The 57,671-nt window shown below is 41.4% G+C and carries 53 protein-coding genes; 17 read left to right on the top strand and 36 right to left on the bottom strand.

What is annotated here, in order from left to right:
• Positions 1–149 precede the first annotated feature (149 nt).
• Positions 150–1,007, top strand: a complete 858-nt coding sequence (locus M1G14_RS07485; RefSeq protein WP_049523480.1) for a metallophosphoesterase — start codon at positions 150–152, stop codon at positions 1,005–1,007.
• A 31-nt stretch (positions 1,008–1,038) separates the two neighbouring features.
• Here M1G14_RS07485 and M1G14_RS07480 read toward each other — a convergent pair whose 3' ends face one another.
• The 3 genes from M1G14_RS07480 to M1G14_RS07470 form a co-directional block, all read right to left on the bottom strand.
• A complete protein-coding gene (locus M1G14_RS07480; protein ID WP_049475352.1) occupies positions 1,039–1,707 on the bottom strand; it encodes an MIP/aquaporin family protein in 669 nt (222 codons plus the stop codon).
• Positions 1,708–1,828: 121 nt separating this feature from the next.
• Positions 1,829–4,513: a cation-translocating P-type ATPase gene (locus tag M1G14_RS07475; protein ID WP_049523478.1), complete on the bottom strand. Its 2,685-nt coding sequence runs from the start codon at positions 4,511–4,513 to the stop codon at positions 1,829–1,831.
• A 203-nt stretch (positions 4,514–4,716) separates the two neighbouring features.
• Entirely contained in the window at positions 4,717–5,100 is a 384-nt protein-coding gene (locus tag M1G14_RS07470; RefSeq protein WP_049475354.1) for a YwiB family protein, read from the bottom strand.
• Positions 5,101–5,215: 115 nt separating this feature from the next.
• On the opposite strand from M1G14_RS07470, the gene M1G14_RS07465 reads away from it, so the two are divergent.
• The 4 genes from M1G14_RS07465 to M1G14_RS07450 are packed head-to-tail and all read left to right on the top strand — an operon-like array spanning position 5,216 to position 9,778.
• The gene (locus M1G14_RS07465; RefSeq protein ID WP_013903868.1) at positions 5,216–6,526 is read left to right on the top strand and encodes an HD domain-containing protein; all 1,311 of its coding nucleotides are present in this window, start codon (positions 5,216–5,218) and stop codon (positions 6,524–6,526) included.
• A complete protein-coding gene (gene yidA, locus M1G14_RS07460; RefSeq protein ID WP_049475355.1) occupies positions 6,516–7,322 on the top strand; it encodes a sugar-phosphatase in 807 nt (268 codons plus the stop codon). Before M1G14_RS07465 ends, yidA begins: the two co-directional genes overlap by 11 nt.
• A 3-nt stretch (positions 7,323–7,325) precedes the next feature.
• On the top strand, positions 7,326–8,537 hold the full coding sequence (locus M1G14_RS07455) for an aminoacyltransferase (RefSeq protein ID WP_049475356.1): 1,212 nt from the start codon (positions 7,326–7,328) through the stop codon (positions 8,535–8,537).
• Between the two features lie 5 nt (positions 8,538–8,542).
• Complete coding sequence (locus tag M1G14_RS07450; protein ID WP_049475357.1) at positions 8,543–9,778, top strand: aminoacyltransferase; 1,236 nt, start codon at positions 8,543–8,545, stop codon at positions 9,776–9,778.
• Between the two features lie 222 nt (positions 9,779–10,000).
• Here the strand turns inward: M1G14_RS07450 and tpiA are convergent, their stop codons facing one another.
• The 4 genes from tpiA to ftsW form a co-directional block, all read right to left on the bottom strand.
• Complete coding sequence (gene tpiA, locus M1G14_RS07445; protein WP_049475162.1) at positions 10,001–10,759, bottom strand: triose-phosphate isomerase; 759 nt, start codon at positions 10,757–10,759, stop codon at positions 10,001–10,003.
• A gap of 164 nt (positions 10,760–10,923) precedes the next feature.
• Entirely contained in the window at positions 10,924–12,120 is a 1,197-nt protein-coding gene (gene tuf / locus M1G14_RS07440; RefSeq protein ID WP_031574016.1) for an elongation factor Tu, read from the bottom strand.
• 277 nt (positions 12,121–12,397) lie between these two features.
• Positions 12,398–15,223 carry a phosphoenolpyruvate carboxylase gene (gene ppc, locus M1G14_RS07435; protein ID WP_247926471.1) on the bottom strand — a complete coding sequence of 942 codons (2,826 nt, stop codon included), beginning with the start codon at positions 15,221–15,223 and terminating at the stop codon, positions 12,398–12,400.
• A 38-nt stretch (positions 15,224–15,261) separates the two neighbouring features.
• The gene (ftsW, locus tag M1G14_RS07430) at positions 15,262–16,503 is read right to left on the bottom strand and encodes a cell division peptidoglycan polymerase FtsW (protein ID WP_049483360.1); all 1,242 of its coding nucleotides are present in this window, start codon (positions 16,501–16,503) and stop codon (positions 15,262–15,264) included.
• Between the two features lie 248 nt (positions 16,504–16,751).
• Between ftsW and M1G14_RS07425 the strand changes: the two genes are divergently transcribed.
• The 3 genes from M1G14_RS07425 to M1G14_RS07415 all read left to right on the top strand — a co-directional run bounded on the left by M1G14_RS07425 (position 16,752) and on the right by M1G14_RS07415 (position 18,887).
• Positions 16,752–17,627, top strand: a complete 876-nt coding sequence (locus tag M1G14_RS07425; protein ID WP_247926470.1) for a GH25 family lysozyme — start codon at positions 16,752–16,754, stop codon at positions 17,625–17,627.
• 140 nt (positions 17,628–17,767) lie between these two features.
• On the top strand, positions 17,768–18,241 hold the full coding sequence (locus M1G14_RS07420; protein WP_024055351.1) for an aminoacyl-tRNA deacylase: 474 nt from the start codon (positions 17,768–17,770) through the stop codon (positions 18,239–18,241).
• 22 nt (positions 18,242–18,263) lie between these two features.
• Positions 18,264–18,887 (top strand): histidine phosphatase family protein, encoded by a 624-nt coding sequence (locus M1G14_RS07415; protein WP_247926469.1) that lies wholly within the window; start codon positions 18,264–18,266, stop codon positions 18,885–18,887.
• A 36-nt stretch (positions 18,888–18,923) separates the two neighbouring features.
• Here the strand turns inward: M1G14_RS07415 and lysS are convergent, their stop codons facing one another.
• From lysS to M1G14_RS07395, 4 genes are all read right to left on the bottom strand, one after another.
• Positions 18,924–20,414, bottom strand: coding sequence for a lysine--tRNA ligase (lysS, locus tag M1G14_RS07410; protein ID WP_003016025.1), 1,491 nt, complete (start codon positions 20,412–20,414; stop codon positions 18,924–18,926).
• Positions 20,415–20,672: 258 nt separating this feature from the next.
• Complete coding sequence (locus M1G14_RS07405) at positions 20,673–22,016, bottom strand: ABC transporter permease (protein ID WP_247926468.1); 1,344 nt, start codon at positions 22,014–22,016, stop codon at positions 20,673–20,675.
• A complete protein-coding gene (locus M1G14_RS07400; protein WP_003002759.1) occupies positions 22,016–22,711 on the bottom strand; it encodes an ABC transporter ATP-binding protein in 696 nt (231 codons plus the stop codon). The genes M1G14_RS07405 and M1G14_RS07400 overlap by 1 nt, the downstream gene beginning before the upstream one ends.
• Complete coding sequence (locus M1G14_RS07395; protein ID WP_247926467.1) at positions 22,695–23,852, bottom strand: efflux RND transporter periplasmic adaptor subunit; 1,158 nt, start codon at positions 23,850–23,852, stop codon at positions 22,695–22,697. The genes M1G14_RS07400 and M1G14_RS07395 overlap by 17 nt, the downstream gene beginning before the upstream one ends.
• A gap of 179 nt (positions 23,853–24,031) precedes the next feature.
• Here M1G14_RS07395 and gorA point away from each other — a divergent pair, with 179 nt between their 5' ends.
• Positions 24,032–25,381 (top strand): glutathione-disulfide reductase, encoded by a 1,350-nt coding sequence (gorA, locus tag M1G14_RS07390; RefSeq protein ID WP_049485722.1) that lies wholly within the window; start codon positions 24,032–24,034, stop codon positions 25,379–25,381.
• Positions 25,382–25,574: 193 nt separating this feature from the next.
• Here the strand turns inward: gorA and M1G14_RS07385 are convergent, their stop codons facing one another.
• From M1G14_RS07385 to M1G14_RS07375, 3 genes are all read right to left on the bottom strand, one after another.
• Complete coding sequence (locus M1G14_RS07385; protein ID WP_003015569.1) at positions 25,575–26,306, bottom strand: cyclase family protein; 732 nt, start codon at positions 26,304–26,306, stop codon at positions 25,575–25,577.
• 12 nt (positions 26,307–26,318) lie between these two features.
• Positions 26,319–27,461: a 5-methyltetrahydropteroyltriglutamate--homocysteine S-methyltransferase gene (locus tag M1G14_RS07380; protein WP_247926466.1), complete on the bottom strand. Its 1,143-nt coding sequence runs from the start codon at positions 27,459–27,461 to the stop codon at positions 26,319–26,321.
• Between the two features lie 160 nt (positions 27,462–27,621).
• Positions 27,622–27,834: a YdbC family protein gene (locus M1G14_RS07375; RefSeq protein WP_003002541.1), complete on the bottom strand. Its 213-nt coding sequence runs from the start codon at positions 27,832–27,834 to the stop codon at positions 27,622–27,624.
• Positions 27,835–27,924: 90 nt separating this feature from the next.
• Here M1G14_RS07375 and M1G14_RS07370 point away from each other — a divergent pair, with 90 nt between their 5' ends.
• Positions 27,925–28,257, top strand: a complete 333-nt coding sequence (locus M1G14_RS07370) for a hypothetical protein (protein ID WP_013903885.1) — start codon at positions 27,925–27,927, stop codon at positions 28,255–28,257.
• A gap of 15 nt (positions 28,258–28,272) precedes the next feature.
• Here M1G14_RS07370 and M1G14_RS07365 read toward each other — a convergent pair whose 3' ends face one another.
• Together M1G14_RS07365 and M1G14_RS07360 are read right to left on the bottom strand one after the other, a co-directional pair.
• Complete coding sequence (locus M1G14_RS07365) at positions 28,273–29,559, bottom strand: peptidase U32 family protein (RefSeq protein WP_003002878.1); 1,287 nt, start codon at positions 29,557–29,559, stop codon at positions 28,273–28,275.
• A gap of 95 nt (positions 29,560–29,654) precedes the next feature.
• Positions 29,655–30,584 carry a peptidase U32 family protein gene (locus M1G14_RS07360; RefSeq protein ID WP_045759685.1) on the bottom strand — a complete coding sequence of 310 codons (930 nt, stop codon included), beginning with the start codon at positions 30,582–30,584 and terminating at the stop codon, positions 29,655–29,657.
• A gap of 129 nt (positions 30,585–30,713) precedes the next feature.
• Here M1G14_RS07360 and M1G14_RS07355 point away from each other — a divergent pair, with 129 nt between their 5' ends.
• Positions 30,714–31,007, top strand: coding sequence for a DUF3270 family protein (locus M1G14_RS07355; RefSeq protein WP_003002735.1), 294 nt, complete (start codon positions 30,714–30,716; stop codon positions 31,005–31,007).
• Between the two features lie 129 nt (positions 31,008–31,136).
• On the opposite strand, the gene M1G14_RS07350 is transcribed toward M1G14_RS07355, so the two are convergent.
• The 7 genes from M1G14_RS07350 to M1G14_RS07320 all read right to left on the bottom strand — a co-directional run bounded on the left by M1G14_RS07350 (position 31,137) and on the right by M1G14_RS07320 (position 37,222).
• Entirely contained in the window at positions 31,137–31,595 is a 459-nt protein-coding gene (locus M1G14_RS07350) for a YtxH domain-containing protein (protein ID WP_023918695.1), read from the bottom strand.
• Positions 31,596–31,609: 14 nt separating this feature from the next.
• Complete coding sequence (locus tag M1G14_RS07345) at positions 31,610–31,993, bottom strand: DUF948 domain-containing protein (protein WP_049523225.1); 384 nt, start codon at positions 31,991–31,993, stop codon at positions 31,610–31,612.
• A 3-nt stretch (positions 31,994–31,996) separates the two neighbouring features.
• Positions 31,997–32,779 carry a prolipoprotein diacylglyceryl transferase gene (gene lgt, locus M1G14_RS07340; protein ID WP_049523224.1) on the bottom strand — a complete coding sequence of 261 codons (783 nt, stop codon included), beginning with the start codon at positions 32,777–32,779 and terminating at the stop codon, positions 31,997–31,999.
• The gene (gene hprK, locus M1G14_RS07335) at positions 32,776–33,708 is read right to left on the bottom strand and encodes an HPr(Ser) kinase/phosphatase (RefSeq protein WP_021153591.1); all 933 of its coding nucleotides are present in this window, start codon (positions 33,706–33,708) and stop codon (positions 32,776–32,778) included. The genes lgt and hprK overlap by 4 nt, the downstream gene beginning before the upstream one ends.
• A gap of 559 nt (positions 33,709–34,267) precedes the next feature.
• Positions 34,268–34,549, bottom strand: coding sequence for a PspC domain-containing protein (locus M1G14_RS07330; protein ID WP_003005023.1), 282 nt, complete (start codon positions 34,547–34,549; stop codon positions 34,268–34,270).
• A gap of 74 nt (positions 34,550–34,623) precedes the next feature.
• Positions 34,624–35,079: a SprT family protein gene (locus M1G14_RS07325; RefSeq protein ID WP_049523222.1), complete on the bottom strand. Its 456-nt coding sequence runs from the start codon at positions 35,077–35,079 to the stop codon at positions 34,624–34,626.
• Positions 35,066–37,222, bottom strand: a complete 2,157-nt coding sequence (locus tag M1G14_RS07320; RefSeq protein WP_414716623.1) for a Tex family protein — start codon at positions 37,220–37,222, stop codon at positions 35,066–35,068. The genes M1G14_RS07325 and M1G14_RS07320 overlap by 14 nt, the downstream gene beginning before the upstream one ends.
• Before the next feature lie 147 nt (positions 37,223–37,369).
• Here M1G14_RS07320 and M1G14_RS07315 point away from each other — a divergent pair, with 147 nt between their 5' ends.
• The 4 genes from M1G14_RS07315 (at position 37,370) to zwf (ending at position 40,906) form a co-directional block, all read left to right on the top strand.
• Positions 37,370–37,519, top strand: a complete 150-nt coding sequence (locus M1G14_RS07315; RefSeq protein ID WP_023918704.1) for an SPJ_0845 family protein — start codon at positions 37,370–37,372, stop codon at positions 37,517–37,519.
• Entirely contained in the window at positions 37,519–38,424 is a 906-nt protein-coding gene (locus tag M1G14_RS07310; protein WP_247926465.1) for a permease, read from the top strand. Before M1G14_RS07315 ends, M1G14_RS07310 begins: the two co-directional genes overlap by 1 nt.
• Entirely contained in the window at positions 38,421–39,236 is an 816-nt protein-coding gene (locus M1G14_RS07305; protein ID WP_247926464.1) for a TIGR03943 family putative permease subunit, read from the top strand. The genes M1G14_RS07310 and M1G14_RS07305 overlap by 4 nt, the downstream gene beginning before the upstream one ends.
• Positions 39,237–39,439: 203 nt before the next feature.
• Positions 39,440–40,906, top strand: coding sequence for a glucose-6-phosphate dehydrogenase (gene zwf, locus M1G14_RS07300; protein WP_247926463.1), 1,467 nt, complete (start codon positions 39,440–39,442; stop codon positions 40,904–40,906).
• Between the two features lie 91 nt (positions 40,907–40,997).
• Here the strand turns inward: zwf and ftsY are convergent, their stop codons facing one another.
• Genes ftsY through rnc form a run of 5 tightly spaced genes read right to left on the bottom strand, consistent with a single transcriptional unit; the run spans position 40,998 to position 48,418 of the window.
• Complete coding sequence (gene ftsY, locus M1G14_RS07295) at positions 40,998–42,575, bottom strand: signal recognition particle-docking protein FtsY (protein WP_247926462.1); 1,578 nt, start codon at positions 42,573–42,575, stop codon at positions 40,998–41,000.
• Positions 42,576–43,397: a Cof-type HAD-IIB family hydrolase gene (locus M1G14_RS07290; RefSeq protein WP_247926460.1), complete on the bottom strand. Its 822-nt coding sequence runs from the start codon at positions 43,395–43,397 to the stop codon at positions 42,576–42,578.
• Entirely contained in the window at positions 43,394–44,200 is an 807-nt protein-coding gene (locus M1G14_RS07285) for a Cof-type HAD-IIB family hydrolase (protein WP_070845998.1), read from the bottom strand. Before M1G14_RS07285 ends, M1G14_RS07290 begins: the two co-directional genes overlap by 4 nt.
• Positions 44,190–47,726 carry a chromosome segregation protein SMC gene (smc, locus tag M1G14_RS07280; protein ID WP_070845996.1) on the bottom strand — a complete coding sequence of 1,179 codons (3,537 nt, stop codon included), beginning with the start codon at positions 47,724–47,726 and terminating at the stop codon, positions 44,190–44,192. The genes M1G14_RS07285 and smc overlap by 11 nt, the downstream gene beginning before the upstream one ends.
• A complete protein-coding gene (gene rnc / locus M1G14_RS07275; protein ID WP_049483702.1) occupies positions 47,717–48,418 on the bottom strand; it encodes a ribonuclease III in 702 nt (233 codons plus the stop codon). The genes smc and rnc overlap by 10 nt, the downstream gene beginning before the upstream one ends.
• A 332-nt stretch (positions 48,419–48,750) precedes the next feature.
• On the opposite strand from rnc, the gene M1G14_RS07270 reads away from it, so the two are divergent.
• Positions 48,751–49,212, top strand: coding sequence for a hypothetical protein (locus tag M1G14_RS07270; RefSeq protein WP_024054733.1), 462 nt, complete (start codon positions 48,751–48,753; stop codon positions 49,210–49,212).
• Positions 49,213–49,474: 262 nt separating this feature from the next.
• Here M1G14_RS07270 and M1G14_RS07265 read toward each other — a convergent pair whose 3' ends face one another.
• The 8 genes from M1G14_RS07265 to yycF all read right to left on the bottom strand — a co-directional run bounded on the left by M1G14_RS07265 (position 49,475) and on the right by yycF (position 56,388).
• Positions 49,475–49,861 (bottom strand): YbaN family protein, encoded by a 387-nt coding sequence (locus tag M1G14_RS07265; protein WP_247926459.1) that lies wholly within the window; start codon positions 49,859–49,861, stop codon positions 49,475–49,477.
• Between the two features lie 129 nt (positions 49,862–49,990).
• On the bottom strand, positions 49,991–50,962 hold the full coding sequence (locus tag M1G14_RS07260; protein ID WP_247926458.1) for a hypothetical protein: 972 nt from the start codon (positions 50,960–50,962) through the stop codon (positions 49,991–49,993).
• 102 nt (positions 50,963–51,064) lie between these two features.
• Positions 51,065–51,604: a DUF3592 domain-containing protein gene (locus tag M1G14_RS07255; RefSeq protein WP_061591306.1), complete on the bottom strand. Its 540-nt coding sequence runs from the start codon at positions 51,602–51,604 to the stop codon at positions 51,065–51,067.
• Positions 51,605–52,654, bottom strand: a complete 1,050-nt coding sequence (locus M1G14_RS07250) for a hypothetical protein (RefSeq protein ID WP_247926457.1) — start codon at positions 52,652–52,654, stop codon at positions 51,605–51,607.
• 203 nt (positions 52,655–52,857) lie between these two features.
• Positions 52,858–53,385, bottom strand: coding sequence for a hypothetical protein (locus M1G14_RS07245; RefSeq protein WP_155720539.1), 528 nt, complete (start codon positions 53,383–53,385; stop codon positions 52,858–52,860).
• Positions 53,386–53,524: 139 nt separating this feature from the next.
• Positions 53,525–54,334: an MBL fold metallo-hydrolase gene (locus M1G14_RS07240; protein ID WP_023918725.1), complete on the bottom strand. Its 810-nt coding sequence runs from the start codon at positions 54,332–54,334 to the stop codon at positions 53,525–53,527.
• Positions 54,335–54,341: 7 nt separating this feature from the next.
• A complete protein-coding gene (vicK, locus tag M1G14_RS07235) occupies positions 54,342–55,694 on the bottom strand; it encodes a cell wall metabolism sensor histidine kinase VicK (RefSeq protein WP_061591303.1) in 1,353 nt (450 codons plus the stop codon).
• Positions 55,687–56,388 (bottom strand): response regulator YycF, encoded by a 702-nt coding sequence (yycF, locus tag M1G14_RS07230; RefSeq protein ID WP_024054739.1) that lies wholly within the window; start codon positions 56,386–56,388, stop codon positions 55,687–55,689. Before yycF ends, vicK begins: the two co-directional genes overlap by 8 nt.
• Positions 56,389–57,270: 882 nt before the next feature.
• Here yycF and M1G14_RS07225 point away from each other — a divergent pair.
• The coding region (locus M1G14_RS07225; RefSeq protein WP_247926456.1) for a DUF389 domain-containing protein at positions 57,271–57,671 on the top strand (401 nt) is incomplete at its 3' end.

Below are 57,671 nucleotides of genomic sequence, written 5' to 3'. Positions count from 1 at the left end.
TATTATATCATAACCTTCACTATTTGCCCACCTTCCAATATTGGATCTACTGGTTGACCACTGCCAAGCCAGCTGATTTTCAGCATTTTTTCTATTCATTTGTAACCTAATTGTTAGAAAAAAAGATCCTCTTATGCTAGACTGGTAGCATGACAACAGTAGCTTTTATGTCCGATTTACATATTGATTCAAACAACTTCGGCAAAGAAGAATTAGAGACCCTGATCACTCTTTTCAAGGACAAAAAAATTCAACATCTCCATATTGCAGGAGATATTGCCAACGGCTTTGAAAAGACGTCACAGGAATTTTTAGACCAACTCCGATGTCACCTTCCAGTGACCTTTAGCCTAGGAAATCATGATATGCTGGGCCTATCAGAAGAAGCCATGAGACCTTTTGAATTTCAAAAGATTCCCTTCTCCAATCATACGCTTCTTGCCTTTTCGGGCTGGTATGACTACAGTTTTGTTCCTACTATCTCTCCCCAAAAACATCTCCAAACCAAAAATCTATTTTGGTTTGACAGACGCCTCCAACGAATGGGATCTGATCCAGCCATTACCAAACGTCTGTTGCAAGAGCTGGAACAAGAGCTCATGCGAGTAAACCAACCCCTGATCATCGCCATGCACTTTGTTCCTCATAGTCAGTTTCTCCTGCGCCACCCTTATTTTGAACGCTTTAATGCTTTTCTAGGGAGCCAAGCCTTTCATGAGCTTTTTCGGCAATTCCCTGTCAAAGATGTCATATTTGGACACAGCCACCACAGAATTTCAGATAGGAAAATCGACAATATCACCTATCATGCCAGACCTTTAGGCTATGTCCGAGAATGGGATCTTTGCAAACAATTTTTCGAAGCTTTTCCTGAATATGATTTTCCAAAACGATACGATCCCTACAAACGCTATCGCAGAATCAAAGACCTTCCTGAATTTAAAGCATACAAGAAAAAACAACTGGCTCATGAATTTTCTCAAGCCATGACCATCCTTGAACTATAATAAAAAATTGGTCCCTTTGGGACCAATTTTTTTACTCTTCTGTATCTAGGAGATTTTTTGCAACAAGAGCTGCCAAGACACCGCCAACAATTGGAGCAAGGATAAAGATCCAAATTTGTTGGAGGGCTACACCACCTACAAAGAGTGCAGGAGCCAAGCTACGAGCTGGGTTAACAGAAAGACCTGTAATGTTCAAACCAACAAGAATGATCAAGGTCAAGCTCAAACCGATGACAAGACCAGCGATTTTCCCGTTTCCTTTAGAAGCTGATGTCACTGTCATGATGACCAAGATAAAGATAAAGGATGCAATCACTTCAAACAAGAAACCGCCAAATGGAGTCACACCCTTCGCTAGGGCGTTTTCACCAAGGCTAGCTGTTGACATACCTGAATTTGACAAGAGGAAGAGTACTGTTGCAGACGCGAGAACCGCACCCACTACTTGCGCTGCAATATAATTAACCAAGTCCTTTGAAGACAAGCGTTTGTTTACAAACATGGCAATCGAAACAGCCGGGTTCAAGTGGGCACCAGAAACAGTCCCAATTGAGTAAGCTGCTGCAACAATGGATAAACCGAATGCCAAAGCAATTCCTAAATGTCCCAGACCTTCCGTTCCATTTCCAAAAACAACTGCGCCAGTCCCGATAAAGACAAGCATAAATGTGCCGATTACTTCAGCAAAAAACCTTTTCATAACTAAGTTTCCTTTCTTCAAACTGTTGTCTAGTTTATCAAAAATCCACACCTACCTCAAGAAATGTGCCCAGTCTATTTTGCCCGAAAAAAAAGCCATCCGGAGATGACTTCTTTTATATTTAAATGGCGTTTTTATCTTTTCCAAGTGCACGTTGAACGGCTTTAACAATCTCAACGAGAACAACAATCAAGAGCGAACCAATCATAACTGCTAACCATTGTGTCAAGCTTAAATGAGAGACATGGAAGAGTTTGTTAAATCCAGGGATAATGATGGTCGCCATCAAGAGAACAAAGGCAACTGGAATTGACCAGTTAAAGGTCTTGTTCTTGAAGAGTCCCACTTTAAAGATGGATTGGTAAACCGATTTAACGTTAAAGGCATGGAGCAATTGGATCAAACCAAGAGTTGCAAAGGCCATGGTCAAAGCATCTGCATGGATTTCGGCACGAGTCGCATGTTCTGGAGAGAGTAAGGCCCAGCCATAAACACCAAGAACTAGCATGGTTTGGAAGATTCCTTGATAAAGAATGGCTCCAAAGACCCCACCGTCAAAGAAGTTAGATTTACGTCCACGAGGTTTGTGAGTCATGACACCGGGCTCAGCTGGTTCCACACCAAGAGCGATGGCTGGAAGAGTATCGGTTACCAAATTGATCCAGAGAAGATGCACTGGTTGCAACACATCCCAACCAAAGAGTGTTGCAAAGAAGATGGTGAAGACTTCAGCCATATTGGCGGACAAGAGATACTGAATAGATTTTTGGATATTGGAGAAGACCTTCCGTCCTTCTTCTACCGCTACGATAATAGTGGCGAAGTTATCATCGGCAAGGACCATATCTGAAGCTCCCTTAGAAACTTCTGTACCTGTAATCCCCATACCGATACCGATATCAGCTGTCTTAAGTGATGGTGCATCGTTGACCCCATCCCCTGTCATGGCAACAACTTTGCCTTCATTTTGCCAAGCTTTCACGATCCGAACCTTGTGTTCAGGTGATACACGCGCATAGACAGAATATTGCTTGAAGACTTTTTGGAATTCTTCGTCAGAGAGTTCATTCAACTCAGCCCCTGTGAAGACATGGTCTTCGGTATCATTTGGATCGATGATTCCCAGACGTTTGGCAATAGCTTCTGCTGTATCTTGGTGGTCACCAGTGATCATGATCGGACGGATACCCGCTTCCTTAGCGACACGGACAGCTTCTGCAGCTTCTGGACGCTCAGGGTCAATCATACCGACCAAACCAGAGAAGATCAGGTCAGACTCAACAATTTCAGACTCCAAAGTTGGAATTTCCTTGCTTGTCTTATAAGCCATCATCAAGACACGAAGGGCTTGTTTAGCCAAGTCTTTGTTGGTAGCAAGGATAGCTTTCTTATCTTCATCCGTGATAGGACGAACTTCCCCATTGACTTCAATACGCGTCACACGTTTGAGCAATTGGTCAGGCGCACCCTTCACAGCGATAAAGTAAGAACCGTTTTCTTCTTTATGGATGGTAGACATAAGCTTACGGTCTGAGTCAAATGGCAATTCAGCTACACGTGGCTCATCCTTCAAGACTTCACGAACATCAAAGTTGTGATCTAAGCCAAACTGCACCAAGGCAGTTTCTGTTGGGTCCCCAATCAACTTGCCAGATGGGTCCACTTTGGTATCATTGGCAAAGTTCATGATACGAAGGGTATTGTTGCTAGCAGCTATCTCAGTTGCTGCACTTTGTAATTGACCGTTGGTATAGACTTTTTCAACCGTCATTTGGTTCATGGTCAAAGTACCTGTTTTATCAGATGCGATGATTTCTGTTGAACCAAGTGTTTCAACGGCTGGCAATTTACGAACAATCGAATTGCGTTTGGCAAGGGTTGTTGTTCCCAAAGAAAGAACGATGGTTACAATGGCAGGAAGTCCTTCTGGAATCGCCGCAACCGCAAGGGCAACAGCTACCATCAAGCCTTCCAATGGATGTTCCCCACGAACGAAGACACCAACTAAGAAAGTAATGACCGCAATCACAACAATTAAGTAAGTCAAGGCTTTAGATAATTGTTCCAAGCTTTGCTTCAATGGTGTTTCAGTCTCATCGGCATTAGCCAACATATCTGCAATCTTACCAACTTCTGTATACATACCAGTGTTTGTTACGACACCAATACCACGACCATAAGTTACATTTGAGTTTTGGTAACCCATATTAACGCGGTCCCCAATACCAGCATCTGCTTCAACAAGTCCTGTCACATCTTTTTCAACTGGCACAGACTCCCCTGTAAGAGCTGCTTCTTCAATTTTAAGAGAAGCTGCTTCAAACAAACGCATATCTGCAGGCACGACATCTCCCGCTTCAAGCAAGACGATATCTCCGGGTACCAATTCTTTTGAGTCAATCTCAATAACATGGCCATCACGACGAACACGAGCCATGGGGCTAGACATATTTTTCAGAGCTTCAATGGCTGCTTCTGCTTGCCCTTCTTGGTAAACCCCAAAGGCAGCATTCAAGACAACAACGGCCAAGATGATCATGGCATCCGTTAGACCGTCCATTCCTTCTGTAATCACAGAAAGTGCCGCTGCCACAAGCAAGATGATAATCATCAAATCCTTAAATTGATCAAGGAATTTAGCTAGTAGGCTACGTTTTTCACCCTCTTCCAACTCATTACGACCATAATTCGCTAAGCGTTCTTGAGCCTGGGCGGTTGACAAACCTTCGACAGATGAGTCCAAGTTCTTTAGGACTTCCTCAGAAGATTGCGTGTAAAACAAATCTTTATTTTGTTCTTTTGACAAAACAGTCTCCTCCTTTTTGGCCTCTTTTTACAAAAAAAGAGACCTGTTTTTTAAAAAAACAAGTCTCGCTGTTTAATATAGTGCCGGAAATAATTCGTAATGACGACACTATCGCGGAAAACCGCCAGCTACTCCCTTGAGTGGTTTTATTATACCATTTTTATAGAATAAAGCAAGCGGGATCTCTAATAATTTAATGAGGTCTATTCTTCCCATTCCACTAGTAATTGATAATTAGCAAATTCCTGTTCTCCATCGAGAGTTAACAAGCGATAAGAGACTTGCAAATGACCTGCTTCTAATTGAAAGAAATCTGTTGTAATCAAAAACTGCTGAATGCCCATCGGAGTTGGGATGATTGCCCCACCATCTTCATTTTTGTAGAAACGCATGATGGATTTAGGACTTGAGAAACGTGTCATGACCAATTCGTCATTGGAAAATTTCAAAGCAACCTTTTCATCTTCTTCATTGGTATACAAGAGATACTGAAAACCTGCTTTTTCCTTCCATTCACCTTGATAGTACTGATCAACGATTTCCATTTCTTCTCCAAATCGAATGGTATTTTGAATGCGAATCTGCATCTTTGTCTCCTTCTCTTCTTTTCTTGCCTTACTATTCTATCAAATTTTACGCATTTTGACTGCCCCTATTAGCCTCTATATCGCAAAATAGGCTTTTTTTTGCTATAATAGACCCATGAATGAAAAAGTCTTTCGCGATCCCGTGCATGATTACGTTCATGTGGATCATCCCATCATTTATCAATTAATTAATAGTAAAGAATTTCAACGACTACGCCGCATCAAACAACTGGGGACATCTGGTTTTACCTTCCACGGTGGGGAGCATAGTCGTTTTTCTCACTGTCTTGGCGCCTATGAAATTTCAAGACGCATTCTATCCATTTTTGAGGAGAAGTATGCAGAGCAATGGAATTCTGATGAAAACTTACTGACCATGACAGCCGCTCTTCTTCATGACATTGGACATGGTGCTTATTCTCATACCTTCGAAGGACTCTTTGGAACCGATCATGAAAAAATGACCCAGCTGATCATCACCAGCCCAGAGACGGAGGTCAATCAGATCCTCTTGCAAGTGGCTCCTGATTTCCCAAATCGTGTAGCCAGCGTCATTGATCATACCTATCCCAATAAACAAGTGGTGCAATTAATTTCTAGTCAGATTGATGTGGACCGAATGGATTATTTACTGCGGGATGCCTATTTTACGGGTGCTTCCTATGGAAAATTTGACTTGACCCGTATTTTGCGCGTCATTCGACCGATTGAAAATGGCATTGCCTTCCAACAAAATGGCATGCACGCTGTCGAGGATTACGTGGTCAGCCGTTACCAAATGTATATGCAGGTCTACTTCCACCCGGCTACTCGTGCCATGGAAGTCCTCCTTCAAAATCTTCTCAAACGAGCTAGAACCATTTATCCAGATCAGAAAGAGTATTTTCAACTGACTTCACCTCGCTTGATTCCATTTTTTGAAGAAGAGGTCACCATTCAAGACTACCTAAATCTAGATGACGGTGTGATGAATACCTATTTCCAAGTCTGGATGGATAGTCCGGATACCATCTTGTCTGATCTTGCTCAGCGATATATTAATCGGAAAGTCTTTAAATCGATTCTATTTACAGAAGATAAACGAAAAGACTTAGCAATCCTTGAAAAACTGATTAAAGAGGTTGGGTTTAATCCAACCTACTACACCGCTATTCATCAAAATTTCGATCTGCCCTACGATATTTATCGACCAGAGCTTGAAAAACCGCGGACCCAGATCGAGATGATCCGAAAAGATGGGAGTCTCGCTGAATTGTCTCAGTTGTCTCCACTCGTCGCTGCTTTAGCAGGAACTCGCTATGGGGACAACCGCTTCTATTTCCCCAAAGAAATGCTGGAGGTTAATGGACTTTTCAGTAAGCAAGTAGAGGAATTCACTTCCTATATTACCAATGATTATTTTACAGGAGAGACGGATGTCCATTAAATTAGTTGCGATCGATATCGACGGTACACTTCTCAATTCAAAAAAAGAGATCACACCTTCTGTATTTGAAGCCATTCAAGATGCTAAAGCCGCAGGCGTTAAAATCGTTATCACAACCGGTCGCCCTATCGCAGGGGTCTCAAAACTTTTAAAAGAACTCCATTTGATGGATCCTGGAGACTATGTCATTACCTTTAATGGCAGTCTGGTGCAAAAAACTGCTACTGGAAAAGAACTCATCAAAGACCTTTTACATTATGAGGACTATCTCGATATCGAGTCTCTTGCTAACAAACTCCAAATCCACTCTCATGCTATTACTAAAGACGGCATCTATACCAGCAATCGAGATATCGGACGCTACACCATTCATGAATCTCAACTGGTCAACATGCCCCTTTATTACCGGACGCCTGAAGAAGTTCGTGAGAAAGAATTTGTCAAGGCCATGTATATCGATGAACCAGATATTCTAGATGCTGCGATTGCAAAAATCCCTAAAGAATTCAAGGATCGCTTCACTATGGTCAAATCAGCCCCTTTTTATTTAGAAATTCTAGGGAAAACAACCAATAAGGGAGCAGCTGTTCTTCATTTAGCTGAACGACTTGGAATCCAGCAAGAAGAAACCATGGCCATCGGAGATGAGGAAAATGACCGTTCCATGCTAGAAGTCGTGGGACATGCTGTCGTTATGGAGAATGGCAATCCAGCTCTTAAAAAAATTGCTACAACTATCACCAAATCAAATGATGAATCTGGCGTTGCATACGCCATTAGAAAGTGGGTATTATAAGAAATGTACCATTACCAGCTAGGAATTTCTGCTAGTGAGCATGATGACTTTGTTATTCAGAGTGACCAAACCAATCTCTTACAAAGCAGTTCATGGGCAAAAATCAAAGATAATTGGGGAAATGAACGGGTTGGTTTTTATCAAGAAGACCAATTAGTCGCTGTTGCAAGCATCTTGATTCAACCCCTGCCACTTGGCTTTTCCATGCTCTACATTCCTCGAGGCCCCATCATGGACTACCAAAACAAAGAGCTGGTTTCATATGTGATCCAGTCCCTTAAAAAGATAGCCAAACAATACAAGGCCTTGTTTGTGAAATTTGATCCAAGTCTTTTCTTGAGTAAACAATTGATTGGACAAGAAAATACGGAAACCACTGATGTGCAAGCAGTAATCGATACCCTAACTAAAGAAGGGATTGAATGGACTGGCCGAACCAGTGATATGGCAGAAAATATCCAACCACGCTTTCAAGCGAATATCCACAAAGAGTTTTTCATTGAGCAAGATCTTTCAAAATCTACTCGACAAGCCATCCGAACTGCTCGAAACAAAGGGATCCAAGTCCAATTTGGCGGGACTGAATTGTTGGAGGACTTTGCTTCTCTCATGAAAAAGACTGAAGCTCGTAAAAGCATTCATTTACGTGGAAAAGACTACTACGAAAAACTACTCACAACCTACCAAGGACAATCCTACATTACCTTGTCTACTCTAGATCTCGAGAAACGCAAAAGCTCCCTTATAAAAGATCTTGAAAAAAACAAGGCAGAGGCTGAAAAATTCACAGAAAAAACAAAGCCTGGCAAGGTTGAGAATAACCAAAAAGAAAAAGAGCGGATAGAGGAAGAACTGCAATTTCTTGAGCAGCATCTCCAAGCAGGTAGACAAATTGTTCCTTTATCTGGGACCTTAACCCTTGAATTTGGTGGGACATCTGAAAATGTTTATGCAGGGATGGATGAAGAATTCCGCCGCTACCAACCTGCTATCCTCACCTGGTATGAAACTGCCCAACACGCTTTTGATCGTGGTGCTTCTTGGCAAAATATGGGGGGCATTGAAAATTCACTCGATGGTGGTCTCTATCATTTCAAATCAAAATTTAATCCTGTCATTGAAGAATTTGTTGGGGAATTCAACCTCCCAACCAGTCCACTCTATCCACTTGTAAACAAAGTCTACAAGATCCGGAAAAAATTAAGGAGTAAATAAGTTACATGACTCTTACGACAATTTCAAAAGAAGAATTTACCTCATTTGCAAATACTGTCTCCCATCGCTCTTTTATCCAGTCTGCTGAAATGGCAGATCTGCTTGAAAAGCGAGGAAATACCGTCCAATTTATCGCTTGGAAGCAAGAAGATCAAGTCCAAGTGGCAGCAATCTTGTACAGTCTTCCTATGACAGGTGGTCTCCATATGGAAATCAATTCTGGCCCCCTTTACCAAGAGGAAGCTATGCTAGAACCTTTCTATGCAGCTATAAAAGACTATGCGAAAGAAAATGGGGCTATTGAACTCGTTATTAAGCCCTATGATACCTATCAAACCTTTGACAGTGACGGCAATCCAACCAGTGAAGAGCAAACCCATTTCATGGATACCCTAAAAAAATTGGGCTATCAGCATGATGGTTTAACAACAGGTTATCCAGGTGGAGAAGGTGATTGGCATTATGTGAAAGATATGGAGGGTATCACCGAAAAAAATCTTCTCAAGAGCTTCAGTAAAAAAGGAAAGCCACTTGTCAAGAAAGCCAAATCTTTCGGTATTGAACTGAAACGATTAAACCGAGATGAACTGCAACTCTTTAAGGATATTACTTCCTCTACCAGTGACCGTCGCGACTATCAGGATAAGACCTTGGATTATTACCAAACTTTCTATGACAGTTTTGGCGACAATGCAGATTTCATGATCGCAACACTGAACTTCCACCATTACTACACGAATCTTGAAAAAGACCAAGGAAAACTAGCACAGAAGATTGAGAAATTACAGAAGGATCTTGAAGTCAACCCCAATTCAGAGAAAAAACAAAATCAACTTCGTGAATTCTCTAGCCAGTTTGATACCTTTGAGGTGAGAAAACAGGAAGCAAAAGAATATATTGAAAAATATGGAGATCAAGACGTCATTCTTGCAGGTAGCCTCTTCGTCTATATGCCACAAGAATCCACCTATTTATTCAGTGGCTCTTATACAGAATTTAATAAGTTCTATGCTCCTGCTGTTCTCCAGGAATATATGATGCTTGAAACCATCAAACGTGGCATCCCAAGATATAACTTCCTAGGTATTCAAGGAATCTTTGACGGGTCAGACGGTGTTCTTCGTTTCAAACAAAACTTCAATGGTTACATCGTCCGTAAGATGGGGACCTTCCGTTATTACCCAAGTCCTCTGAAATACAAACTGATTTCTCTCATTAAGAAACTATTAGGACGTTCCTAACTCAAAGGGAGTGGGAAAGAACTCCGACAAGTTAAAAAGAGTTCGTCTTCCCACCCCCGCACAGTTGATTAGGTCATCTTTGGAGCTTAAAAGGCGAACAAAGATGCCAATCAACCACTGCGTCTTACACTTACTCCTATCAAACATCAAAGGCTGGACAGTTTTTGCCCAGCCTTTTTCTACTATAAAAAAGGCGAGAAACCTCTCGCCTTTTAGATGTCATTATTTAACGAAGTCAAGCAATGCCAAGAAGCTTTCTGGATCAAGTGATGCACCACCCACAAGAGCTCCGTCAACGTCTGGACAAGCCATGTATTCAGCAACGTTTTCAGGTTTCACTGAACCACCGTATTGAACACGTACTTTGTCAGCCACTTCTTGACCAAAGTCAGCAGCTACAACGTCACGAACAACTTTACACATTTTTTGTGCGTCGTCTTGTGAAGCTGATTTACCAGTACCGATCGCCCAGATTGGTTCGTATGCGATAACTGTTGAAGCGACTTGTTCTGCATTCAATCCTGCAAGAGCAGCTGAAACTTGAGCTCCTACGAATTCTGCTGCTTTACCAGCTTCGTAAGTTTCAAGGCTTTCACCACAACAGATGATTGGAAGCATACCGTTCGCAAAGATTGCTTTTGCTTTTTTGTTGATATCTTCATCAGTTTCATGGAAGTAGTCACGACGTTCTGAGTGACCGATAACAACGTAGTCAGTACCGATTTCTTTCAAAACTTGTGGGCTAGTTTCACCAGTGAAGGCACCAGCATTTTCAAAGTAAGTGTTTTGTGCAGCAACTTTAAGGTTTGAACCTTTAGCAGCAGCAAGTACAGCTGTCAAGTCAACTGCAGGAGCTGCGATGCCAGCTTCAACAAGATCAGCTGAAGGAAGTTTTGATGCTACAGCTTCAACGAATGCTTTTGCTTCTTCTGGATTTTTGTTCATTTTCCAGTTACCAGCGATAAATGGTTTACGTGACATTTCACATACCTCTTTTTTCTAATTTTATACTATCTATTCTACCATAAATTTCGTCATAATGAAAGGTTGCACAAGCTCATTTTACTTTTTACCAAAATAAAAACCCCGTCTTCACGGGGTTTTCTGTCTGTCTATATAATTGTTAATCTGGGAACTAGATCGAATTAAGCTTCGATTTCAGTAACCATACCTGAACCAACAGTACGTCCACCTTCACGGATTGAGAATGTAGTACCTTGTTCAACGGCGATTGGGTGGATCAACTCAACGTCGATAGTCACGTTATCACCAGGCATTACCATTTCAGTTCCTGCTGGAAGTTCGATAGATCCAGTCACGTCAGTTGTACGGAAGTAGAACTGTGGACGGTAGTTGTTGAAGAATGGAGTATGACGTCCACCTTCTTCTTTAGTAAGGATGTAAACTTCACCTTTGAATTTAGTGTGTGGGTTGATTGAACCTGGTTTAGCGATAACTTGTCCACGTTCGATTTCATCACGTTGGATACCACGAAGAAGCACACCAACGTTATCCCCTGCAAGACCTTCGTCAAGTTGTTTACGGAACATTTCAACACCAGTAACAACTGCTTTTTGGATTTTTTCTTTGATACCAACGATTTCGATTTCGTCGTTGACACGAACAACACCACGGTCGATACGACCTGAAGCAACTGTACCACGTCCAGTGATTGAGAATACGTCTTCGACTGGAAGAAGCAATGGTTTGTCGGTATCGCGTTCTGGTTCTGGGATGTACTCATCAACAGTATCCATCAATTCCATGATGATGTCTTCATATTTAGAGTCACCTTCAAGAGCTTTAAGAGCTGAACCTTGGATAACTGGAAGATCATCACCTGGGAAATCGTATTCTGAAAGAAGGTCACGGATTTCCATTTCAACCAATTCAAGCAATTCTTCATCGTCAACCAAGTCAACTTTGTTCATGAAGACGATCAAGTGTTTAACACCAACCTGACGTGAAAGAAGGATGTGTTCACGTGTTTGTGGCATTGGTCCATCAGTTGAAGCTACTACAAGGATAGCTCCGTCCATTTGAGCGGCACCAGTGATCATGTTTTTAACATAGTCCGCGTGTCCTGGAGCGTCGATGTGAGCGTAGTGACGTTTAGCAGTTTCGTACTCAACGTGTGCAGTGTTGATAGTGATACCGCGTTCGCGTTCTTCTGGAGCAGCATCGATAGACGCATAGTCTTTTGGTTGGTTAACTGATGAAGGCAAGCGACGTGCCAAAACAGTTGTGATTGCTGCAGTTAGGGTAGTTTTACCGTGGTCAACGTGTCCGATTGTACCGATGTTAACGTGCGGTTTACTACGATCGTATTTTTCTTTTGCCATTTGAGTAAAAGCCTCCAATAAAATATATTTTATAGATAGACAGTAGGCAATACAGTCTAACTTTCCTTACTATTCTATCGAATTTTAGATAAAATTGCAAGCCTTTTACCTATATTTTCTTAATTATTCCTCTTCTTTCCTTTTGTTTTGTCCTCTTGCTGAAAGATCCTGATCAAGCTTTGAAAATCCTCATTTGAAATCTTTAATTTAAACTCGTTAAACATCTTCTATCACTTCGTTTCAGAGCAGAAAAAATCGGAACAATGTTCCGATTTTTTTAACCTGAATTTCGTAATCCTGTAGCCACTCCATTGATGGTGATATGGATTAGCTTGTCTTGATCGGCTGATAGTTGTCCAGTCCGTTGACGTCGAATCAATTCTAACTGAATATAGTTCAAGACGTTAAAGTACGGCATCCGATAATCCAAACTTTCTTTCAGATAAGGGTTTTCCGCGAGCAATTCGTCATGCTCCTCAATCATCAGGATGATATCCTTGGTCAATTGCCATTCATGTAAGATAATCTGATAGATATTGCGGACTTCTTCTTCCTCACACAATTGCGCATACTCAAAGGCAATATCCATGTTGGCTTTGGATAAGACCATGTCCACATTTGACAAGAGAGATTGGAAGAAAGGCCAGTTCTTATACATATATCGAAGGGTTTCAATATTCTCAGGATCCTCATCGATAAATTCCTTAAAGCTAGAACCTACTCCATACCAACCAGGAAACATCACCCGACTTTGTGACCAAGAGAATACCCAAGGAATGGCACGCAAACCACCAATTTCTGTAATAGTCTTACGGGCAGCTGGACGCGAACCAATATTAAAGCTAGAAATAGCTTTGATCGGACTTGATTCAAAGAAGTAATCATAGAAATGCTCATTTCCAAAGACCAAATCACGATAGATATCGTAACTGCGATTCACGACTTTATCCATGACTTCCCCGAAACGATCAAACATAGAAAATGGACTTTTTTGTTCTGAAATCATGCGGTTAATAGTTGCAGAAACAAGCATCTCAAGGTTGTAGTAGGCGGCATCTTTGTTCCCGTATTTATTGCCAATCACTTCCCCTTGCTCGGTTAAGCGGATACGGTCATTAATGGATTTCAACGGTTGAGAAGTGATGGCTTCATAGGTAGGACCTCCACCACGACCAACCGTACCACCACGACCATGGAAGAAGGTAATCTTCACTCCAAACTCATCTCCGATAGCGGTCAATTGTTGTTGGGCTTTAAAGAGGGTCCAACAAGAAGACAAGTAGCCACCATCCTTGTTAGAATCCGAGTAACCTAACATAATTTCTTGGTAGTTGTTCTTGGAAGCAATCCAACGTTTGGCAATTGGAAGAGACAAGTAGCTTCTCATAGTTTCTTCTGAATGATCCAAATCTTCGATTGTTTCAAATAAAGGTACGATTTGCACGCGAGCTTTTTCCGTATCAACTAAGCCCACTTCTTTCAACATCACAGCCAATTCCAACATATCTGATACACTTGTTGCATGAGAAATGATGTTTTGACGAATGACTTCTTCTCCTAAACGATCCTTCAATTCACGAGCTGTTTGGAAAATTGCCAATTCTTTTTCAAGTAGTTCAGATTTTTCAGCATGGGTGGCTGATAAAATCCGTGGGTCTTCTAAGAGTTCTTTCAAGAGAACTTGACACTTTTCTTCCTCTGATAAATCAGAATAATGGTCATTAATCCCTGCTGATTTCAATAATTCTGCTACACAGGCTTCATGCACACTAGAATCCTGGCGCATATCAATAGAGGCGAGATAGAATCCAAAAACATCGATGGCTTCTAGAAGTTCTGTAAATTCACCCGAAATCAAATACTCTGACTTGTTTTCTAACAAGGAATCTTTGATCTTTTTAAGGTCTTCTTTAAATTCTTGAGCAGAGGCATAAGCTGGAGCTTCTTTCTCAGAAATTTTCTTTAAAGCTCCAGAGATACGATTGCCGATATAATCAGAAACTGGCCCTTGTTGATGAGCGTTTGCTCCTAATAACCTCTCGACAGCATAACGATCTTCTCTAGTTTCCCCAACCATCGTCCATTCTTTTAAGTTGACCAAGGTTTGGATCAATTTTGACTGAATATAGTGGAAAGCTCGACGGTAAGGTTCTTTTTCACGAAAGACAGATGTATCACTTGATAGGGCTGCCATTTCAGCTACTGCTTCACTTGTTTTAGAAAGACTCGTTGAAAGGGAGAAATGACGGTATAATTTAGAAATTTTTTCGATGTAATAGTTCAAAATGACTTCACTTTGAATGGTTGCAGAACGCTTCAAGGTCTCAGCTGTTACAAACGGATTCCCGTCCCGGTCTCCCCCAATCCACATGCCCATTGTGATCGGACGTGGTTGTTCAAGCTCTAATCCATGCTCTTTTGCCAAGCGTTTGTATTCCAACATCAGATTTGGAACAGCTTGTAAGAAAGAGCTATTGTAATATTCCATGACATTGGTGATTTCATTAGTAACCTTCAATTTTTTGTCACGAATCATATCCGTTTGCATCATGATTTCGATATTACAACGAAGGTTGTTATACCACTTATTCTCATTCATTAAACCAGCTTTAACATCCCGATGCTGACGAAGAAGAGCATGAATATGATTGGTTAGATCCAGCATGGTTTTTCTTTGCACTTGAGTTGGATGGGCTGTTAAAACAGGTACAATATTGAGATTTTCAAGAATTTCTTGTGCATCTTCATTTTTCGCAACTTCTTTAATGGTTGAAGAAAGTTTTCCGAGGTATTCACCATCCACGTTATTCAAATGATTGATTTCATAGGCCAAATCAACATCTTCTGAGATGTTAATCAAGAGTGGTAAAATGGCAAAATAACGTGAAATCACTGTCATTTCTTCATTTGTCAATTGTTCCACTATTTGATTTAACTCACGATAGTTCTGTGTTTTTGATAGATCCTTCAACTGCCTAATTTTATCAAAGGTTTCCGGACGAACCAAATTTTTCGTAATATCATCTAATAAATTGGTTAAGATTTCGGCTTCTTCTTTGATAATATCTTTATTTGTGAAGTTCTCTAATTTTTGTAAGACCATTTTTTCTCCTTTTTGAATAGCCATTCAACAATTCCCTTTTAATAATAAGGTTTGATTTTACCTTTTTCTTCAAAAACCATGCCTTCTTGTTCCATCTTAGCCCGTTTTTCACTAGCATCGATATTCAAAACGAAAGCAATCGCTACGGATAAGACCCATAAGCTATTTCCCCCTTGGGATAAGAAGGGGAAGGTCACTCCTGTAGACGGAATCAAACCAGAAATTCCTCCGATGTTAATAAAGGTTTGCACTAAGATCATCCCACCGATCCCAATGGCCATCATCGAATTAAAAGGATTCTTTGCTCGAATACCGACTAAAATGATCCGAAGAATTAAAAAGAATAGGAGAGCAAGGATCAAGCTAGCTCCAACAAAACCTAATTCTTCAATCACAATTGCAAACACAAAGTCTGTGTGCGCTTCTGGTAAGTATCCTTGTTTTTCAATGGAATTTCCTAGCCCCAAGCCAAACCAACCACCGTTACTCATGGCATAGTAAGAATTAGCTAATTGGTGACCTGCGCCAGACAAGTCATTAAAGGGGTTAAAGAAGGCACTAAAACGTTTGGCCACATAACCAAAGACAGGAATTTTAGCGACACGATCCACACCGATGATCCATATTGAACCAAGGACAATGGTGGATACCCCAACAACTAAACCAAGTAAAGAGGTAAACCAACGGTAACCCACTCCACTAGCCGTAATCATGATCAAGACCGTTAAGGCCAAGATCGTCGCATTTCCCAAGTCCGGCATAATCACAACGATTCCAATCAGAATCAAGGTCAGCCAACGCCAATCGTTTAAATTCCTTGGAATCCATTCATTGTGGGTCAAGGCTTGATAATCATAATCGCGTATCTCGTCTTGTCGTTTAGAAAAGATCAAGGCTAGATACCAGACTAAGATCACCTTGAGGTACTCCGCTGGCTGGATACTGAAACCTCCAGGAATTGTCAACCAACCGTGAGCTCCATTGACCGTATCCGTGATAAACCTAGACAAAATCAACAAAATCACTTCAATAAAGATGACAAAAGCCAGCACTTTTTTATTTCGAAGAAACTTTAAGCTAAATTTATAAATCAAGGCGATGGTTAGGAGACTAAGGATAAAAAAGAGTCCCTGTGTCCGCACCATCCGAGTAGAACTCACTCCACTTTGAATTGCCAAGGCACTTGTTGTCGAATAGACTACAATCAAACCAATAATGGATAAAATCAAATAGGGAATGAGGATGGAATAATTTAAAAGATGTCTTTTTTCAATTTTCATAATTCACCATATTCCTAATGTTCAACCTTCATTATATCATTTTTAAGAAGCAAAACCAAGGAAAGGCCAGAAAAGATTCGGCTTCTTCTCTATTTTCCAGAAATATTCTTAATATTTTTCTTATTTTCATATATTTTTATCCTTTTTCGATGAAAAGATTCCTTTTTTTTGAAAATAATGGCTGAAATTGGGATCTTTTAAGCATTAACTTTTGCCTTTTCGTTTTTTTTACGGTAAAATGATTCTGTATGAGAAAAAGGATAAAACCCGTTGTTCTCTTGGTCTTTTTTATCAGTTTCATTTCTTTTCTCGTTCTTTCACGAACAATTGCTGATATGCAAGCAAGAGCACAACAAGAAACAACCCAAACGATTCCAAACTCCAATACACCTAAAAAAACAACTACTGCAAGCTCTTCTTCTAAAAAAGAGGAAGACATCAATCCAGAACTGGTTGGCCGCCCGATCATTGATATCTCAGGCTGGCAATTGCCTAGTGAAATTGATTACGATGTCCTCTCCCAAAATGTGGGAGGTATGATCGTTCGTGTCCATAGTGGGGCTCAAGCTAAAAAGGAAAATGCAGCAACCTACTTAAATGGTCTGGATAAATCTTTTAAAACCCATATCCAAGAATTCCAAAAACGAAATATCCCTGTCGCAGTCTATGCTTATGTCGCTGCTAAGGATAAAAAAGAAATGGAAAAAGAAGCAGAGGAATTTTACAAGGCTGCTTCTCCTTACAAACCGACCTACTATTGGTTAGACGTTGAGGAAAAAACCATGAAGGATATGAACGCAGGTGTTGAAGCTTTCCGAGCAAAACTACAAGCTTTGGGTGCAAAAAATATTGGACTCTATATCGGAACTTACTTCATGGAAGAACACAGTATCTCCACTGATAAATTTACGGCTCTTTGGATTCCTACTTATGGATTTGATGATGGCTACTATAATGCTGCACCAGATACCAACACGGAATACGACTTGCATCAATATACCTCTCAAGGGCAATTAAATGGATTCTCACACTACTTGGATCTCAACCAAATTGCTCCGACGCAAGACCAAGAAGCGATTTATCGGAAACTTTTCAAGGTACAAAAAGATGGCTCTTCCTCATAGCCTTAAAACAGCAGATCAAGTGGTTTTCACTTTTTCTGCTGTTTTCTATTTTTAAGGAGAAGACAATATCGTCGCTATTATATGTTATAATGGTCTAATGAAATCTGATTTTGTAGAGAAAAAGAGAAAAGGAGAAAGCCATGGCAAAAAAAAATAAAGTGAAAAAAACCTTGGTCGAGCAGATCTTGACTAAAGCAAAAATTGAGCACGTAGGCTTACAAATCAACGCTTTAGAAGGGATCTTACCAGAAGGGATTGATCGCTCTACTATTTTCAAAACCCTAGCTCTCAAAGGAGATAAAACAGGGCCTGTGATTGGGATCATTCCTATCACGGAGCATCTTTCAGAGAAAAAATTGGCCAAATTATCGGGCAATAAGAAAGTGGCTATGATTCCTCAAAAGGATCTCGAAAAAACAACTGGTTATATTCATGGGGCCAATAATCCGGTGGGCATTCGTCAAAAGCATTCTTTCCCAATCTTTATCGATGAATCAGCCCTTCAGTTAGAAACCATGATCGTATCTGCTGGGGAAATCGGCCATAGTATTCAAATCAAACCACAACTTCTAGCAGACTTCGTACAAGCGACTTTTGCAGATATTTTAGAATAATGACAGAGAAGGAGACAAGATTGTGAAACTATATTTTATTCGACACGGACGGACAGAATGGAATGAAGAAGGACGTTTTCAGGGATCAAATGGCGATTCTCCGCTGTTACCAGCCTCTATTCATCAGCTTGAAAAATTAGGAAAGCACCTGGCTACTGTTCCTTTTGATGCAGCCTTTGCAAGTGATCTACCACGAACAGTCCATACCGCACAGATCCTCCTCGATCAATTGGAAACACCTCTAGAATTGCAAGCAATGCCTGCTCTTCGTGAATGGAATTTGGGAAAATTGGAAGGAGCTAAAATTTCTACTATTTCAGCTATCTATCCCCAACAAATGGATGCCTTTCGCCATAACCTAGCCCGCTTTCAAAATGAAATCTTTGATGCAGAATCTGTCTATGAAACGACCAAACGTACCTGTGATTTTGTAAAAAGCCTGAAAGGAAAAGAGCTCGATACCGTTCTCATCGTTGGACATGGGGCTAATTTGACAGCTTCTATTCGAACCTTGCTTGGTTATGACACAGGAGAACTTCGCAAAAATGGCGGACTAGATAATGCCAGCGTGACGATTCTGACAACAGATGATTTTGAGCACTATCACTTAGACACTTGGAACGACACCTCTTATATGGAAGACTAAAAAACACTGATCTTGCGATCAGTGTTTTCTTTTAGCTTATTTCATAGTTGGGAAGAGAAGGACGTCACGAATTGTTGTTACATTTGTCAACAACATAACGAGACGGTCAATACCAATTCCAAGTCCACCTGTTGGTGGCATACCATATTCAAGGGCTTCAACATAGTCATAGTCAATGCCTGTAGCTTCGTCATCTCCCAATTCTTTGGCACGCGCTTGTGCTTCAAAACGTTGCAATTGATCGATCGGATCATTCAATTCGGTGAAGGCATTCGCATACTCTTTGGTCATGATGAAGAGTTCGAAACGGTCAGTGAAGCGTGGATCTTCTGGATTTTTCTTAGCCAAAGGTGACACTGCTACTGGGTGACCGTAAACAAAAGTTGGTTGTGTCAAGGTTTCTTCAACGAATTCTTCGAAGAAGGCATTGATAATTTGTCCCACTTCTGTGTAGTGTTTTTCAACTGGTACATGTTTTTCGTTTGCAAGTGCTACAGCTTCTTCAAAGGTCATGTCTTGCCAGAAGTCAACACCTGTGATTTCTTTGATCGCATCAACCATGTGAACCCGTTTGAATGGTTCGTTGATTTTGATTTCTGTTCCTTGGTAGTCAATTGGACCATCACCATGGACCGCTTTCGCAGCATGTTGGATAATGCCTTCTGTTAAGTCCATGATATCGTGGAAGTCAGCGTAAGCTTGGTAGACTTCGATAGAAGTGAATTCAGGGTTGTGAGTAGCATCCATTCCTTCGTTACGGAAGATCCGTCCGATTTCATAAACGCGTTCCATCCCACCAACAATCAAACGTTTCAAGTGGAGCTCAGTCGCGATACGAAGCACCATATCAATGTTTTGTGCATTGTGGTGAGTGATAAATGGTTTGGCAGCCGCACCACCAGCTTCATTGTGAAGCACTGGTGTTTCCACTTCAAGGAATCCTTGACCATCTAAATAACGACGGATTTCAGAGATGATTTTTGAACGGGTTACAAAGCGTTCGAAGCTTTCACGGTTTGAAATCAAATCCAAATAACGTTTGCGATAGATGGTTTCAACATCTGAAAGTCCGTGGAATTTTTCAGGCAAAGGACGAAGGGCTTTTGACAAGTGAGTGATATGAGTTGCTTTAATCGAAAGTTCACCCATATCTGTGCGCATGATTTCCCCTTCAACACCAAGGAAATCACCAAGGTCTGCTTTTTTGAAGATCTCGTAGTTTTCTTCTCCAACTGCATCCTTACGAACGTAGATCTGAATTTGACCTTCACGGTCTTGAAGATGGGCAAAGCCAACCTTTCCTTTTCCACGTTTTGTTACAAGACGACCGGCAATAATAGCTGTTTCGTTCAAGTCGTGGAGTTGTTCTTTATCTAATTCTGAATATTTTTCTTTTAATTGACCTGAATTTGCAGTGCGTTCGAATCGCTTCCCAAATGGATCGATTCCTTGTTCACGAAGGGCCGCCATTTTCTCACGACGGACAATCTGCTGGTCATTTAATTCTTCCATATGTTCAGTAGTCATTTGGAACCTCCTAAGTTATTCTCTCCTATTCTATCATATTTAGGCCAGAAATTCACTAATATTTACCAATTAAACAAAAATAAGAAGGAAGAAAAAATGCAGCTTCTTGAATGAATACTCTAAAACATCTGAAGACCGTCGTTGACTACCTAAATAGCTTGACCTGTATAAGACAATATGATTGAAAAGGGTTCGACAAAAGTACAAAAAAGGAGCGTGGTGAATCCTGAACCATTCATCCTGACCCGCTCCTATTTTTTATTCATAACGCAGTGCTTCGATCGGATTTAACTTAGAAGCCTTATTCGCTGGTAAAATTCCAAAGATGATGCCTACAAAAGCAGAGAAAATAATACTGCCGATGGCGACATTTAAGGAAATAATCGGTGGTCCTTCTAGGGAGGCTGCTGCGAGTGTAGTAATCAAGCTATTCACACCATAAGCAAGGCCAAGTCCAATCAGCCCACCAATGATGGTCAAGACCATCGACTCAATCAAAAATTGAACCAGAATCTTACCTCGGGTTGCTCCCAATGCTTTGCGAAGGCCAATTTCTCTCGTCCGCTCAGTGACAGAAACCAACATGATATTCATGACTCCGATCCCACCAACTAAGAGAGAAATCCCAGCAATAGCTCCGATTACTGATGTCATAATTCCTACTACTTTGTTGGTTTCCTCTAGGATGCTATCCAAATTAAAGATTTGAAATTCTCCCTGGCGAACACCTGAAAGTTCTGTTAACTTTTGAGCAGCTTCGATCCCGACGGTTTTGATCTGCTTCACATCCGGCACATGGACGACAATGTTCTGAATCTCGTCTGTTCCAAATTCAGAAGCCAGCTGGGTATTGGCCATCAAGGCACTTCCACCTGAAGAAGCTCCATAGAGGGCTGTCCCGGCATTTGGATCCTTGAAAATACCAACGACGCGATAATTGTTGTCCCCAACAGAGACCACCTGATTCAGTGGATTCTCCGTTCCAAATAATTGTTGGGCCAATCCTTCATCAAGGAGCACCACCCGGGAGAAATTACTATAGTCTGAAGGGGTTAATTTTCGTCCAGATAAGAGCTCAACCTTTTTGACAGAAAAATAGGTTTCATTTACCCCTTGGATGTTTACCCCTTCTGCTTTTTTCTTTTGAAAAGCAATGGTTGCATTGGAGGTATTGCCAACATAGTAACCATCGATGCCTTGAATCTTGGTTAATTCCTTAACCCAAGATTCTTGCACAACTGGCGGTGCTTCTTGAACTTGACCATCAACATCTTCAGCGTTTTCCCCATCGATATCCGATGGAGCAGCCATCCCTCGGTCTTCAGCTGCAGAGCCACTTTCGCCTCCGCCTTCTCCTTCTCCAGTATCATCAGAAGGGCCAATATTGATCCCAGTCACATAGCCACTCTTGTTGGGAGAATAAGAGATTTGTACATACTCTTGGTCCTTGGTGAAGGTCTTGGTGACACCAGCTTTCATTCCATCTCCAAGAGCCATGATGACAACGACAGAAGCAACCCCAATAATGATCCCTACCATGGTCAAGAAAGACCGTAATTTATGGCTCATAATCGAGCTGATCGCAAATTTCCAATTTTGCATTAGGTCCCCCTTTCCAGCTTGCTATCTGAGGAGATCACTCCATCACGAATGACGATGCGGCGATGCGCAAAGGCTGCAATTTCTGGCTCGTGTGTAACCATGATAATGGTTTTTCCTTCTTGGTTTAGCTTGGTTAACAAGTCCATTATTTGCTCCCCCGTCTTGGTATCTAGGGCTCCAGTCGGCTCATCTGCTAAGACGATGGCTGGCTGATTGACAAGGGCTCGAGCAATCGCAACCCGCTGTTTTTGACCCCCTGAGAGTTCCGACGGCAAATGGTGCATGCGAGAATGGAGCTCCACCTTTTCAAGGTACTGCTCAGCTAATTCCTTCCGTTTAGCAGGATGAACCCCTGCATAAATGAGAGGCAGTTCTACATTTTGAAAGGCATTGAGCTTAGAGAGAAGAAAGAATTGTTGAAAGACAAAACCGATCTGTTCATTTCGAACACGTGCTAATTTTTTCTCACTGAGATTTCCAACCTCCTGACCTTCTAGGAAATACTCTCCACTGGTCGGGCGGTCCAACAAGCCAATGACGTTCATCAAGGTCGATTTCCCTGAGCCAGATGGACCCATAATGGCCACAAATTCTCCCTCTTCGACTTCTAAATCGATGTCTTTTAAGACACGAAGTTCCTGATCCCCATTTTTATAGGTTTTATTGATTCCTTTTAGCTCAATCAATTTTGTCATATTTTCCGATCTCTTTTCCATCTTCCAGTTTCTCATTAGGATTCACAATAACTTGAGCATCTTTCTTCAAGCCTGACAAGATTTCCTGGTTTTCAGCATCGGCGTTACCAAGAGTTACTTTTACTTTCTTAGCCTTGCCATTTTCGACCGTCCATACATAACTCGTATCCCCATCAGCCATGACACTTGTCACGGGAACAAGGGGATGTTGAGTAGAACTTTTGACTTCAATATTGACAGAAAAGCCTTGTTTGAGTTCTCCAATCTCACTGGTAATATCCACTGTAAATGGGTACTTGGCTCCACCGCTTCCTTGTGTTCCACCTGCTGCATTGGCACCTGCTTGACCCGCGTCAGTCGGATAGTTCGCTACATAAGAAATCTTTCCTGTCCAGGTTTTATCCGGATAAACCTTGGAAGTGAGGACCACTTCCTGACCCTCAGAGATATTGGCCAAATTGTATTCAGATAATTCCCCTTTAACTTGTAAATTCCCGTTGCTCACAATGTGAACCAGAGTTTGGTTGGTCCCTGTAGTCGATTTTGAAACATCTTTATTGACTTCGACCACGGTACCATCTGTATTACTCCTGACTGTTGTCGCATCCAGAAGAGCCTTAGCCTTGTTCATATTATCGACCGCATCTGACTTAGCATCTCGTAAATCGCTAGCTTGAGAATCGACTGTTCGTTGGGTCTGCGAAGCCAATTTGGCATCTGCTTCTTCATCTCCTGTCGTATCAATGGTCACACCATTTGTCAGTAAATCATTTAACTGACGATCTGCCTTATTGACAGCACGAACGGCTGCATCATAAGCGGTTTGGGCCTCTGTACTGCTATACTGAACAATCGGCTGACCGGCTGTTACTTGATCTCCTACATTGACCAAAATCGACTGCAAATCCCCTTTGGTTCCATCAAAATAGACATACTGCTCCTGGTTGGCAGTGACTTTCCCAGTTAACAAGACTGAAGAAGCGATCGATCCATCCTTGACCGTTTGCACCATTGGAGTTTCTTTCGTGATTGCTTGATCAGGAGTACTTGGGTGCGAAAACACCATCACACTTCCTGTTCCAATCACCGCAATAGCTGCACCTGCAGCTGCAAATAGTTGCCATTTTTTCAATTTCTTCATCGTTTTTCTCCATCAAAGAAAGCGTTTTATTCTATACCATAGTATACCATATTTCCTTACTTTTCTATCTAAAATTGACACGGCAACATGAAATTTAAATGCTTGGTAACATGCTAAACCCTTGACTTTTGTAACAGTTGATATTACAATCAAACTGAAGTCCCATTTAGGAGGAAAACATGAAAGAATTTGATATTATTTCAATCGGTGGAGGTAGTGGAGGAATTGCTACGATGAACCGGGCTGGAGAGTACGGAGCGCGCGCTGCTGTCATTGAAGAAAAACAATTGGGTGGCACCTGTGTCAACAGAGGATGTGTGCCTAAAAAGATTATGTGGTATGGTGCACAAATTGCAGAAGCAATTCGCGATTATGGACCAGACTATGGATTTACTTCTGAACAGACAAAATTTGATTTTGCAACCTTAAGAAAAAATCGCGAAGCCTATATTGACCGTTCCCGTAATTCCTATGATGGCAGTTTCAAACGCAATGGGGTTGAACGAATTGAAGGACGTGCCCGTTTTGTGGATGCTCATACGGTTGAGGTAAATGGAGAAACCATTAAGGCCAAGCATATCGTAATTGCGACCGGTGCCCATCCCTTTATTCCTTCTGTTCCTGGAGCTGAATTTGGCGAAACTTCTGATGATGTCTTTGCTTGGGAAGAACTTCCTACATCTGTTGCCATTATTGGAGCTGGCTACATCGCAGTGGAGCTAGCCGGTGTGCTCCATGCCCTTGGTGTTCAGACCGATCTCTTCGTTCGCGGTGATCGTCCCTTAAGAAAGTTTGATTCCTACATTGTCGATGGCTTAATGGAAGAAATGGAAAAACAAAACCTTCCGCTTCACAAACATAAGGTTCCCATGAAGCTTGAAAAATTAGAAGACGGTCGTGTGAAGATTTATTTTGAGGATATGACCAGCCACGTGGCAGATCATGTTATCTGGGCAACAGGACGAAAACCAAACGTCCAGGATCTCAATCTAGAAGCTGCAGGCGTCACCTTAAATGAAAAGGGATTCATTGAAGTAGATGAATACCAGAATACAGTTATTCCAGGAATCTATGCTCTTGGGGATGTTACAGGAGAAAAAGAATTAACCCCTGTCGCTATTAAAGCTGGACGCACTCTTTCTGAACGACTATTCAATGGAAAAGTCAATGCCAAAATGGATTATACAAACATCCCAACCGTTGTCTTTTCTCACCCTGCTATTGGAACCGTTGGCCTAACGGAGGAAGAAGCCCAGCAAACTTATGGTAAAGAGAATATCAAAGTCTATACTTCTCAATTTGCTTCCATGTACACCGCTGTTACCCAACACCGCCAGCAAGCAAAATTCAAACTCATCACTGCTGGTCCCGAAGAAAGGGTCGTTGGCCTTCATGGTCTTGGCTACGGAGTCGATGAAATGATCCAAGGATTTGCAGTTGCTATCAAGATGGGAGCGACAAAAGCCGATTTCGATGCAACTGTCGCCATTCACCCAACCGGATCCGAAGAATTTGTGACAATGAGATAAAAAATAAGAGGCTGGGACAAAAGTCCTAGCCTCTCAATTGTTTTTGGATTGTCGAGCAAGACGCAGTGGTTGAGTGGGCTCTAATACGCTGATTTCATCAGCTTTTACAGCCCTACTCAACTGTGCGGAGGTGGTACGACGAAATCGAATTCTATCAAATTACCGATTTCTGTCCCACTCTCTTTTTCTTTGTTTATGGTAAGATGGCAATGGCACGGACAGGTGAACCAGTTGCCTTGTCCCAGTGAGGGAAAGCAATCGAAATCAAGGCACCTACAGCTGGAACTTGGTCCAATTGGTTCAAGACTTCAACTTGGTAGATATTTTGTTCCAAGAGGTAGTATTCATTGACCAAGCCATGCTCTGCTGCTGGAATACCTGCATCGGTATCAAAGGTTTCATGACCCACAGCCTTGACATGGCGTTCATGAATCAAGAATTCCAAGGCTTCACGGCTCCATCCTGGACTTTGTTGAACACCATTTTCATCTAGGTTACGCATAGCATCTTGATCTGGCCAACGTTTTGACCAATCACTGCGGAAGGCAACAAAAGCACCCTCAGCAATTTGTCCATGCTCTGCCTCAAAGTCTAAGATATCTTGTTTGCTCAAGATAAAGTTTGGATTGGCAGCAACTTCTTTAGACTTGTCGATAACATAAAGTGGCAAGAGGAGATCTTTGAGGTCAATCTCATCCAACCAACGACCCCCTTCTACAAAGTGAATCGGTGCATCAATATGCGTTCCGTATTGACCAACCACTGTAAATTTTTGAACATGGAAACCATCTTTTAATGTGAAAAGATCTTCTTGTTGCAAAGCAGGAAGGGCTGGGAAGTGTGGACTTTCCGCATTGATTTGGTGACTCAAGTCCACCCATTTTTTAGCTTGCAATTCTTTATAAATACTTAGTAAATCTGACATGTTTCTTCCTCCTTATTCGCCCCAAACTTCAGCGACAATTTCCTTAATCAAACCTATTTTTTTCCATTGGTCTTCTTCTGTCAAAATGTTTCCTTCTTCTGTCGAAGCAAAGCCACACTGAGTAGACAGGTAAAGATTTTCCAACGGTACATACTGACTTGCTTCTTTAATACGAGCAATCACTTCGTCCTTGTTCTCCAATTGACCACTCTTAGATGTCAAGAGGCCTAACACCACTCCTTTACCAGGGGTTACTTCTGCAAGTGGTTCAAAACCACCAGCTCGATCAGTATCAAACTCTAGGAAGTAAGCATTGACGGCTTCTTCTCCAAGGAGTTCTTTGGCAATCGGCGCATAGCCACCTGATGAAGCCCAAGTAGAATGGAAGTTCCCACGACAAACATGCGTATTGACGGTCAAACCAGCTGGAACATGTTGGTAGACATCGTTGTTAAAGGTCAAGAAGAGATCAGCGAGTTCTCGACGAACCTCATCTTTTGACTTGCCTTGAGCTGCTCCCCAAGCTGTCAAGAAATTATCGTCTACCAAGACACCCCACGTACAGTCATCTACTTGAAGGGTCCGAAGTCCTGCATCATACAAATCTTGAATCACTTGAAGATAGGCTTGCTTGATATCTTCACGAACAGCCGCAAAATCAGGATAGATTTTATTCAATTGTTCTACATGTTCTGCATCTCGGATCAATTCAAAATAGAATTGCGCAGGTGCTGGAATGGTATATTTAGCCTCTACACCATCTACATCTGCTACAAGATCCCGCAAGAACTTGTAATGCTCTACAAATGGATGATTGGCTCCTGTGATTTTTCCAACGACAAGTGCTGAGTCCGCCTTGGTTGTTTCATCATGGAATTGATAGCCTTGAGCAGCTTGGACGTGATCAATGCCACCAAAGCCCCAGAAGAAATCCAAATGCCAATAAGCTCGGCGGAATTCTCCATCTGTTACTGACTTTAGACCAGCAACAATTTCTTTTTCAACGAGGTCACGAATCGCCTGATCTTCTACTTTTGTTAAGTCAGACTGACTGATTTTTCCAGCTGCGAAATCTTCACGAGCTTGAACCAAAGCTGCTGGACGAAGAAATGAACCAACATGGTCTACGCGATAAGGTGCATGTGTATGTGTCAATATGATTCCCTCTTTCCTATAAGTTTTACATTAATTCATTAATGCAACCATTATAGCAGTCCAACACTTGATAAACAAGGGTTTGGGATAATCTAATATCTTTGACATCTATATAGCCTTAGGCTATAACAAAAAAGAAGTCCTTGAAGGACCCCTTTTCTTAATTTTTAAATGCATCGAGCATGACTTGGAACTCTTCGTTTGTGAGTGTAATGCCTTTTCCCATCTTTGTATGGTCGGGACTCCAGGTCCGGATATCATACTTAGCAGGAGCACCATTAAAACTCACACGGTTCAATTCTTTGGTCCAACCCTTGTCATTTTCTGACAAGACTAGCAAATGTTCTTCGATTTGGAATGAAAATTCTGCCATTTCACGACTCCTTTCTTGCCTTCTCATCTCTATTATTCGTAAATCATTTACAAAATCGTTGAAATTATCTATAATATATTGTATCAAGTTATGGAGAATTTAGCTATGAAAAAATTTCTCGAGATCGTTAAAGACCGAGCAAATGAATTTTTCAATGGAAAAGTCAGTACCCCTGCCCCATTAGAAGATGAGAGAATTATTGAAATCATTCAACAAGCATTGCGAAAAAAACAAGGGGTACATGTTATTTTTTCAAACAAGAGTTTTACAGGCGATATTGTCAAGTATGACCAAGAACGCCGACAACTGATCGTGAAAAATTTCAAGAAGAGTATGTCCACGATTATTCGGATTTCTGAGATCCAGAAAATCAGTTTGGTCCCCAATAATATTCGCATCGCCCAACAAAAAGGAGAGGTTTAACCCTCTCTTTTTTTGTTATACTCGAACAGTTTTACTTGCCCCATCTTTTGAGTAGAGATTGATTAAGCCTTCCTGGCAAGAACGAATCATATCTCCTGGCTTGACTTCTTGAGGGACCGTGATCGTGAGAAGTTCCATCGGATTTGGTGCGCGATCAATCTTCACTCCATCCTTATCATGCAAGTCTTGGATCTGGCATTCAAAATGACGGAAGCCTGGTCCATAGAATTCCACTTGGTCGCCTTCATTGATGACATTCCGTTGGCGAATCGTCGCAGTCATGGTAGATGGATCAAAGTCCACGACTTCTCCTACAAATTTGTATTGAGGAATCTTACGACGTGCCCCAAACAATTGTTCATTTTCAGTCGGTGTTTGGTAGTAGAATCCAGTTGCTAATTCACGTTGAGCAACCTTCCACAATTCATTGATCAAATCATCCTTGATAGCATAAAAGGCTTCTGGACTTTCCATATAGGCATCACAAGCTGCCTTGTAACAGTTGGCAACAGTTGATACGTAATGGACAGATTTCATCCGGCCTTCAATCTTCAAACTATCAACCCCATTATCAATCATATCTGGAATATTTTCGATCATACACATGTCCACGGCTGACATAGAGTATTCTTCTGGGACTTGTCCTTTGATACTCTTGCGTTCTTGGCCAAATGGCATGTCGTAGAGGTCATATTTCCAACGACAAGATTGAGAACAACCACCACGGTTGGCATCTCGGTCAGACATGTGGTTAGAAAGGGTACAACGTCCGGAATAAGAAATACACATGGCTCCATGAACGAAGGCTTCGATCTCAAGATCGGTACGCTTACGGATCTCTGCCAACTCTTCCATGGATACTTCACGGGCCAAGACAACACGGGTCAAGCCATATTCTTTCCAGAAATGAAAGGTCTCCACATTGGTTGCAGAAGCTTGCGTAGACAAGTGAATATTGAGGCCAGGTGCATAGGTTGCACAGATTTCAATCAAGGCTGGGTCTGAGACGATCACGGCGTCAAGTCCCATATCTCGTAATTCACGGAACCACTCGCCAGCCCCTTGTTCATTTCCCTCATGGGTTACCATGTTTGAAGCAACGTGCACATCCACTCCACGGGCATGAGCATACTCAATACCTTCACGAAGCTCATCCATGGTGAAGTTTCCGGCACGGCTACGCAACCCATAGGCTTGTCCACCAACGAACACTGCATCTGCCCCATAATTAACGGCAACTTTTAATTTTTCTAATGTTCCAGCAGGTACCAAAACCTCTGGACGTTTTTTTGTATTTGTCATGTTTTCTCCAATTTACAAGATTGTCGATATGATGAATAGCCTCTTCGTTCCCTGAAAAAGGAAAACTCACAAACGAAGAAGCCCTAGTTTTTTTATTATTTTACACGATCTGGTTCATAATCATAGAAACCAGTATCCAAACCACGATTAGCTGGATGCAATTTGCGGATTTCTTCATCAAACAGATAGGCTTGATCCTGTGTAAATGTTCCTTTTTGAATCAAATCACGGGCCTTGACAAAGTACTCTGTAATCTTGACAAAGTTTTCACCCGGACAGTAGACACCATCGAGTTTCCAATGATCAAAGCCATGTTCAACTAACTCAGACAATTTGGTCATCATATTCAAGTCATTATTTGAGAAGATATGGGTTCCATGTTTGTCTTCGTAGACCGAATAATGAGAATTGGGATCTCCTGGCTCGGCCAAGAACAGATCCCGATCTTTGGTCACAGATTCTTCTGTCTTGATAAAGTTGTAATAATTCTGAAGAAGAGGTCGTTTCGAATGGTGAATAATGCTAGCGCCATAGACCAATACTTCTGCTGGAATCTGAAGATTCTCAGCCATTACGAATAATTCGGCAGATGGAATCTCACGAGCCAAAACAGCCTCAGAAGCACCTGCTTGTTTTCCCCAGAAATTGATCTGGCGACTAGAAGTGACCATGGTTGAGGCATCGTAAATGGTTTTGAATGGATAGCCATCTCGTTTCAAGACATAAAAAACGCCCGCATCTCCGACAGTAATATAATCAGCCTGAATTTCCTTTAGAAAATCTAGGAAAGGCTTGATTGAATCCATCATCGATTGGTGCATCAGTGCATTTACAGCTACTGTCAATTCTTTGCCAGCAGCATGGACCAGTTGGGCAATTCGATTTATTTCGTCATAGCTTAAAGTTTGAGGCAATCGTAATCCGTAGTCTTTTTCACCGACATAGATTCGGTCAACCCCTGCATCAATCAGGGCTTGCGCTTGCTCAACACTCTCTGCTGTTGCTGTAATAATAATATTTTTCATAGAACCATTATAACAAAAATTCCGATATTCTAGAAAAATTTATTCATTTTGTAAAATTTGTAACATTTTTGTAACATTTATATACCTGAATTCATGATAGAATAATAGAGTACTGTTAGGAGAGAGAAAATGCCCGTAAGAAATTTAAGACACTATGAAGAAGAATTCGATTATATCGAATTAACCAAACAAACCCAAGAAACCCCTATTCAGGACTATGCTCCTGAAGTTGAACCCGCACCTCAATTAAGTGAATTGCTATATTTTTTAAATATCGCTATTTTCTGTGTGTTGACGGTTGTATTTAGTTTTGTCTTTTTAGCAACAAAAATGAATACTTTCTTTGCGTTTGCTTTAGCGATTGGTTCTAGCTTTGCTAGTATTCAAGGGTTCCGAATTTACTACAATAAACGAAAAAAATAAAAATCAGGTTTGCCTGATTTTTTTATTTACTCGAATTTTATTAATTGAAATAACAGTTGGAAGACAAAACTTAACTGCCAATTTCCATCTTACCTTCCAAAAAAAATGAGGCTCAGTGAGCCTCATTTTTTATACTTCTTTTGTTTCTTCTTCAGCTGCTTCTTCAGAATCTTTTTCATCCAACTCTAACACGATGTCTTCAGATTCTGTTTGTTTGCGAATGGATTGAACCAAGTCATTGCCACTTAGATTTTCTTTTTGAAGTTTATCCTTAAATGAGTGATAGACTTCTTGAGATTTTTCAACCACATCTTGCGTCTTTTCTTTGACAGATTCCAAAACAGTTCCTGTCGTAATTTCTCCAGAACCAACTTTTTCTTTGGTTTGTTGGATCACTTCGGCTGCTTGTTTTGAAACATCCTTAGCAGTTTGTTTCACCGATTCATGTACTTCTTGAGGATCTTCTTGATAATCTTTTACGAAGCGCACCACCTTTTTAGTGACTTTCTTTCCTTGCTCTGTTGATAAATAGTAAGCTGCTGAAGCACCTGAAATCACACCAATTAATAAACTAGATAAACGTCCCATATTCTTCCTCGATTCTATTTAAATAATTTTGAAGCCATCTTAATCGCTTTTAATCCGATAGAGGCATTCACTGTTTTTCCACCAGCTGATACAGCTTTGGAACCTAATTGACGGGCTTGATCATTCAAATCTGAAACAGACTCTGAAAGATCCGCTACGGCTGTAAAGAGTGGGTCAATCGTTGCAACTTTTTGATTCAAATCATCCGTTAAAACATTGACTTTTGCCAATAGATCATTGGTCTGATGCAAGGTAACATTGACATCTGATGTCAAAACTTGGATCGTTTTTTGCGTCTCATCTACAACTTTTCCAATCTTTGAGAGGAAAAAAATCATATAAATGACAAGCGCTACTAAGGCAAGGCCTAAGAGGCTGTAGGCAATTTCAATAAACATATGTTACTCCTTTGTTTCTACATAATAAGGGGCTTTTTTGCGACGTTGGTAAAGGATAATGGCGAGTCCAACCAGAATCAGGATCATCGACAACCACTGGGAAACACGTAAGCCCGCAAACATCAAGCTATCAGTCCGCATTCCTTCGATGATCATCCGACCAAAACCATACCAGATAAGGTAAAAGGCTGTGATCTCACCTTGCCGCAAAAATTGGGGCTTCCTCCGAAGAATCAAGATCAAAAGAAATCCTAACAGATTCCAACTGGATTCATATAAGAACGTTGGCTGACGGTAACTACCATCTATATACATTTGATCTCGAATAAAAGAGGGCAGGTAGTTGAGACTTTTAACAGCAGCTCCATAAGCTTCCTGGTTAAAGAAGTTTCCCCAGCGACCAATACTCTGTGCAATCATGACGCTTGGGGCCGCAATATCTAAGAAATCAATTGGCTCAATCAAGCGTCTACGAGAGAATAGATAGAGGACAAGAGCACCTGTCAAGAGGCCACCATAAATCGCGATTCCTCCGTTCCAGATGGCGAAAATCTCACCAAGGTGCTGGCTATAGTAACCCCATTCGAAAATAACGTAATAGAGTCTAGCCCCCACAATCGCAAGCGGAAAGGCGATCAAAATGAAATCAATGATAGCATCTGGATCAATTTTTTTACGGAGCGCTTCTTTCATAGAAAGATAAACAGCTAGAATCAAACCAGAGACAATACAAATCGCGTACCAACGAATACTGATCGGACCTAATTGAAGGGCTACTGGATTCATTCCTTCACCTCATTTTGACTAATCAACTGGGACAAACGTTCTTCAAAAGTTTTGGTAGCATCATAGCCCATTTCTTTGGCCCGAACATTCATCGCTGCGGCTTCGATCACGACCGAAATATTCCGACCAGTCTTCACAGGGATGCGAATCCGAGGAATGGTCACGCCACCGATTTCCAACTCTTCTGCATTATTACCAAGACGATCATAAACTTGATCCTTAGCATAATTTTCCAAGTAAACGGCGATTTGGACTTGTGAAGAATCCTTGACAGCACTGGCGCCGTAGAGACTCATGACATCGATAATCCCGACACCACGGATCTCTAGTAAGTGGCGTAGGATTTCAGCTGGCTCTCCCCAAAGGGTCATCTCGTCTCTCGCATAGATATCAACTCGGTCATCTGCTACGAGGCGGTGACCCCGCTTGACAAGTTCCAGACCTGTCTCGCTTTTTCCGATTCCGCTATCTCCTTGAATCAAGACACCCATCCCATAAATATCCATCAAGACACCGTGTACACTCGTACGTTCTGCTAGCCGACTATCCAAATAGCTAGAAAGCTCTCCAGATAAACGACTCGTTGCAACATTGCTCTTTAAAATGGCTAGTTGCTTCTCTTCCGCAGCACGCAACATTTCTTCTGGAATTTCTAAATTCCGCGCGACAATGATGACAGGTGTCTCTGGCTGGAACATCTTGCGCAGGACCTGATGACGGTTGTGAGAGCTCATCTTCACCAGGTAGGACCATTCTTTCATTCCTACAAGCTGAATCCGCTCAGGTGTGTAATAGTCGAAATAGCCCGTCATTTCAAGACCTGGACGTGAAATATCCGCAGTCGTAATTTCCTTGCTTAAGAGTTTATCATCCCCATAAACAACCGATAGACGAAGCTTTTCCTGTAGATCGCGAACAGTAACTGCCATATCATTCTCCCTTTTCAAATTCTCTCTCTATTATAGCAGATTTTCTCTTCAGACGAGAGACTGAAGTGTCATTTGAAAGATCCATTTTCAACTCCTTTTTAAGGCAAGCAAAAAGAGGCCAAGACAAAGGTCTCCAACCTCTAGGAAATGATGGGAACATATGAAGAATGCTCTAGTCTTCGCCTTGCAAAAAATCTTTAATCATAGATTTGATTCCGGTAGAGACTGCATAAACCACCGCGTTTGAAGGAAATGAGATCAAGCCTAGCATAAAGGTGGTAGGTCCTCCCCCCAGCAAGGACAAAACCAGATACAAAATCGGAAGAAATAAAATCGAAAACCGATAAATTTGTGGCTTTCTAGCCATTTCTGTTGGCAGAAACAAGAGGTAGAAGAGGCTATTCCAAATGCCCAGTGGAAAAAGGAGCATTCCGATCAAAACTGTTCCAACTCCTTCACCAAAAAAACGATTTAAAATGAAAAACTGTCCTATAAAACTGAAGAAGAGATATAGAATAAAAGCAAGGGAATAGAACTTCTGCTTCACTCAAATCTCCTTTTAGAAAAATGGACTATCATTCTGATCATGGATGGGTTCGGCCTCTTTTCTTCGACGAGGTCGAGGGCCATAGTCAAACATTTCCTGCTCCTCCTCGTCCTTATAAGGCAAGGTCGTATCTAACAGTAAATAGATAATCACACCGATAAAGGCATGAGAAACCGTAAAAAGAATAAACAAGAAGCGTAGGAGAGTTACACTAAGACCAAATTTATCAGCTAAGCCAGCTAGCACACCTGAAACCAGGCGATGTCGTTTTAATTTGTAAAATGATGATGTCATTTGATTTTCCTCTTTCTAGTTAGACCTATTTTAGCAGAGTCGAACTGGAAAGAGATCCGCCTAAAGACTGATTCTTACACTTGTCTCATTTCAAGAAATTGCAGGCAGCTGTGACAGCGACCGCAGGCATATTTCTTCAGATCGATTTTTCGCTTTCGTCTATACTCTTGGCCACAATGGGGACATTGATAGAGATAGATCCGCTTGACTCGCCCAGTTCTATCTGGTAGAGGAGGTGTGAAACGAAGACCGTCCACTTGCTGGAGAAGTTGCTTAAAGTCTAGATCTTTGTGGCGATAGCCTTTTCCTTGATCGTAAAGATGGTAATGGCAGAGCTCGTGACGGACGATTTTACGAAAGACCTCTAACCCGAAAGCTTGGTATATTTTCGGGTTGAAATCAAGGTGTCGATCTTTGGGAAAGAAACGACCCCCAGTAGTTTGAAGACGTGAATTCCACTCTGCTTGATGGCGGAATTCTCTCCCAAAATCTTCTAGGGATACTTGGCGTACATACTCAGTCAGATTCATTCGGAGCTACCAAACTGAGATTGACTTTTTCGCGTTCCACATCAATCTTCTTCACCCAGACGGTTACCAAATCACCTACTGATACGACCTGGCTTGGATGCTTGATAAACTGCTTGCTCATATGGGAGATATGAATCAAGCCATCTTCGTGAATGCCAATATCGACAAAGGCCCCAAAGTCAACCACATTGCGCACAACCCCTTCTAATTTTTGGCCTATATGGAGGTCTTTAATATCCAAGACATCCTGACGGAGCACGGGTGCATCAAAGGAATCCCGCAAATCGCGACCTGGTTTTAGGAGATCGGCAATAATATCTTTCAGGGTTTCTGGTCCCAGATCCAGCTGAGTAGACATCTCCTTTATGTTCACAGCTTTTAATTTTTCCTGAGCGGATGCATCGAGGTCGGTAATTTCAAGAAGTTGAAAAAGTTTTTCAACTTCCTTGTAACTTTCAGGGTGAACGCCGGTATTGTCCAAGATATTTTTACTTTCAGGAATGCGTAAGAATCCAGCCGCTTGCTCGAAAGCCTTGGCGCCGAGACGAGGGACTTTTTTAATCTGTGCTCGTGAAAGAATCATTCCTTCTTCTTCCCGGTATTTCACAATATTTTCAGAGATGGTTTTATTGAGTCCTGCTACATGGGCTAAGAGAGAGGGACTAGCCGTATTGATATTGACCCCAACTTGGTTGACGACAGTATCTACCACGAAATCCAAGCTTTCTGTCAGTTTTTTCTGATTGACATCGTGTTGGTATTGACCGACACCGATGGATTTGGCATCGATTTTCACCAATTCTGCTAGCGGATCTTGCAAGCGACGGGCAATGGAGATGGCCGAGCGTTTTTCAACGGTTAGCTCTGGGAACTCATGACGGGCCAACTCACTAGCTGAATAGACAGAGGCTCCGCTTTCATTGACAATAACATAGCGAACTCCTGGATGGTCATGAAGCACCTCTGCGACAAAGGCCTCACTTTCACGGCTGGCGGTTCCATTTCCAATCGCAATAATTTCTATTCCGAACTCTTTGATCAAGGAGGATAGATCCTTTTTAGCCTGCTCGATCTGAGCTGGTTTTGCAGGAGCAACTGGATAGATGACCTGGGTGGCAAGCATCTTTCCTGTCTCATCGACAACGGCTAGTTTAGCACCGGTCCGAAAGGCTGGGTCAAATCCAAGGACCACGCGCCCTTTTAATGGAGGAATGAGCAATAGATTCCGTAGATTTTCAGAGAACAATTGAATGGCTCCGTCTTCTGCCACCTCCGTTAACTCTGTCCGAATCCGACGTTCAATCGCAGGAACGATTTTTTTCTTAACCGCTTGTTGAATAACCTCATCGACATAGGCATTTTTCGTTTTAAAACGAGCCTCAAAAATACGAATGATCCGATCCAGTTGGTGCTCGAATCCGACTTTGAGAACGCCCAATTTTTCCCCACGATTGAGAGCTAGAGTCCGGTAGCCTTGCATATTCTTGATCTTCTCAGAAAAATCATAATAGATTTCAAAGGTTCTCTTAGGATCTAAGCTTTCATCCTTCAAGGTTGACGTCATGAGGGAATGCCCATGAATTTCTTGATAGGTGAGGGCCCGTAATTGGGTATCCTCTGAAATAGCCTCTACCAGAATATCCACTGCACCAGCTAATGCTGCGGTTTCAGTTGGGAAGGCCTCGCAGGTAAATTTCCGAGCCTCTGCTTCCAAGTCTGGACTATTTTGCAAAATGAGACGTGCCAAGGGGAAAAGTCCTGCTTCTCGTGCAATCGTCGCCTTGGTCCGCCGTTTTTCCTTATATGGGAGATAGAGCTCTTCGACATCCGCTAATTTTTCAGCAGCCTCAATAGCCTGCTTGAGCGCCTCTGTCAGTTTGCCCTGTTCCTCAATCTTAGCAAGGACAGTTTCCTTTCGTTCGGCTAGAGTCGTTAAGGATTTGTCCCGGTCAATAATGGCCTTGATCGCTACTTCATCTAAATTTCCCGTCATATCTTTTCGATAGCGGGCAATGAAAGGAATAGTTGAGCCTTCTGCGGTCAGACTCAATACGGTATCGATTTGTTTTAAGCTAACACCCAATTTTTGGGCTATTTTTTCATATTTATCCATAGCCTCTATTATAGCATATTTTGCTGCCATCAAGGGTGAGAGCGCCTGTTCTGGTCTCTGTTTCAGGGATTTTTCAGAGAATAATTTTGACCCTATGGTTCTTTCCTTTTATGCTCCATTTCCCCCTTGCTCTTTCCTTTTTGTTATAATGAAAGAAAATAAAAAGGAGGCCCAACAATGGCTATTAAATTCTCAAAAACAGATGATCTTGATAAAATGTTTGAAAATTTTGCGAGTTTTCCGGATGTAGAAAAGAAAGTAGAATTTCCTGAAGAAAAAAAGAAGGCAGAAACTGCTACAACTAAAGAAGCAAAGAAGGTTAAGTAATGACATTCTTTCAACACCTTCCCTCTAGCGTCTTGCAGGCTGGGGCTATTTTTCTCTCGATTATTATCGAAGCCCTACCGTTTGTCCTAATCGGAAGTATCATTTCAGGGATTATTGAGGTCTATATCACCCCCGAGAGGGTCTACCGCTTTCTTCCCAAGAATAAATTTGGGCGGATCTTCTTTGGGACCTTTATCGGCTTTATCTTTCCTTCCTGTGAATGTGGAATTGTCCCCATTATCAATCGCTTTCTAGAAAAGAAAGTTCCAAGTTATACTGCTGTTCCCTTTCTGGTGACAGCACCGGTCATCAATCCTATCGTTCTCTTTGCGACCTACTCAGCCTTTGGGAATTCTGTCAAGATGGCCCTCTACCGCGCCCTTGGTTCCCTACTGGTCGCAACAGTGCTAGGAATCTTTCTTGGTTTTATTCAGACAGATTCGATCCAAAAAGAACATCGTAAGGCTGTACATGAACATGATTTTAGGGACTTGAGCAAAGGTCAAAAGCTTTTCCAAGTCTTAGTGCAAGCCATTGATGAATTCTTTGATACGGGACGCTACTTGGTATTTGGTTGTCTCTTTGCCAGCATCGTCCAAGTCTATGTCCCAACACGGATCCTCACTTCGATCAGTGCGACACCGGTTATTGCTATTCTCCTTCTCATGGTCTTATCCTTTCTCCTCTCACTTTGTAGCGAGGCGGACGCCTTTGTTGGATCCTCTCTTCTAACAAGTTTTGGAGTAGCGCCTGTTCTTGCCTTTCTGGTGATTGGGCCTATGCTTGATGTCAAAAATCTCCTCATGATGAAAAATTATCTCAAGACCCGTTTTATCTGGCAATTTATCGGAATTGTGAGTGGAGTCGTGCTCCTTTATGCTTGGTTTGTGGGGGTAGTGCTATGATTCGTTTCTTGATATTAGCTGGCTATTTTGAGCTCACCATGTACCTACAATTATCTGGTAAGCTCAATCAATACATCAACTTACACTATTCTTACTTGGCTTATATTTCCATGTTCTTGTCCTTTGTTTTAGCTCTTGTGCAGCTGATCATCTGGGTCAAGCAGATGAAGATCCACAGTCATCTCTCTGGCTTCTGGGCAAAAGTGGCGAGTATTTTCTTGCTCTGTATTCCTTTGTTTGTCGGGCTATTTTTCCCTACAGTGACACTGGATTCCCAAACAGTTTCTGCCAAAGGCTACCACTTCCCAGTTGCGGCTGGATCTTCCAAGGAAATCCAGCAGGACGAAGGGACAACAACCCAGTATCTCAAACCAGATACTAGTAGCTATTTTACCAAATCTGCCTATGAGTCAGAAATGAAGCAGGCGGCAAAGAAATATGTGGATAAAAAAGTGATCCAGGTGACCACTGAGAATTACATGGAAGTCATGGAAGTGATTTATGATTATCCTGACCAATTTGCAGGAAAGACAATCGAGCTGATCGGCTTTGTATACAATGACCCCAATAACAAGGATAGCCAATTTCTCTTTCGCTTTGGGATCATCCACTGTATCGCAGATTCCGGAGTCTACGGTCTCTTAACGACGGGTGCTCCGCAGCATTTCGAAAACAACACTTGGATCCATGCGAAAGGAACCTTGTCCATTGAATACCACAAGCAGCTCAAGCAAAGCTTGCCTGTCCTCCACATTAGTGATTGCCAGACTATTACAAAACCGGATAATCCATATGTCTACCGCGTATTCTGATGGAGTTACCAAGTTTCTTCGGTGGTCGATCCAAACAGCTTATAGCAATTGAAGCTAGAATCTACATTGATTCTAGCTTTTTCTATGCTTTCCTCTCAAATCCTCTCATCCAGCGGAAAATATTCGGAACAACGATTCCATCAAAGAAATCTTGTAGATTTTATGGTAAAATATGGTTAATAAAATAGGAAATAGGTACTTAAATGTCTTCAAAAGTTATTGTAACCATTTTCGGGGCCAGTGGAGATTTAGCCAAGCGCAAACTCTACCCATCCCTTTTTAGACTCTATAAATCAGGAAATCTATCTGAAAACTTTGCGGTTATCGGAACAGCCCGCAGACCATGGAGCAAGGAATACTTTGAATCAGTCGTGGTAGAATCCATTACAGATCTGGCCGATAGCCCTCAACAAGCTCAAGAATTCGCTAGTCATTTCTACTACCAAAGCCACGATGTCAATGATACCGAACATTACATCGCCCTGCGCGAATTACAAAACAGCTTGGATGAAAAATACCAAACGGAACACAACAAGGTCTTCTTCTTGTCCATGGCTCCTCAATTTTTTGGAACCATTGCCAAACACCTCAAATCAGAAGGCATTGTGGATGGGCAAGGCTTTGAGCGCTTGATCGTTGAAAAACCTTTCGGTACAGACCTGGAAACAGCTAGTCAGCTCAACAAGGAATTGGAAGAAACCTTTGATGAAGAACAAATCTTCCGGATCGACCATTACCTTGGAAAAGAAATGATCCAAAATATCTTTGCCATTCGTTTTGGAAATCTTATTTTTGATAATCTTTGGAACCGAGATTTTATTGACAATATCCAAATTACTTTTGCTGAACGCTTAGGAGTTGAAGAACGCGGTGGCTACTACGATCACTCGGGGGCCCTTCGAGATATGGTGCAAAACCATACCCTTCAGCTTTTGTCATTGCTTGCCATGGATAAACCAGCTACCTTTACCAAGGATGCGATTCGGGCAGAAAAAGTTAAAGTTTTTGAGCAATTGCACAATCCAACAGATGAGGAACTGAAGAAATTCTTTATCCGTGGTCAATACCATTCAGGTACGATCGAAGGGAAAAAAGATATCTCTTATCGTAGTGAGCCCAATGTCGACCCTGAATCTACTACAGAAACCTATGCTTCTGGTGCATTCTTTGTTGATAGCGATCGCTTCCGCGGTGTGCCTTTCTTCTTCCGTACTGGAAAACGCTTGACGCAAAAAGGAACCATGGTCAATGTGGTCTTCAAGCAAACCGACTCCATCTTTAGACATAGTTTGCAACCAAATGTCTTGACCATTTATATCCAACCAAATGAAGGCTTCTCATTGGGCATCAACGGAAAAGAGGTCGGAGAAAAATTCAGTATCGCACCAATTTCCTTTGACTACGAAACAGATGCGACCGCAACTGGAGCTTCACCAGAGCCTTATGAAAAATTAATTTTTGACGTTTTAAACAATGACTCAACCAATTACAGCCACTGGCACGAGGTTCGTGCTTCATGGCAATTGATTGACCGGATTGAAAAACTATGGGCTGAAAATGGAGCTCCGCTCTATGAATACAAGTCAGGATCCATGGGACCAACTGCATCCGATGATCTCCTTGCAGAATACGGAGCTGAATGGGTTTGGAAACCTGAACCTAAGAATTAAGGAAAGCCACCTTCGGGTGGTTTTTTTGATAGCGCAAGGAAACAAAAAGACAAATTGTTCTTCCAACAATTTGTCTTTTTCTATTCGACTCTTAAATCAAGCCTTCCAAGAGGCCTCTCATGAAGTTTTCTGAATGGAATGGTCCGATGTCATCAATCTTTTCTCCGAATCCAATCAACTTCACTGGGATGTCCAACTCTTCACGGATCGCAAGGACGACCCCACCTCGAGCCGTTCCATCGATCTTGGTCAATACAATTCCTGTCACAGGCGTAATTTTTGAAAATTCTTTGGCTTGCACCAAGGCATTTTGACCAGTCGATGCATCAAGGGCCAGCAAGGTTTCATGCGGTGCATCAGGTACCACACGCTTGATAATGCGACCGATTTTTTCCAGCTCCGCCATGAGGTTGTCCTTGTTTTGCAGACGACCAGCTGTATCAATCATCAGAACATCAATGTTTTCAGCGATCGCATGTTCCATTCCATCAAAGACGACACTAGCAGGATCTGATTTTTCAGGACCTGTCACAACTGGAACATCTACGCGGCGTCCCCATTCTGCCAGTTGAGCTACTGCTCCTGCACGGAAAGTATCTGCTGCAACCAACATGACTTTCTTGCCTTCTTGTTTGTAGCGGTGGGCTAACTTCCCGATAGAGGTTGTTTTACCAACTCCATTGACCCCAACAAAGAGCATGACCGTAAGACCGTCTTGAAAACGAATAGCTTCATTAAATTGGCCATCCTTTTCATACAAGTCCACCAATTTTTCGATGATCACGCGCTTGAGAGCATCTGGTTTTTTGGCATTTTCCAAACGGGCTTCATAGCGCAACTCTTTGGTTAAATTAGAGGCCACTTGAACCCCAACGTCACTCATGATCAAGAGTTCTTCCAATTCTTCAAAGAATTCTTCATCGACTGAACGGAAATTGGCAAAGAAGGCATTGAGACGTGCTCCAAATCCAGTTCGTGTCTTTTTCAAGCTACGATCGTATTTTTCCTGAATGGTTTCTTGCTGAGGCTCAATCTCGTCTGGAATTGGCTCTTCTGCCTCTTCAACAGTTCTTTCCTCCATAGCTGATGCAGCTTGTCCTTCAGGAAAGCTAGACTCGGCTTCCGCTACTTCTGAAGTTTCCTCTACTTCAGCGATCGCTTCTGATGCTTCCGGTTCTGGAATATTCTCTTCTGTCGTGCTCACTTCTACTGGCTCAGCGTCCGGTGATGGTGACTCTTCTTCCAGTTTTATAACATCAATCTCATCTGCTTCTTTAAGAGGCTCAGTTTCCGTTTCATCAGCTACAGGTGAAACTTCTTCAGAACTTGTTTCTGTTTGAGCGGATTCAAAGACAACCGGAGACTCCTCTCCTGCTGCTTGGTCTTCATGAGTCTCTGAAGTCACTATTTCTTCAACAAGAGGTTCCTCTGCCGGCTCTTCTTGAGCAACGGTTGAAATAGGTTGATGAGTGGCTGCAATTCGCGCTTTGAGCTCTTGGTAATAAGCCTCCATATCAGCGATTTTTTGCTCTTCCTTGTCATTTAAGGTAGCCGCCGGCTCCTCTTTGACAGTTTCTTCAACCTCAGTACTTTCCGTCACTTCTTCCGAAGACGGAAGCACTTTTTCAGTTTCTTCTTTTTTTCCAAATAAACGATCAAATAATCCCATTTATTCACTCTCCTTTAGCACATAATTTTCAATCGCCCATGCGACAGCATCTTGGTCATTGGTCACAGGGGCCACAAGCGCTGCAACTTCCTTCACTGCTGGAATCGCATTGCCCATGGCAACCCCTAGTCCAGCCCACTGGATCATAGACAGGTCATTGGCTTCATCTCCACAGGCCATGACTTGATCTGCCTTAAGGCCCAAAATAGCTGCCAGTGCCTCTAAACCTGTCGCCTTGTGAACATTTTTAGGGCACCATTCCAGCAACATTTCCCGAGATTTAAAAATTTCATAGTCTTGAAATAAGTCCGGCTTGATCTGCTTGATCGCTGCATCTAAAAAGTCTTGATCGACTGCTGTCACACACTTGTTGTAGGAAATCGTGGATGGCAGGTCTTTAAAATCAGTTTCAATAAAGTTCAGGTAGGGATTGTAAAGGGAATAGAGAGACTTTCGATCTGCATGAATCTCATAAACCGTTCCCTCACTGATAGCATCCAGCGGAAGGCCTAGACGGGCTGTTTCATCATGAATGGTTGCGACATCTTCTGGTGCCAAGACAACCTTTGAGAGAATCTCTCCATTATTTCGCTGCACTAAGCCACCATTGAAGGTAATCGTATACTCTTCTTTGAGGCTTGCTGTTCCCAATTCTTCCAAAAGAAAATCCATGGCTTTCAGGGGCCGACCAGTGGTTAGAACCACCTTGACACCTTGGGCCTGTGCAGCAGCGAGGGCTGCTCTATTGCGAGGGGAGATCTTTTTTTCTGAATTGAGAAGGGTCCCATCTAAATCCAGCGCAATCAAGGAAATCTGACTCATACAATTTCCTCCATGTAGCGTAGGACAGAACCAGTCGCATGGTGGCCGATGACTTTTTCAGCAATCGCTAAGATTTCAGGACGTGCATTTTCTGGCGCTACAGGATGACCCACGACTTGCATCATATGGAGGTCATTTAAGTTATCCCCGAAAGCCATCACCTGATCCATCGAGATCCCTAGTTTATCCGCTAAGGCGGTAATGGCCACTCCCTTATCGACATAATCGAGGACAATATCAATCGATTCAAAACCTGTCGTCATCGCTTTGACACCGGGGATGTTCTCAGTGACCCATTGCTCACCTTCAAGTACTAGAGCTGCATCAAAGTTGGTGGTCAATTTGAAGATTTCATCCTGAATATCTGCTAGGTTTTGCACTTTTTGAATGTTTTCATTGTAGTGCTGACTCAAGGCCAGATAGTCGGGATCTACTGTTTCTAATACATAGCTCCCTTTTTTCCCAGTCAAAAGCAGTTTATTCGGGTCTGCATAAGGAGAGGATTTCAAAACCTCAAAAACACCCAAATAAAAGTCTTTAGACATGGTCGCTTCGTAGAGATCTTCTCCATGAAATTCTACCACACTACCATTTTCAGCAATGAAAATCATCTGGTCCTCAAATCCTTTAAAGAGAGATTTGAGAGAAAGGAGGGCACGGCCACTTGCAGCAGCAAAATAGATGCCTTTTTCTTTGCAGCTTGCTAACACTTTGCGTAAAAGGTCTTGATCGTACTGATGTTGGTCATTTAAAAAGGTTCCATCCATGTCCGTAGCGATTAATTTGATATCATTATTCTTCATTTTCTAAGTCTTTCAATTTTACTGAGACGATTTTAGAAACCCCAGATTCCTGCATGGTCACTCCATAGATGGAATCTGCAGCTGACATGGTTCCCTTCCGGTGCGTCACGACAATAAATTGGCTTTCCTTATCAAAGCGGTTGAGGTAGTCTCCAAAACGCTTGACATTGGCCTCATCCAGGGCAGCCTCTACCTCATCCAGAATGACAAATGGAATGGTCTTGACACGAATGATCGAGAACAAGAGAGCCAAGGCTGACAAGGCTTTTTCTCCACCACTCATGAGGTTTAAGGATTGGATCTTTTTACCAGGTGGCTGCACAGAAATCTCAACCCCAGCTGTCAGAAGATCCTGCTCTGTCAGAATCAAATCAGCAGAACCCCCACCAAACATTTGACGGAAAGTGACTTTAAAGGATTCACGAATGGCTTCAAAGGTTGATTTAAAGCGTTCCTTGACTTCGTCATTCATGTCGTTGATGGTCGACAGAAGCATGTTTTTCGCAGCCAAGACATCCTCCCGCTGGCTAGAAAGGAAATCAAAGCGTCCCTTCACTTCATCGTATTGCTCAATCGCATCCACATTGACTGGACCAAGTGCCTTAATGTCTTTTTCGATGCTCTTGAGCTGGTCTTCAGCTGCCGCAAGATTTTCAACAGGTTTGGCCTGTTCTTTGGCTTGGTCAAAGCTTTGCATGAATTCATCGATAATTTGTGTTAAGAGCTTGTTCAAGTGGTCTGCATGCTTTTCACGTGTCGCTTCAGCCTTGGCTTGTTGACGAATCCACTCTTCGTTTTTCTTGCGCGCTTGTTCCATCTGTTCTGCCACATCTTCGGCCTGGCCTTCCAAATCATCCAGCTCAAAACGTTTCCGAATGACTCCTTGTTCCAAATCTGTCTTCTTGGCTTGCGCCTGTGCCAATTGATTGGCTAGCTGCTCCACATCCACTGTCTGAACTTGGGCATCGCCTTGTTCAATCAGTAATTGCAACTGATGCTCTTCTACTTCCAACTGAGAGATCGTTTCTTCCAAGCGACGAGCATCTGTTTGTTCGTAGCTTTGTTGGCTCTTATATTCCGTCTGTTGGAGTCGCAATTCTGCCAATTGCTCTTGCAGGTTTTGTACCTTTTGTTGCAGAACATCTTTGTCCGACTTCATGGTTTCAATGTCGCGGTTCAAGTTTTCTTTATGAAGCTCAATTTCTGCCAATTGCTCAGTAAGGGACTCCAGCTCTTCTTGGAGAGTTTGGGTCGCATCTGTTGCCAATTCTGACTTCAAAGCTTCCAAGAGTTCCTGAATTTCTTGCAGTTGTTCTTGGCTTTGTTGGTAAGCCAATTGGGCCCTCTGTTGCTCCAGGCGCGCTTGCTCACCTTGGCTTTGAATGGAAGCCAGGTATTCTTGCGCCTGCTTGAGCAGATTGTCCTTGGTCTCTACCTCCTGCTCAGCTTCTCTCAAACGAGCATCCAGAGCTTGCATTTCCTGTTTCAAACTATCTAATTCTGGTTTGACAAAGACCGTATTTTGGGAACGGTTGGCACCACCGGCATATGATCCTCCGGTCCGCAATTCAGTACCATCCAAGGTCACCATCCGAACTTGATAGTTGACTTTACGGGCCGCCTCACGCGCATGCTCCGTCGTATCAAAGATGGCCGTTACGCCAAGCAGGTTTTGGAAAATCTGTTCAAAACGATGCTCATAGGTCACTAAGTCACTCGCAATTCCTAAAAATCCTGCACTGGCTTGAATCAATTCCAGATTCCGAGGGGATAGTTGACGAGCTTTGATGGTCGTTAGTGGAAGGAAAGTTGCCCGTCCCAAGCGATTGCGTTTCAAGAAATCGATCGCTCGAGTTGCAGCCTTTTCATCCTCGACAATGATCTGTTGGCTGCTAGCTCCCAGAGCAATTTCAAGCGCTGTCTGGTAGTCTTTTGAGAAGCTCAAATTCTCACTAACAGCCCCACAGATGCCTCCTAGACGTTCTGCTTCTTGTAAGACGCTCTTGACGCCTGCATAGAAGTTACTATGGTTCTTCTGAATGGCTTCCAAGCTATTGATCCGCGCCCGTTTGTTTTTGCTCTCATCCATCAAGTCAAACATGGCAGCTTGAGCCTCTTGGTAGGCAGCTTTGGCCTGCTCCACTTTTACCAATTGCTCTTGATATTCTACTAGTAAACCTTTGACCGTCGCTTGTGCCTGATCCAATTCTTCCAATTGTCGGACTTCTTTTTCCTTGGCAGTTTCAAAGTTTGTTTGTGCCTTGGTCAAATCCTCTTGACGATGGCTAGATTCTTGCAGGAGTGCTTGGATCCGACTCTCAATGGCTGTTCGCTCATTCGATTTTTCAGCCTCCATCTGCAAAAGCGCGACATACTGCTCTCGTAGATGCTCAATGACTTGTTCCGGATCTTCTTCGTAGTTGGCTAATTCTTTTTCCAACTCTTCTTGTTGCTGACGGTTCTCTGTCAGTCTTTGTTGAAGCACAGCTAGCGTCTCTTGTTTTTGAGCCAGCTCATTTTTCGCTTCTTCCAGACGGGCCAAAATAGCATCCAGACGCTCAAGATTTTCCCTACGACTATGGGCTGCTTGACTCGATTGCAACTTAGCTACTTCGATTTGCTTTTCCAAATCACTGATCAAACGAGTGACCTCAAGTAAGCTGGCCTGGTCCTCAGCTAAACTCTCATCCAACTGATGGCGGGCTTTCTTGATACGTACATTATCTTCTTCTAAGACCTGACGACGTTGGTAATAAGAAGCCAACTGTTCTTGAATGGCCTTTTCTTCTTGATCAGCCTTTTCATAAAGGTCCTTTGTCAAATCGACTTGAGCAACTAAAACATCCAGCAAGAGAACCTGCCGTTCTTGGTCTAATTCCAAGAAACGGCGAGCGACAGTCGCTTGCTTTTCAAGAGGTTGGATTTGTCCTTCTAATTCATAGAGGATATCCTCCAGACGGTCCAAATTCTCCTGGGTTTGGTTGAGTTTGGTCTCAGTTTCCTTACGCCGCGTCTTAAATTTCAAGACACCAGCAGCTTCTTCAAAGATGGCCCGGCGTTCTTCCGGTTTGGAGTTAAAGATCTCCTCTACCCTTCCTTGGGAAATAATAGAGAAGGAGTCACGTCCCAATCCCGTATCCATGAACAAATCATGCACATCTCTGAGACGTACTTTCTTGCCGTCGATCTTGTACTCGCTGTCTCCTGAACGATAAATATGCCGTTCGACACGAATTTCTTTCCCCGCTTGTTGGATAAAACCATCCTGGTTATCTAAGACAACTGTGACACAAGCATAATTCAGCGGTTTTCGCGATTCTGTCCCTGCAAAGATAACATCGGGCATCTTGCCCCCACGTAAACTCTTGACACTAGATTCCCCCAGGGCCCAGCGCAAGCTCTCCGTGATATTTGATTTTCCAGATCCATTAGGCCCTACAACGGCAGTGACCCCTTTGTCAAATACGACTTTTGTCTTATCCGCAAAGGATTTAAAGCCTTGGATTTCAATCTCTTTTAGATACATGGCCCATCATTCCTCGTTTCAACTGCATTGCGGGCTGCTTCCTGCTCCGCTAACTTCTTGGAACGACCATGACCATGTCCCATCGTTTGACCGTTCACGAACACTTCTACTTCAAACTCTTTGGCATGAGCTGGACCGGACTCGCTAACCACTTGGTATTGGATCTCCACATCTCCGTGAACCTGTAACAGTTCTTGCAGACGGGTCTTGTAGTCAATGACTTGAGAAAATTGACCCGTTTCAACCTTTGGAATCATGACCTGATAGATGAAGCGTTTAACTGCTTCCACTCCTTGATCTAGTAAAAGAGCACCTAAAAAGGCTTCAAATAAATCGCCAAGAATCGTATCGCGGTCCCGACCACCAGATTTTTCTTCGCCCTTGCCCAGTTTGATGAAATGGTCAAATTGGCAATCCCGAGAAAAGCCAGCCAAACTCTCTTCACGGACAATCATAGAACGGAATTTGGACAAATCTCCCTCCGGTCTGTTTGGGTGTTCCTTGTACAAATATTCGGAAATAACTAATTGAAGAACAGCGTCTCCTAAAAATTCCAAACGTTCGTTATGTGAAATTTTTAAGAGGCGGTGCTCATTGGCATAAGAGGTGTGCGTAAAAGCTGTATCTAATAAACTGGTATCTGAAAAAACGATCTGAAACCGTTCCGATAACAGGGCTTGTAATTTCTCCATAGGAAGCCTACTTTCTAATAAATTCATACTCTTAAGTATACCAAAATTTTAATACGATTACCATTAGATATCCATTAGATACGGTTAGTTGATTCACTATGTTTTAGGTGTGTTTGGATATCGATCCAATAAGTTGAATACCACGTTTTGTAAATTTACTCCATGAATTTTAACTTTCTTCAACTGGCGCATTTCTATATCTTACCAACTTAATACCCACTTCTTATAGTGAATTTTATTTCTTTACCTCGTTATTATTTCATTCCCTTTCGTTATTTGATATAATTAAAACAAAAAAGTTTGGGATTGAAATAATAATAAGGAGTATTACTATGAAAATAGGAGTTAGAAAACCCAGTCTTTCAAAGAGTTTAAAAGCTCGGACAACATCGAAATTAAAGAGACAGGTTAAACGAGCAATCATTCCAACATACGGCCAAAAAGGGACAGGCCTTATTAAAGATCCTAAACGTGCAATATACAATAAGGTATATAACAAAACTACTGTGGATGCTTTCAGCAGTGTTAAGAAAGGAAATATAAATTACCAACGAACAAATCGTGGTCTTTATACATATAGAGGGGCAAAGGTATATCCAGCTTCTTCTTGGTATTTTCCTGTAGGATTATCTGCATTTTGTAGCCTTTTATACTTTACCATCAACCCTGTTATCGCTTGTATTTTTTTGATTATCACACTCATTCTCTTTGTTAAGAAAATAAAAAATAATCCTTTCAAGACGCAAAAGGATATACAAGAAATGTTAGAAAAGATAACTGAGTTAGAACAATGATATAATAGATACATATCACAATAAGAGATATTTAATAAAAGATGGATTAACTCTTAAATATACTTTAATCATATTTAAGAGTTGATCCTTTTATAGAAAACTAAAAATCCTAAAGTAGATCGCTTATTAAAATTTCCCGAAGCGTAGTCAAAAACGTATTCATTACACGAAAGCTCTTGATACACAAGGGTTTTTATTTTTATACAAAAAAGAAGCACGAACGCACTTCTTTTCCTAGTTCTAGGGCCTGAATTCTCCAATTTTAATCAGGATTTTCTTCTGTTGGATTTTCGGGCTTATTAGGGATCACTTTTAAGAGATAATAGGTGATAAAAATCGTCAAAGCCCCTAGAGCAAGCTTCACCCAAATAATCGGTGCCAGATAGATCGAAATCCCCATCAGAATGTAGATCTGAAGAAGGATCCATTTCTTCCGTTCTTTGGCAATCGATTTGGTCTCTCGGTAATCCGCTACATAGGTTTGATAAAGCTTGGTTTGGTAGAGCCAAGTTTCAAAGCGTTTGGAACTATTAGCAAAGCAGGCCATCGATAGCAGTAAAAAGGGAGTCGTCGGTAAAATTGGCAAAGGAATCCCAATAATTCCTAGTCCCAATGATATAAAACCAATCGTAAGATAAACAAGGCGCATTTTCTTCTCCTTTTCATGATGCGTTTTAGAATCATACCATTCTCTCAAAACTGCATCTTACTTTAAATTAAAATCGTCTATATAGAACAACTGTCACTTGATTCAAATATTTAGGAGCTAGTATAAATTTTATGAGATGAGTGATCTCTTTTCAATTTCTCCATTATAATACTCCTGAATCTGATCATAGGAAACTATCTTTTGATCTTTCCCGTTAATACTCCATTTTGATGGTATATAGAGATCCTCATAGACAGATTTTCCAACAGGAATAAATTCTGACTCAAGATCCAGTAATTCCTTCCCATTTGTAATCATTCCATTTTCTGAGTTTATCACTTTATAAGCAAAACTATCTTTCTTTGAAAATAAGTTAAAAGCAGACAGGTTTTTATTTTTTAGATTGATATTTCCTATGTAAGTATCTGCTTTCCAAAAACTATTTCCAAGCTGTTTAACTCCTGCTGAAAAAGCTTTATTGGAATCTAACTCAAGAGCAATTCTTCCGTTCTCTTTTAGTTCTTCTTTTGTTTTTTCACCTTCAATTTTCAGAGTTTTTAAATTCAATAGAAAATACCGGTAATTTTTTTCGCTATTTACAGTTAGCACTGCATAATCGTTACTCTCAAATTTTCTAAGAGTCGATAAATAACCGATCAAATCAAAATCATCCTCGCCTAAATAGTCAACTAATTTCTGCCAAATATTAACTTCTTTCTTGCTGGCTTTTTGATTACCTAAATTATAAATATCAAGATAAAAGTATTCATCTGACTTCATCTTTTTGGTCACGCTTGAATGTCTCACTTTTGCTCTTTGTCTAACCAAATAATCTGAATTTACAGTCACCCAGCTAGCATTTGTTGTGGCAGAATGCGACTCTTCTTTTTCCTTTTTATTAAAATCCCACTCTACGACAATCCCATTATGATCATTGATAAATTCAAAATTTTTGACCTCTGCTTGGGGATTGTAAATGAAAAATTCTTTAGAGTTTCCAGTATCATCTGATATTTTGGAATTTTTTTCTTTTTTACCACAACCAATTACTGCTATCAAGGATATCATTATTAAAGTTGTTTTATACATTAATTTCGACAAATCAATACTCCTTCCGTTTTATGGATCGCCTCAAGATTCCTTTCCCTTTTAGAAATTCAAAACCAAGCCCTAGTTGACTCACTATCTTTTGCTATTCATTTCTCAATTTTTAAAAAAAGCAACTAACACAACAGCATAGACTAGAAGAAGCAAGATTCCATAAAGGATTCCTGCCCATTTATAATAGCGATTCACACCACAATAACGCTCCACATAAGCTCTACTTGGTTTTTCAGGATCATACCAAACCGTCATTGAAGAGCATATTGGAAATTGGGTCTGAAGGGCTGTATTAAAAGAAACAAATGAATTTCGATAAAAGGTAATTGAATTGGCTAACATATCTTCTCTAGTATAGATGTTTGGCACATTTCTAGGTCCCCGTGGAGTCGAGATCGTTTTTACCAGAAAATAACGAAAAGATTTTTTATAAGCCACGCCATTTACCGTGTATTCCACAATCGGAGGATTCCCTGCCCGAAAGCTATTATAGCCCACAACGGTTCCTTTGATCGATGATGTAGCAAGCCGAACCATCTTTTTATCACGGAAATAAAGATAAAAATAAGTACCACTCAAAAAAACTAAGGCTAAAAAGATAACTAGAGTTGAGAGCCAAAACAGTAGCATTTTAGTTGACATTTATTTCTCCCCAAAATTTGATTGGTAATACTCTAAGAACTCTTCTTCACTTTGAACGATATGTTCTTTTCCATCTTTCGAACTAGTTGCAGGAATAGTTAGGTTCTTAAAAATATTGGTATCTTTTGGAACAACCAATTTCAAAAAAGAGATTTTTAAACGAACATCTTCTTTTCCAAGGAAATACAATTCAGATAGCGAACCTTTACTCAATATATCATATACTTTTGGATACTTGCTTGCTAAAGAATCTGTTTGAGCTTTTTTAGTAAACCAAAACGCTGACCATACAAAATTAAAATGTTTGTTTGAAAGTTTATCGTTTTGATCGAGTATATCCTCAAGACCTTCTTTATTTTGCCATGCTTTTTGATTTACATCATAAAAGTCCTTACCTGTTTTTCCAGATGATGTTTTAGAAATAATTTTCCCCGTTTCTATATCTATGATACCAATAAAAGTTTTTGAGTTTGGTTTACTATTCACTGCCATCTTTATAGGCAAATAAGTTTTTCCTTCTTCAGATTGTAACAATTTTGGGGAATCCGCAACATTAATTGGAACATAATTTCTATTATATTCCCTCACCATCTTAAACACATCATAAGTTTTTTGTTTAATCGTATTGTCTTTTGTATCGTAAACATCTAATAACCAGTATTCTCCTTTTTCAGGGATATTACTCTTTAAATAAGGAACTTTATCATTTTCACTTAACCAGTACTTATATGCTGCCGACTTCAATTTGTAACTCTGCCGAATAATAAAACGTTCACCATGCATCTCAATTCTATTGTTTCTGATGTCAATACGAGGATCATATTTCTTAGCCTCTTTCGCTTCCTTTAATTCAGCTTCGTTATCCCAGCTAATTGCTACCGCTTTATGATTAGCAATAAATTCATAATCCATCATTTTTGCTCTCGGGCTCCACATGACAAACTGGGTTAGTTCATGCTTATGATAAGCTCTATATGCAAGAACACCTCCTGTGATAACAATTACAAGAAATAAAACTTGGACTAATTTTGATCTCATCAACTTTTTCATTTCTATTTTTCCTTTCTAGTGATTGAATAATATCTGACTACCATTCAGATTGGTTCCATACTATTCTTTACATGTCAATTAATCAAAGGATTTTATAAATCATTGACCATCCAAAATTCCTTCACTCCGTTCATCGTTCATTAAATCTATCAGCAAAGATGCAATGCTCTCATTCTATTGCAATAAAACATATTTCGATGGAATTATTGTCCGGATGATTCCGTTTGACGCTTCAATAGTTTAATAATCTTTCTTGTCTTAATTTCCTGATGAAAATGCATCACACAAGCAAAAGTAAGAAGGTAGATCATCAGACACAAAAAATCAGTTTCTCTAATATAAGTAGCCAAGAAAAAAATCCCTAAAAAAGCAAAAAGAATCTTCATAATTAAAATTGCAAGCACCTTTGCTCTGAGTGTTTTGAGATCTTTTTCCTTCAAAACAACTGTTTTCCAATCAATTCTCGGATCTTTTTTTCTCGCCTTCGCTATCATCAACATTCCGAAAACTATTAGAGTTCCAATCATTGCAATACTGATATTAATCGTATACGGTAATCCCCCAAAGGCTGAATTTAAGACACTTGCAATTCCTTTCAAAAGAAAGACTGCAAGTGGAGCAGCAACCATTATCCAATTGGAAGTATTTTTTTGATCATTATATTGAAATACTTCGTTTTCTTCATCAAAATAAATCCATTTCGATTCCAAATAACCGATATATGTTTTCACAATTAACATTTCTCCATTAATTTATTCTTGAGATAAAGTACTCTTATCATACACAAATTTAGGGTAAAGAGCAAATTCATCACTAGATGAAGGGATTTTAATCAGAAATCAAAAAACCACCCGCAGGTGGTTTTCTATCTTATATCTTCGTCAATGGAGTTGCAGTATCTGGCGAGGTATCTAGCACCTCAAAATCATGGCCGACAGCTAGATCTGCTCGAGCCAGTTGATTCTCCATGGTCATATGAGCCAATTCTTTGATATTGTTCTCTTTTGACAAATGTCCCAGATAAATTTTCTTGGTACGATTTCCCAAGGTTCGGATCATGGCATCTGCACCGTCTTCGTTAGAAAGGTGGCCTAGGTCTGACAAGATCCGCTGCTTCAAGCGCCAAGCATACGAACCTGCTCGAAGGATCTCTACATCATGGTTGGACTCAATCAGATAGCCATCCGCATCCGCGACGATACCTGCCAAGCGATCACTCACATAGCCCGTATCCGTTAGCATGACGAAGCTCTTGCCATCCTTCATAAAGCGATAGAATTGAGGGGCAGCAGCATCGTGACTGACCCCAAAACTTTCGATATCGATATCGCCAAATGTCTTGGTCTTCCCCATTTCAAAAATGTGCTTTTGAGCATCATCGACCTTGCCAAGATACTTGGTGCCTTCCATAGCCTTCCAAGTTGCTTCATTAGCATATAGATCCATGCCATATTTTCGCGCTAAAACACCCACACCATGGATATGGTCTGAGTGTTCGTGCGTAATCAGAATGGCATCTAAATCTTCTGGTTTGCGATCAATTTCAGCCAATAGTCCCGTAATCTTTTTCCCTGATAGACCTGCATCAATGAGCAGTTTTTTCTTTGGTGTCTCAAGGTAGAAAGAATTTCCACTAGAACCTGAAGCTAAAATACTGTACTTAAATCCCTCTTCTGTCATTGACTCCTTATTCTTCCTCTTCTGTATCCCAGTCGTCTTTAATCGCATCTTTGTCGTACGGCAAGACAATGGTAAAGGTAGATCCCTTACCATATTCACTCTTGGCCCAAATAAAGCCTTTGTGCTGCTTAATGATCTCCTTAGCAATGGCTAAGCCCAGACCAGTCCCGCCTTGGGCCCGGCTACGCGCCTTATCCACTCGGTAAAAGCGATCAAAAATGCGTGGCAAGTCTTTCTTGGGAATTCCCAAGCCCTCATCTGAGATAGAGATAATCAACTGGGCATCTGTTGTTTTCATCCCTACCTTGATTTTCCCACCATCGGGTGAGTATTTGATGGCATTGTTCAAGATATTGTCGATTACCTGGGTCATTTTATCCGTATCAATTTCAACCCAGATCGGGGTGATCGGATATTCCCGAATCAGTTCATACTTCTTAGTATCTTCTTGCGATTGACTCTTGATCTTATCAAAGCGGTTCAAAATAAAGGTGATAAAGGCCGTAAAGTTGGTCAACTCGATGTCCAACTGACTAGTTTCATTGTCGATTCGTGACAAGCTCAATAGATCTGTGACCATGCGCATCATGCGGTTGGTTTCATTGAGTGAAACCTTGACAAAATCTGGTGCTACTGGCTCTGACAAAGCACCATCGTCTAGGGCTTCCAGATAGGATTTCACACTGGTCAAAGGAGTCCGTAATTCATGACTCACATTGGAAACAAAGAGGCGACGCTCCCGCTCTTCCTTGTCCTGCTCTGTCGTATCGTGCAAGACAGCTACCAGACCAGAGATAAAACCTGACTCGCGACGAATCAAGGCAAAGCGCACACGAAGACTTAAGTATTCCCCATTTTCATCCTGGGAGTCAATGGTCAACTCTGGTACTTCTGTAATCAAGCTTCTCAGATCATAGTCATCTCCAAGCGAAAGCAAATCCAGAATACTGGTATTGAGCACCTCATCCGGATTAACATTCAATTGCTTGGCTGCCATTTCATTGACCATGATAATCTGACCGCGTCTGTTGGTCGCAAGCACCCCGTCTGTCATGTAAGAAAGGATACTGGTCAAACGCTTGGTTTCTTGTTCCAAGTTTTCATGCGTCAGGCGAATAACCTCAGACAGATCATTGATACTATTGGTCATATCCGTCAGTTCTGGACTTCCTTGCATGTCGACCACTTCGGAGTAGTCTCCTGCAATCAGATCCTTAATTTTGGCGTTTAATTGTCTGAGCTTGATATTGTCCCTACGGTTTTCTAGCAAAAGCAAGGCTACCACAATGATAAACCCAACCGTAATCAGAACAAAGACAAAGTTCGACGACATTACAAATTGTTTTAGTTGATCAATCATTGTTTCTCATATAATATCCGACACCACGGCGGGTCAAGATATATTCTGGACGTCCCGGTGTGTCCTCGATTTTTTCACGCAACCGACGAACCGTCACGTCCACTGTCCGAACATCACCAAAGTAATCATAGCCCCACACCGTCTCAAGAAGGTGCTCACGGGTCATCACTTGACCGACATGGGTCGCAAGGTGATAGAGCAATTCAAATTCGCGATGGGTCAAGTCCAATTCTTTGTTGCCTTTTTGAACCAAGAAGGCATCTGGAAGAATGTGAAGATCACCAATGACAATTTCCGTATCGGCATCATTTTCAAGCTGAGGATCAGCCGCAAACTCAGAACGACGCAACAGGGCTTTCACACGCGCTTGCAATTCCCGATTCGAGAAGGGTTTGGTTACATAGTCATCCGCCCCGATTTCAAGCCCGATGACCTTATCAAATTCCGTATCCTTAGCAGATAGGACAATGATCGGCACATTGCTAGTCTTACGAATCGTACGCGCTACTTCCAAGCCATCAATCTCTGGCAACATCAAATCTAGAATAATAATATCCGGATTTTCAGCCGCAAAGACCTCTAAAGCTTCCCGACCATCAAAGGCTGTCAATACCTCATAGCCTTCTTTTGCCATGTTAAATTTGATAATATCTGAAATTGGTTTTTCATCATCAACTACTAATATTTTTTTCATCTTACATACCTGTTTCTAATGCTACTTTTCCTTATCAATCTCTATCTTCTTATTATATCAAACTTATGAAGAAATGTGGAGTCTCAATTGCTGGACTTTCCAATAAGAAAGGGAAAAAAGACCGAGATGTTAAAATCTCAATCTCAGAAAAAACGAATGATATGTAGAAGATAAAATCACTTGAGTGATTCTAAAAAAAGTTAATTTCCTACTTGCTATAGCTAATAAATCATATTTAGAAAACTTTCCGTCGTGAGAAAAATGAGAGTGGGACAGAAATCGGTCATTCGTTAGAATTCGATTTCGTCGTCCCACCTCCGCACAGTTGAGTAGGGCTGTAAAAGCTGATGAAATCAACGTAGTAGAGCCCACTCAACCACTGCGTCTTGCTCGACAATCCAAAGATAATTGAGAGGCTAGGATTTCTGTCCCACTCTCACTCGGGAGTTTTGGAACTTCATAGAAGTTCGCTGACGTTCTTACTCACCTAAGGAAGGTTTTTTAGATTGTTTTATCCTCAATCTTTTTATTTTTTCATTATTTCTCAATACGTGATTTGTTGGCGATATCAGCTAGGATTGCTGCTACAAACTCATCCTGTTTAAACATTAAAACGGTATCTACTTTCAGAGGAGATAACGTTTTTCTTCTTCGGATAAGGATACAAAAATTTCTTCCTTTCTCTATCTTTTAAATTAATTGATTTCTTCAGAGAAAGACTGTAAATTTTTTGATATAATATGCAGGATGGACTGATGGATATTTAAAAGATAATGTTCAAAAGAATCACAGGTAAGAATTAAAAACATGTCAGTTTGGACAGAAGTCTCTCTACCATCATCCATGCAGAAACAAGATTATATGAAATAAAAGGAGTAACCAATGTCCGGAAACTATTCAACACGTGAATTCCGCGAGAAACTATATGATGACCTTCATGTTCGATTAAGAGATACAGTGATTTTGATGTGTTCGATTTTTATTGCCTCGATAGGTCTAAATATGAATTCAACAGCTGTCATTATTGGAGCCATGCTGATTTCCCCTCTTATGACACCGATTATTGGACTGGGATTTGGTTTAGCTATTTTTGATACGCGTTTAATCAAGCAATCTCTACAGGTTTTATTTACTCAAGTATTGGTCAGTTTGCTTGTCTCGACTCTATATTTCTGGATTTCTCCCTTATCTTATGCAAGTAGCGAATTGATCGCACGAACCTCTCCAACCATTTGGGATGTTCTCATTGCTATTGCTGGTGGGATTGCTGGTGTGATCGGTTC

The organism is Streptococcus parasanguinis (genome assembly GCF_023109675.1).
Lineage (GTDB): Bacteria > Bacillota > Bacilli > Lactobacillales > Streptococcaceae > Streptococcus > Streptococcus parasanguinis_I.
The sequence above is the reverse complement of the archived record's forward strand: the minus strand, read 5'-3'. Positions and strand labels throughout refer to the sequence as shown.

Bases quoted from the DNA above. Each gene is read 5' to 3' on its own strand.
- M1G14_RS07485 (WP_049523480.1), top strand. From the start codon at position 150: ATGACAACAGTAGCTTTTATGTCCGATTTACATATTGATTCAAACAAC.
- M1G14_RS07480 (WP_049475352.1), bottom strand. From the start codon at position 1,707: ATGAAAAGGTTTTTTGCTGAAGTAATCGGCACATTTATGCTTGTCTTT.
- M1G14_RS07470 (WP_049475354.1), bottom strand. From the start codon at position 5,100: ATGCAGATTCGCATTCAAAATACCATTCGATTTGGAGAAGAAATGGAA.
- M1G14_RS07465 (WP_013903868.1), top strand. From the start codon at position 5,216: ATGAATGAAAAAGTCTTTCGCGATCCCGTGCATGATTACGTTCATGTG.
- yidA (WP_049475355.1), top strand. From the start codon at position 6,516: ATGTCCATTAAATTAGTTGCGATCGATATCGACGGTACACTTCTCAAT.
- M1G14_RS07455 (WP_049475356.1), top strand. From the start codon at position 7,326: ATGTACCATTACCAGCTAGGAATTTCTGCTAGTGAGCATGATGACTTT.
- M1G14_RS07450 (WP_049475357.1), top strand. From the start codon at position 8,543: ATGACTCTTACGACAATTTCAAAAGAAGAATTTACCTCATTTGCAAAT.
- tpiA (WP_049475162.1), bottom strand. From the start codon at position 10,759: ATGTCACGTAAACCATTTATCGCTGGTAACTGGAAAATGAACAAAAAT.
- tuf (WP_031574016.1), bottom strand. From the start codon at position 12,120: ATGGCAAAAGAAAAATACGATCGTAGTAAACCGCACGTTAACATCGGT.
- ppc (WP_247926471.1), bottom strand. From the start codon at position 15,223: ATGGTCTTACAAAAATTAGAGAACTTCACAAATAAAGATATTATCAAA.
- ftsW (WP_049483360.1), bottom strand. From the start codon at position 16,503: ATGAAAATTGAAAAAAGACATCTTTTAAATTATTCCATCCTCATTCCC.
- M1G14_RS07425 (WP_247926470.1), top strand. From the start codon at position 16,752: ATGAGAAAAAGGATAAAACCCGTTGTTCTCTTGGTCTTTTTTATCAGT.
- M1G14_RS07420 (WP_024055351.1), top strand. From the start codon at position 17,768: ATGGCAAAAAAAAATAAAGTGAAAAAAACCTTGGTCGAGCAGATCTTG.
- lysS (WP_003016025.1), bottom strand. From the start codon at position 20,414: ATGACTACTGAACATATGGAAGAATTAAATGACCAGCAGATTGTCCGT.
- M1G14_RS07405 (WP_247926468.1), bottom strand. From the start codon at position 22,016: ATGCAAAATTGGAAATTTGCGATCAGCTCGATTATGAGCCATAAATTA.
- M1G14_RS07400 (WP_003002759.1), bottom strand. From the start codon at position 22,711: ATGACAAAATTGATTGAGCTAAAAGGAATCAATAAAACCTATAAAAAT.
- M1G14_RS07395 (WP_247926467.1), bottom strand. From the start codon at position 23,852: ATGAAGAAATTGAAAAAATGGCAACTATTTGCAGCTGCAGGTGCAGCT.
- gorA (WP_049485722.1), top strand. From the start codon at position 24,032: ATGAAAGAATTTGATATTATTTCAATCGGTGGAGGTAGTGGAGGAATT.
- M1G14_RS07385 (WP_003015569.1), bottom strand. From the start codon at position 26,306: ATGTCAGATTTACTAAGTATTTATAAAGAATTGCAAGCTAAAAAATGG.
- M1G14_RS07375 (WP_003002541.1), bottom strand. From the start codon at position 27,834: ATGGCAGAATTTTCATTCCAAATCGAAGAACATTTGCTAGTCTTGTCA.
- M1G14_RS07370 (WP_013903885.1), top strand. From the start codon at position 27,925: ATGGAGAATTTAGCTATGAAAAAATTTCTCGAGATCGTTAAAGACCGA.
- M1G14_RS07365 (WP_003002878.1), bottom strand. From the start codon at position 29,559: ATGACAAATACAAAAAAACGTCCAGAGGTTTTGGTACCTGCTGGAACA.
- M1G14_RS07360 (WP_045759685.1), bottom strand. From the start codon at position 30,584: ATGAAAAATATTATTATTACAGCAACAGCAGAGAGTGTTGAGCAAGCG.
- M1G14_RS07355 (WP_003002735.1), top strand. From the start codon at position 30,714: ATGCCCGTAAGAAATTTAAGACACTATGAAGAAGAATTCGATTATATC.
- M1G14_RS07350 (WP_023918695.1), bottom strand. From the start codon at position 31,595: ATGGGACGTTTATCTAGTTTATTAATTGGTGTGATTTCAGGTGCTTCA.
- M1G14_RS07345 (WP_049523225.1), bottom strand. From the start codon at position 31,993: ATGTTTATTGAAATTGCCTACAGCCTCTTAGGCCTTGCCTTAGTAGCG.
- lgt (WP_049523224.1), bottom strand. From the start codon at position 32,779: ATGAATCCAGTAGCCCTTCAATTAGGTCCGATCAGTATTCGTTGGTAC.
- hprK (WP_021153591.1), bottom strand. From the start codon at position 33,708: ATGGCAGTTACTGTTCGCGATCTACAGGAAAAGCTTCGTCTATCGGTT.
- M1G14_RS07330 (WP_003005023.1), bottom strand. From the start codon at position 34,549: ATGACATCATCATTTTACAAATTAAAACGACATCGCCTGGTTTCAGGT.
- M1G14_RS07325 (WP_049523222.1), bottom strand. From the start codon at position 35,079: ATGAATCTGACTGAGTATGTACGCCAAGTATCCCTAGAAGATTTTGGG.
- M1G14_RS07320 (WP_414716623.1), bottom strand. From the start codon at position 37,222: ATGGCAGCAAAATATGCTATAATAGAGGCTATGGATAAATATGAAAAA.
- M1G14_RS07315 (WP_023918704.1), top strand. From the start codon at position 37,370: ATGGCTATTAAATTCTCAAAAACAGATGATCTTGATAAAATGTTTGAA.
- M1G14_RS07310 (WP_247926465.1), top strand. From the start codon at position 37,519: ATGACATTCTTTCAACACCTTCCCTCTAGCGTCTTGCAGGCTGGGGCT.
- M1G14_RS07305 (WP_247926464.1), top strand. From the start codon at position 38,421: ATGATTCGTTTCTTGATATTAGCTGGCTATTTTGAGCTCACCATGTAC.
- zwf (WP_247926463.1), top strand. From the start codon at position 39,440: ATGTCTTCAAAAGTTATTGTAACCATTTTCGGGGCCAGTGGAGATTTA.
- ftsY (WP_247926462.1), bottom strand. From the start codon at position 42,575: ATGGGATTATTTGATCGTTTATTTGGAAAAAAAGAAGAAACTGAAAAA.
- M1G14_RS07290 (WP_247926460.1), bottom strand. From the start codon at position 43,397: ATGAGTCAGATTTCCTTGATTGCGCTGGATTTAGATGGGACCCTTCTC.
- M1G14_RS07285 (WP_070845998.1), bottom strand. From the start codon at position 44,200: ATGAAGAATAATGATATCAAATTAATCGCTACGGACATGGATGGAACC.
- smc (WP_070845996.1), bottom strand. From the start codon at position 47,726: ATGTATCTAAAAGAGATTGAAATCCAAGGCTTTAAATCCTTTGCGGAT.
- rnc (WP_049483702.1), bottom strand. From the start codon at position 48,418: ATGGAGAAATTACAAGCCCTGTTATCGGAACGGTTTCAGATCGTTTTT.
- M1G14_RS07270 (WP_024054733.1), top strand. From the start codon at position 48,751: ATGAAAATAGGAGTTAGAAAACCCAGTCTTTCAAAGAGTTTAAAAGCT.
- M1G14_RS07265 (WP_247926459.1), bottom strand. From the start codon at position 49,861: ATGCGCCTTGTTTATCTTACGATTGGTTTTATATCATTGGGACTAGGA.
- M1G14_RS07255 (WP_061591306.1), bottom strand. From the start codon at position 51,604: ATGTCAACTAAAATGCTACTGTTTTGGCTCTCAACTCTAGTTATCTTT.
- M1G14_RS07250 (WP_247926457.1), bottom strand. From the start codon at position 52,654: ATGAAAAAGTTGATGAGATCAAAATTAGTCCAAGTTTTATTTCTTGTA.
- M1G14_RS07240 (WP_023918725.1), bottom strand. From the start codon at position 54,334: ATGACAGAAGAGGGATTTAAGTACAGTATTTTAGCTTCAGGTTCTAGT.
- vicK (WP_061591303.1), bottom strand. From the start codon at position 55,694: ATGATTGATCAACTAAAACAATTTGTAATGTCGTCGAACTTTGTCTTT.
- yycF (WP_024054739.1), bottom strand. From the start codon at position 56,388: ATGAAAAAAATATTAGTAGTTGATGATGAAAAACCAATTTCAGATATT.